The following is a 57671-nucleotide window of genomic DNA, read 5'->3' on the forward strand; positions in this document are numbered from 1 at the left end:
CGTCGTCCTCGACATCCACCCGGCAGCGCATTTGCCCGACCTGATAACTGACCGTGACCTTCGAACGCGCATGGCGCATGGCGTTGCTCACCAGATTCTGCAAGGCGCGGTGCAGGTAACGCGGCTCGGCCTCGACCCAGGCGTCATCGCAATCCGCTGCTGACAGGCACAGACCGCGTTGCACCGTGACTTCTGCACGCAGAGGCGCCAGCTCTTCGATCACCTGATTGACCAGCGCATCCAGGTCAATGCGCTGGAAGGTCAACGCCGGCGAGCCCTGCTCCAGCCGGGCGTACGTGAGCATTTCGTCGACCAGTTTGTCGAGGTCCTCGATGTCGTGGTCCATGCCCTCGCGGTATTTTTCCAGCGCCTGCGGGGTGGTGGCCGAGCCGATCATCTCCAGACCGAAACGCAGGCGCGCCACCGGCGTGCGCAATTCGTGAGACACCGCGCGCACCAGTTCACGCTGAATGGCGAGCAACTGCTGCAAGTGCTCGGCCATGCCGTTGAACGCCGCCGCCAGTTTGCCCACCGAGTCGGCACCCCGGGCCGGCACCCGGGTTTCCAGACTGCCCTTGGCGATGCGCGTGGCGGCAGCCTCGAGCCCGCGCAAACGCCGTTCGAGCTGCCGCACCAATAAATAGACGATCAGGCCGATCAGGGTCAGCCCGAGGGCCGCGATCAAAACCAGCCATTCCGGCGGGTACGGGTTCATCTGATACAACGGCCCGATTTCCAGCACCCACGGCGTGCCGACCATACCGGCGAACACCCGGATCGAATCGCCACCCTTGCCCAGCGCCATCACCGTATCGCCCTCGGACACCCGACGGCTCTGGTCTTCATCCATGTCGGCATCGCTGACCGTGACCAGCCGCAAATCAAAGCCGAAGCCTTTGTCTTCCTTCAATTGCGCCAGCCGTTTGGGCTGCTCGCCCACCGGCACCCGCACCAGTTCATCGGCCAATAGATAAATGGTCGCCCGGGCCAGTTGCTCGCTGATCTGCTGCACCTCGCCCACCAGCACCAGTTGATCCTTGTCGCTGACCAGCCGATAGACCTTGGCCGCGTGCGGGCCGGTCTGTTCGACCAGCGCCTGGCCGCGCTGCACCCGGGTGCGCTGAGTCAGGTCGAGGTCGGTCTGGGCAAAGGTTTTCAGCGCCAGCGGAATCCCGAGCAGTCGCTCCCACACCAGCAAGGCGCGATGGCGCTCGGTCTCGTTCATCGGTTGCAGGTTGTCGGCCATCAGCGAAAACGTGCCGTGGGCCAGACGCTCGCGATACTGCTCGCTGCGCACCTGATTGAGCAGGTGCAGCGCAAGCACGCCGAGCACCGCCACCAGAATCAGCGCCGCGCACATGCCGCCATAGATGCGCAGGAAGATCGAATTCACAGCGGCAGGTCTGCGCAGGCTTCCGGCACGAACAGGTAGCCTTTGCTGCGAATGGTCTTGATCAGGCGCGGATGGTCGGGGTCGTCGCCGATCTTCGGGCGGATGCGCGAAATGCGCACATCGATCGAACGGTCCTGGCCGTCATAGCCGATGCCGCGCAACGCGGTGAAGATTTCTTCCCGGGACAGGATCCGTCCGGCGTTGGACACCAGCAGCCAGAGCAGATCGAATTCGGCACTGGTCAGCTCGATGCCACTGTCGCTGAGCCAGGCTTCGCGCAACGCGTTGTCCACCACCAGCGGGCCGAATTGCAACCGACGCGGATTGCCTGCCGATGGCTCCGGTGTGTCACTGCGTCGCAGCAACGCCTGGATGCGCGCCAGCAGCAGCCGTGGGCGCACCGGTTTGCACACGTAATCGTCGGCACCGAGGTCGAGACCGAGGATCTGGTCGGCGTCGTCAGTGCGCGCGGTGAGCATCAGGATCGGCCCGTCGTAGCGGTCGCGAACCTTGCGGCAAATGCTCAGGCCGTCTTCGCCAGGGAGCATCAGGTCGAGGATCACCAGGTCCGGCTGTTCCTTGATGATCCGCGCCGCCGCCAGTGCACCGTTGCCTTCGATCTCCACGCGCAATCCGTTGGCTTGCAGGTATTCCCGGGTCAGTTCGGCCAGACGCTGGTCATCCTCGACGATCAATACCTGCCAGGCTTCTTGCTCCACGAGTGACCTCTGCTTGCCGATGCTGCTTATAAAGGAAGGATCCTCCCGTCTTTTTGTCATCTTTAAGGAGGATAAGAATGCGTGCGCATGGGCCGATTGTATAAACGGCGAACAACCAGAACACAAGTCGGTAAATGCGTTCGGACAAGGCGGATTTTTGTGATAGGGTTCGCGCCCTCAAAATTCCGCCGCGGCATTTTTTTGCGGTGAAAAACAGTGACAGACGGTCTAGCTCAGCAGGTTCGCGGCCTACACGGGAATTCCTGGTTTCTTACACAATTTACGCACAGGTTTATCCACAGCTCGTACGTTGCAAGCCCCCTCGAAACGCATTATCTTGTAGCACGGCGCGAGGACAGACCCTACATATAGGGTTTTCCATTCCAGAGCCCAACCACATTTCGGACCTGAAACTCAAGTGCTTTATTGCCAGTTTCCGGTTGAACCAAGCAAGTTTTTCAAAGCCCAAACCGCACTTGCGGATGGCACCGTTTTTCAGGTTGGCAACGACCGGAACGGTACGGGTGTTGCAGTCATTACTGTCACCCTGGAAGTAATCCGGCTCGAGCCTTGGCTCGTGGCCGAAAACTTCGGCAAGGATGCGGCGTCATTAGCCTTTTTCCTACTGGTCCGAAGTTGTTATGCCCGACGCCCGTCGGTTGTAGTGCTTCGGACCAGAACGGTGAGCACCATGATGGTGCCCAAACAAACATAGAGAATGTGGAGATCACCCCCCATGCAAACCGACACAACTCGCGAGAACCCGCAGGGCACCTTGCCGCAGGCCGCCGATTCGAATTCGGATCTGGCTGCCACCGCGCCTGGCCAACTGCGTGTGATCAAGCGTAATGGCACTGTCGTTCCTTACACCGATGACAAGATCACCGTCGCTATCACCAAAGCGTTCCTCGCAGTTGAGGGCGGCACCGCTGCCGCTTCGTCGCGAATCCACGACACCGTTGCCCGCCTGACCGAACAGGTCACCGCGACCTTCAAGCGTCGCATGCCGTCGGGCGGCACCATCCACATCGAAGAAATCCAGGACCAGGTCGAACTGGCCCTGATGCGTGCCGGCGAGCAGAAAGTGGCTCGCGACTACGTGATCTACCGTGACGCCCGTTCCAAGGAACGCGCCACCCGCACCACCGCCGAAGCACCGGTACAGGCGCACCCGTCGATCCGCATCACCCGCGCCGACGGCAGCCTCGCGCCGCTGGACATGGGCCGCCTGAACACCATCGTCACCGAAGCCTGCGAAGGTCTGGCCGAAGTCGACGGCGACCTGATCCAGCGCGAAACCCTGAAGAACCTGTACGACGGCGTGGCCCTGAACGACGTCAACACCGCGCTGGTGATGACCGCCCGTACCCTGGTCGAGCGCGAGCCGAACTACTCGTTCGTGACCGCCCGCCTGCTGATGGACACCCTGCGCGCCGAGGGCCTGGGCTTCCTGGGCGTGGCCGAGAGCGCCACTCACCACGAAATGGCCGACCTGTACGCCAAGGCACTGCCGGCCTACGTTGCCAAAGGTATCGAGTTCGAACTGCTGAACCCTGTGCTGGCCTCCTTCGACCTGGAAAAACTGGGCAAGGCGATCAACCACGAGCGCGACCAGCAATTCACCTACCTGGGCCTGCAGACACTGTACGACCGTTACTTCATCCACAAGGATGGCGTGCGTTTCGAACTGCCGCAGATCTTCTTCATGCGCGTGGCCATGGGCCTGGCGATCGAAGAGAAGCAGAAAGAAGACCGTGCGATCGAGTTCTACAACCTGCTGTCCTCGTTCGACTACATGGCTTCGACCCCGACCCTGTTCAACGCCGGTACCCTGCGTCCACAGCTGTCGAGCTGCTACCTGACCACCGTGCCGGATGACCTGTCGGGCATCTACCACGCGATCCACGACAACGCCATGCTGTCGAAATTCGCCGGCGGCCTGGGCAACGACTGGACCCCGGTTCGTGCGCTGGGCTCGTACATCAAGGGCACCAACGGCAAGTCGCAGGGCGTGGTTCCGTTCCTGAAAGTGGTGAACGACACCGCCGTCGCCGTTAACCAGGGTGGCAAGCGCAAAGGCGCTGTCTGTGCCTACCTGGAAACCTGGCACATGGACATCGAAGAGTTCATCGAGCTGCGCAAGAACACCGGTGATGACCGTCGTCGTACCCACGACATGAACACCGCCAACTGGATCCCTGACCTGTTCATGAAGCGCGTCTTCGATGACGGCAAGTGGACCCTGTTCTCGCCGTCCGAAGTACCGGACCTGCACGACCTGACCGGCAAGGCCTTCGAAGAGCGCTACGAGTACTACGAAGCCCTGACCGAATACCCGGGCAAGATCAAGCTGTTCAAGACCATCCAGGCCAAAGACCTGTGGCGCAAGATGCTGTCGATGCTGTTCGAAACCGGCCACCCATGGCTGACTTTCAAGGATCCGTGCAACCTGCGCAGCCCGCAGCAGCACGTCGGCGTGGTTCACAGCTCGAACCTGTGCACCGAGATCACCCTGAACACCAACAAGGACGAGATCGCGGTCTGCAACCTGGGCTCGATCAACCTGCCGAACCACATCGTCGACGGCAAGCTGGACACCGCCAAGCTCAAGCGCACCATCGACGTCGCCGTGCGCATGCTCGACAACGTGATCGACATCAACTACTACTCGGTACCGCAGGCGAAGAACTCCAACTTCCGTCACCGTCCGGTCGGCCTGGGCATCATGGGCTTCCAGGACGCGCTGTACCTGCAGCACATCCCTTACGGTTCCGACGCTGCCGTCGAGTTCGCCGACAAGTCGATGGAAGCGGTCAGCTACTACGCGATCCAGGCTTCCTGCGATCTGGCCGACGAGCGCGGCTCGTACGAGACGTTCCAGGGTTCGCTGTGGTCCAAAGGCGTACTGCCGCTGGATTCGCAACAGATCCTGATCGAAGCACGTGGCCAGAAGTACATCGACGTCGACCTGACCGAGTCCCTGGACTGGGCACCGGTTCGCGCCCGTGTGCAGAAAGGCATCCGTAACTCGAACATCATGGCCATCGCACCGACCGCAACCATCGCCAACATCACCGGCGTCTCGCAGTCGATCGAACCGACCTACCAGAACCTGTATGTGAAATCGAACCTCTCGGGCGAATTCACCGTGATCAACCCGTACCTGGTTCGCGACCTGAAGGCTCGCGGCCTGTGGGACTCGGTCATGATCAACGACCTGAAGTACTACGACGGTTCGGTTCAGCAGATCGAGCGCATCCCGCAAGAACTCAAAGAGCTCTACGCAACCGCGTTCGAAGTGGACACCAAGTGGATCGTTGACGCCGCCAGCCGTCGTCAGAAGTGGATCGACCAGGCCCAGTCGCTGAACCTGTACATCGCCGGCGCATCGGGCAAGAAGCTGGACGTGACCTACCGCATGGCCTGGTACCGTGGTCTGAAAACCACCTACTACCTCCGTGCCCTGGCCGCGACCAGCACCGAGAAGTCGACCATCAACACCGGCAAGCTGAACGCTGTTTCCAGCGGCGGCAACCACGGCGACGACTCGGTCCTGGCAGCCCCTGCCGGCCCGGCTCCAGTACCGAAGGCTTGCGCCATCGACGAGCCGGATTGCGAAGCTTGCCAATAAGCTGAGCTGAATCGGGCGTTGCGAAACGCCTGATCCGAGAAACCCCCGACAGACTTCTGGTTTGTCGGGGGTTTTCTTTTGCCCGCGCAAAAAGCAAAAGCAAAAGCCGCCCTCACCCTAACCCTCTCCCGGAGGGAGAGGGGACTGACCGAGGTGTTTTATAGAGATACGCCGACGTGAAATACCGAGGTGAACTTGGATTTTGAAACGCATACAACTCAACCCCTGCTTTCTCTGTTCCTGCTTTCTCTGTTCCTGCTTTCTCTGCTCCTGCTCCTGCTCCTGCTCCTGCTCCTGCTTCCACTTCCGCTGCTGCTGCTGCTTCCGCTCTCCACCACTCAACACGATGAGCGTTAGCTCGAGTACCGCTTTTGCCGTGCCGGCCCCATCGGAAGGCTGAGTGGAGGGATTTATCCGGGGGTGGGAGCGCAGCGACCGTGCGGCGCAGCCGCATGCATCGAGAGGAGGTGCAGCGAAGCAAACCGTAGGCGATGCCCCCGGATGAATCCCGTAACGAAGGAACACCGAGCCAAAGCGAGGTGCCGAACGCCGGGGCCCAGCGTTTTGGTTACTTTTGGGCGTCTGCAAAAGTGACTCGCCGTAAGGGCGAAACCGCCAGCGGCAGCACCCGAAGCAACGGATAAACACCCCAACCCCCAGCCAAAAAAAAGCCCCTCAAAAAGAGGGGCTCCTTAACCAGCCAAAACCCAGAAATCAGGTCATCTGAATAATGGTCTGCATGATAGTGCTCTGAGTCGAAATGGTCTTGGCGTTCGCCTGATAGTTACTCTGCCCCTTGATCAGATCAACCAGCTCATTGGTCAGGTTAACGTTCGACTCCTCCAGCGAGTTCGAAACCACCGAACCCAGCGTACCGGTCTCCGGCGCATCGTAGCCCGGAATACCCGAAGCGAAAGTCTCTTTCCAGCTGGTACCACCGATCGGCTGCAAGCCCTGCTCGTTGGTGAAGCTCGCCAGCGCAACCTGGCCGATGGCCTTGCTCTGGTTGTTGCTGAAGTTGGCGAACAGCGTACCGGTACCGTCGATGGTCAGGTTGGTGATCTGGCCAGTGGCGTAACCATCCTGAGTCGGGATCGAACGCGCGGTGTCAGCGTTGTATTGAGTGGTCTTGGCCATCGAAATGGTAATGCCGGCCGGGTTAGCCGAAGCACCGTTGGCCGTCCACACACCGTTGGTCACAGTGCCCGGTACCCAGCCAGTGAGTTTCAGGTCGCTGCTGATCACTGCAGGCGGAGTGCTGACCTGAGTCAGCTTGCCAGTGGAGTCAAAGGTCATGGTCGATGCGACAGGCGCAGTGACTTTCGGGTCGCTGCCGGTAGCATCCGGGTTGCGACCGTCCACCAGGGTGTAGACCTTCCAGGTGTTGGCGCCGGTCTTCACCATGTACTGATCCATGACATGGGAGTTGCCCTGGCTGTCATAGATCGGAGTGCTGAACGACTTGGTGTAGGTCGCGAGGTTGGTCGGGTCGAACTTGCCGGCCACTGCTGTGTCGTCGATCACCGGAGCCGTCGAGTTCAGGTTGATGGTCGAGGTCACCAGCGAGGTGGACTTCGGCGCCAGGTTCGAGGTGTCGATCTTCAGATCGGTCAACACGCCGTTGATGATCTTGCCGTTGGAGTCCACACCGTAACCTTGCAGACGCGAGGTGTAGTCGGTGTTGGTGATGAAGCCGTCCTTGTCGACCTTGAACGTACCGGCACGGGTGTAGGAGATCGAACCGTTGTTGCTCAGGGTGAAGAAGCCCGAACCGTTGATCCCCATATCCAGCACGTTGCCGGTGTTGTTGATGTCGCCTTGGGTGAACTGCTGGGAAACGTTGGCCAGACGCACGCCGTTACCAATGACCTTGCTGCCGCTGCCCAGGCGAGTCGCCGAGTAGACGTCTTCGAATTCTGCGCGGGACGATTTGAAACCGGCGGTCGCGACGTTGGCGATGTTGTTGCCGGTCACGTCCAGTTGTTTGTTGGCTGCATAGAGACCGCTAAGGCCGATATTGAAAGACATATTCCACTCCTTTGTGCCGGTTAGTCGGCTCTATATACCAATGGTTTGTACTTTGGACAGGGCGACGGTGCCCTTGCCGGACAGGTTGAGCATCAGCTCGCCGCCGGTCTGGCTGATCGTCACGCTGGTGACCGTGGCTGGCAGATAGGTCGCCAGGTCGGTCGCGGTGCCGTTGATCGAGGCGTTGGCCTTGACGGTGTAGGTACCGGTTTTCACCAGGTTGCCGTCCTTGTCCTTGCCGTCCCAGGTGAAGCTTGCATCGCCTGCGGCGCGACTGCCCAGATCGATGGTGCGAACGGTGGCGCCGCTGCTGTCGGTGATGGTGACGGTACCGCCGGCAATCGACGACGGAACGGTGACCGAACCGGTCATGCCTTTGCTCGGATCGTCCAGCTGAACCGTGTTGGTCTGCACAATCACATTGCGACCCACCAGCGACGACGCCTGCAGGGCTTGCGACGAGTTGTAGTTGCCGGCCAGCGAACTGACGGTGCTGTTGAGGGTGGTGATCCCCTCGAGGCTGCTGAACTGCGCGAGCTGGGCAACGAATGCGCTGTTGTCCTGCGGGTCGAGCGGGTTCTGGTTCTTCAGCTGAGTCACCAGCAGTTGCAGGAACGCGTCCTTGCCCAGGGCCTGGCCGCCGGTCGAGCTGTTGGTGGCCGAAGCGATGCCGCCGGTGGTCGTGCTACTGGTCTTCTTCGAAGAGTTGGCCAGTATGTCGTTCATCGTCAGGCTGCTGGTGGTATCGGTAACACTCATGGCAGTCGCCCCTTATCACTGACCGAGGGTCAGTACCTTCTGCATCATGGTTTTGGCGGTGTTCATCATTTCGGCGTTGGTCTGGAACGACCGGCTCGCGGAAATCATGTCAGCCATTTCTTCCACCACGTTGACGTTCGGGTAGTAGACGTAGCCTTTGGCGTCGGCCGCCGGATGGTTCGGCTCGTAGCGCGCTTCGAGGTTGCTCTGGTCTTCGACCACGCCCATGACCTGCACGCCCTGGCCCGCAGCATCCTGGTTCTGGAACAGCGAATTGCTGCCGCCGCTCTGGCCGCCCTGGAACATGGTGGCGAACACCGGGTGACGGGCGCGATAAGTCTGGTCGATGCTCGACGAGACGGTCTCGGCGTTGGCGATGTTCGAGGCCACGGTGTTGAGACGGGTGGTCTGGGCGCTCATGCCGCTGCCGGCAATGTTGAAAACGCTGGACAGGGACATGGATTACTCTCCGCGCAGGGCTGACACAAGCCCTTTGAATTTGCTGTTGAGCAGGGTGAAGCTGGCCTGGAAGCCGACGGCGTTTTCCGCGTAGTTCGACTGTTCCAGTTGGGCGTCCACGGTGTTCTGGTCGATCGACGGCTGCATCGGCGTGCGATACATCAGCGACTCGTCGCCATTGCCCAGACCTTCAGCTTCGATGTGACGGCTGTTGGTCATGTTCAGGGCGATGGTGCCGTTGGCGTTCTTCTGGCTCTGTGCTTCGAGCACTTTGGAGAACTCCAGATCCCGCGCCTTGTAATTCGGGGTGTCGGCGTTGGCGATGTTGTTGGCCAGCACTTCGGCACGCTGGGCGCGGAAGCCCAGAGCCTTTTCGTGAATGCCGAGCGCTTTATCGAAGCTGATGCTCATGTCGGGAACCTTCAGGTGACCGGATTTTTCGTAACTGGGTTATAGCAAGCGGCGTGCCAGTTTGAGAAAGCCCCGGATTACGGGGCTTTGCATGCAATCGGCAACACGGCAATGCCAGAAAAGCGGCAACCGGTTTCCGCCGGATGCCGCTTTTCTGCCGCCTGCCACCGGCAAAAACCTTCAGGCATAAAAAAACGGGAGCCCCTGAGGACTCCCGTTTTTTGTGTCGCCAGTGTTTCACTTCGCCTGGTAGATGATCCCCGGGCTGCACTGAACCATCTGGTAATGATCCGGCAGACCGTTCAGCGCTTCGGAAGCGCCAAGGAACAGATAACCGCCCGGCTTCAGCGTGCTGTGGATGCGCAACAGGATGTCCTTCTTCACCTCGGCGGAGAAGTAGATCAGCACGTTGCGGCAGAACACGATGTCGAACTTGCCAAGGCTTGCGTAGCTGTCGAGCAGGTTGAACGAGCGGAATTCCACCCGGTTCTTGATCGGCGCCTTGATCGCCCAGCGCCCCGGCCCTTTCGGGTCGAAGTAGCGCTGCAGACGATCGGCGGACAAGCCGCGGCCAATCGCCAGGCTGTCGTACTCGCCGGTCTTGCAGTTGGTCAGCATGCTGCCGGACAGATCCGTGGCAACGATCTGCACGCCCATCTTCAACTGACCGATGTTCGTCCGCTCGAACTCGTCGATCGACATCGACAGCGAGTAGGGTTCCTGACCCGACGAGCAGGCCGCCGACCAGATCCGCAGACGCTGGTTGGGAGCGGCCTTGATCGCTTCGGGCAGCACCTTGTTCTTCAAGACTTCAAACGGATAGGTGTCGCGAAACCACAGGGTTTCGTTGGTCGTCATGGCATCGACCACCTGCTCGCGCAAACCGCTGCGCGGCTGGGTCTGGATGCGCTGAACCAGCTCACCCAGGGACTTGATGCCTTGCTGCTCCATCAGTTTGTTGAGACGGCTCGAGACCAGATACTGCTTGTTTTCACCGAGCAAAATGCCACAGGCTTTTTCCAGGAAGACCCGGAACTGTTCGAAATCCAAATTACCCGTAGACAAATGATGCCGCCTCTTAAATCGTGTTGAACGCCGAGGGCAGAAGGCCCTTAGCTGATGTCTGCTGCTTTGATCCGGTCGACTACCCGGGATGCCAGGTCATCAGGACGGAATTTGGCCAGGAAGTCATCGGCACCGACTTTCTTGACCATCGCCTGATTGAACACACCCGACAACGAAGTATGCAGGATGATATGAAGCTTTTGCATGCGAGGGTCGCTGCGAATCTCGGCCGTCAGGGTGTACCCGTCCATCTCCGGCATTTCGATGTCGGAGATCATCATCAGGAACTCTTCTTCCGGCTTCTTGCCCTCGTCGACCAGCTTGCGCAGGTAATCCAGCGCCTGCCTACCATCGTTCAATGCCACCACTTCGACACCGACCGTCTGCAGGCAACGCGTCACCTGCTTGCGCGCCACCGACGAGTCATCGACCGTCAGCACCCGCAGCGACAACGCCTTGCTCTGGGTCTCGACATCCACCACGCCGACCGAAATCGCTTCCGGGGTCGGCGCAACTTCCGCCAGCACCTTCTCGACGTCGATGATTTCGACTAACTGATTGTCGACCCGAGTCACAGCGGTCAGGTAGTGATCGCGTCCGGTGCCCTTGGGCGGCGGATGAATCTCTTCCCAGTTCATGTTCACGATACGTTCCACCGAGCGCACCAGGAAACCCTGGGTCTTGGTGTTGTATTCCGTGATGATCACAAACGGACTGTTCTTGTCTTTCAAAGCACCGGAGCCGGTCGCCATCGCCAGATCAAGAATCGGAATGGTCGCCCCCCGGATATTCGCCACCCCGCACACGACAGGACTGGACTTGGGCATCAGCGTCAGTTGCGGGCACTGCAGCACTTCCCGAACCTTGAACACGTTGATCCCGTAGAGCTGCTGACCGTCGAGACGGAACAACAACAGCTCCAGGCGATTCTGCCCCACCAGTTGCGTGCGCTGGTTCACCGAATCCATTACACCAGCCATGCCCAGACTCCTACACCAACGCCAAGTGTTGTTGCGACGCACATTCATTGCTAAACGGCACGGCGCTTGCTTTTTAACTCGTATGAACGCTCAAACGACATTTTTCCGACGCCTGACATCTCCCCTCCGCAGAGGGCTTTGCGCGATGTCCGCCGTTTGCCTGTCTTTCGCTGGCAGCCCTGCCGTTGCTGATGCGGTTACCATGCCTGACATGCTTATCGGCGTCACTCAGGGCTTTCTTGAATTCACCGTAGAAGACTATCTGGCCACCAGTCAAACGGAAGGCCGTTATGAAATCGAGGTCAACCAGCTCGATCCACGCATGCGCATGCCTATGTGCGACAAGGAATTGACAGCGACACTGGAGAGTCCGGCACGTCCACTGGGCCGTGTCACGGTCAAGGTCCGCTGCGAAGGCGCCTCCCCCTGGACGGTGTTCGTGCCCGCTCAAGTCCGCCTGTTTCGCGAGATTGTCACCACCACCCGGCCACTCAAGCGCGCCGGCATCATCGAGCCGCAGGACGTGACCTTGCGCGAGCGCGACGTCAGCACGATCAATCAGGGTTTCCTGACGTCGGTGGATGAAGCCATCGGCCAGAAATTGACCCGACCAACGGTAGCCGATCAAGTCATTACCCTGGTGCATCTGGAACAGGCGGAAGTCGTTCGCAAGGGCGATCAAGTGGTGATCACTGCCCGCAGCGGCACCCTCGCCGTACGGATGCCGGGCGAAGCGCTGGCCAACGGCGGCCTGAAAGAACAGATTCGAGTGAAGAACCTCAACTCCCAGCGGGTCATCAAGGCGCAGGTTGTGGCGCCCGGCCAGGTGGAAGTAGCGATGTAAGCGGCGAGTGAGCGGCAGGATGAACGGATATTTGAAAAGCCCCTGAGCGTTTGGCAGAAAACTGGCGCTGACCAGAGCTGTTCCCTAAACTGTGCCGCAGCAGGACCTGCAACGGCGCATGCAAGCTCATTGCTAAATGGGCCTAAAGTTTTCCAGGGGATGGCCGAGAACATGGCAAGCGTCCAAATTCCCAGAGGTTTTTAACATGGTCATCGATTTCAGCCGTTTGAACAGCTCCTCGTCACTTACGGGCAGTACACGTACCAGCAACGCCAAGGAAACCGCCGAAACCGGCACCTCCGCGCCGCTGAATACCCCGGCCGAACAGGCCAGTACCGCAAAAAGCGGGGAATCGGTACACCTCAGCAATGAGGCTCAACAGTTGCAGAAGGTCACTGACAAGCTGCGTGATCAGCCTGCCGTCGACAAGGCCCGCGTGGCCGAGTTGAAAGCAGCGATTGCCGATGGCAGCTACAAGGTCGACAGCAACCGTGTAGCCAGCAAACTGCTCAATTTCGAAGCCCAGCGCTAGGCCTCGGTCAGCGCCAGGCTTTTGGACGCTTAAAACCCAAGGCCAGCCATGCACGACACTAATTTATTGCAACTGATCATCGACGACTTTGCTCCAGCTCAACAATTGCTGGAGTTACTGCAAACCGAGTCCCTCGCCTTGCACGGTCGCGACATGCCTCTGCTGGAAGAAATTCTGGCGAACAAGCAGGCATTGATCATTCTGCTCGAACAGCATGGCCGCAAGCGCAGCGAAATCCTCGCCAGTCTCAATCTGTCGCTCGACCGCGCCGGCCTGGAACAACTGGCCAGCCAGTCGAGCATCGGCGACCAGTTGCTCAGCCAGAGCGATGTCCTGACCGATCTGATCGCTCAGTGCCAGGCAGCCAATGCCAGGAATGGCCAGTCGATCATCATGCAACAGGCCGCCACGGCCAATCAGCTGAAAATCCTCACCGGCGGCGAGCCACCCGCGCTCTACGATGCCAGTGGCACCTTCTCCAAACTGCAGAAACCGCGCGCGCTCAGCCAGGCGTGATGCTTTCTTCTATGCTTGCGCCCTATCAACGTGCGAAACATGCTGGCAAAATACTGGCCAGCCATAGTCAAATTTTGTCTGGAGATTGATTCAACGTGTCCAACGTCCTCAGCGCGGATGATGCTCCGCAGCCCCCAAAGGTGCTCACTACACCTCTGGAAATCTCCAGCAACCTGCGCCAGCTGCAAGAAAGCCATGATCCTCTGATCATCACCTTCCACGAGCGCAGCCAGCGCTTCCAGAGCTACCTGATCAAGGTTGACCGGGAAACCGCCACGATTGCCCTGGACGAAATGATCCCACGCGATGGCGAACGCTTCCTGCTGGCTGGCGAGCCGTTCAAGGTCGAAGGTTTTCATGACGGCGTGCGCATTGCCTGGGAATGCAACGGCACGCTGAACATCGAAGAATCCAGTGGCGATCGTTTCTACACTGGCGACCTGCCCACCGAAGTGGTTTATCACCAGCGCCGCAATGCTTTCCGCGCCGCTTTGAAGCTGACCGACCTGGTCAGCGTCGAACTGGGCGGCGAAAAGCTCAAGTCGCCTATCGGCGGCAAACTGCTGGATATCTCCGCCACCGGCTGCAAACTGCGTTTCGAAGGCGACATCACCGACCGCCTGCAACTGGGCCAGGTTTATGATCGCCTGATCGCCGCGCCGCTGTTCGGCAACCAGCCCACCTCGGTCGAGCTGCGTTACCTGCACTTCGAAGAAAAACTCAACATCACCTTCGCCGGCCTGCGCTTTCACAACATCAGCGGCCCGGCGGCGCGCAACGTCGAGCGTTTCGTTTATCAACTGCAACGCGAAGCGCGTCGGTTCGATAAAGACGACCTCTGATCGACTGGCATTAAAAAACGGGCAGTCACTGCGGGGACTGCCCGTTTTTTTATGCCTGAATCACGGTCTGGCGGGGCTGATGTCCGGCCCCTCACCTTCGATTGTCGAATCGGTTGGCGCGACAGGTTCTGGCTCGGGTTCAGGTTCAGGCTCCGGAGCGACCGTATTCTGCATCTGCTCCTGCACCACTTGTTCATCGACCCGCGGATCAAGCGCAGCCACCAGCGGCGAGCTGGACATGCTGTCCGGCATCGCCACGTGATGCAGCGGTGCATCGTCGACCTGGTGCAGATTGGTCACGGCTTTCGGCCGGATCCGCCACACCAGCACCAGCGCGAAAAAGGTGAAGAACGCGTACAGGCTCTGCGGCCCGAACAGCTTCATCAGCACCCCGGCTGCCAGCGGCCCGATACTCGCTCCCACGCCGTAAGTCACCAGCAGCATCGCCGTCAGCGACACCCGACGCTCGCCTTCGACGTGGTCGTTGGAGAACGCCACCGCCAACGGGTACAGGCAGAACTGCACCAGCGAACAGAGGAAGCCGACCACGAACAGCACCTCCAGCGGCACCTGCGGCAGGATCGCCAGCGGCAACGAAGCAACCGCGAGGAACAGCGCGAAACAGCGGATCAACAGCGCCCGGTCATAGCGGTCGGACAACCAGCCCAGCGGCCACTGCACCACCAGCCCGGCAAAAATGCAGCTACCCATGAACAGACCGACCTGTTCGGTGGACAGCCCCTGCTGCGAGGCATACAGCGGCGCCAGACCGTAGAACGAACCGATGATCAGCCCGGCCCCGAGCACCGTGCTCAGCGACTGCGGCACGCGCTTGATAAAGAAGCGCGGCTCCATCGGCGCCGGGTGCAACGGCGCCGGGTGAATCCGTCGAGTCAGCGCCACCGGCACCAGACACAGGGCGAAGCACAGCGCGACCAGCATCAACAGTTCCAGACCAAGGCCCGGGTGCATGACCAGAATCAGCTGACCGAGCACCAGCCCCAGATACGACGCGATCATGTAGCCGCTGAACACCAGTCCCCGCTGATTGGCGTCGGCCTGCTCGTTCAGCCAGCTCTCGATGACCATGTACTGGCACATCATGCCGAGGCCGACGATGGTCCTCAGCACCAGCCAGGCCGGCAGCCAGTCCACCAGGCCATGACCGAGCACCGCCGCACCGACGATCCCGGCACACGCCGAGTAGGCGCGGATATGCCCGACCCGGGCGATCAGCCGGTGACCGATCTTGCCGCCCAGCACCAGACCGAAATAGTTGGCCGCCATCAACGCACCGACCCACAACCCGTCGACATGGTCGGCAGCCAGACGTAAAGCCAGATAAGTAGAAAGAAGGCCCGAGCCGATCAACATCATCAGCGAGGCGAAATACAGCGCTCGAAAGGATTTCCAGATTTGGCGCATCGGCGTTCCGAGCGGCTCCTTGCAGTAAGTATCGGGCTATCAAACGATAGCCCGACGGCGACATTTCGTCAGGCCTGGGCTGCTAGAACACGGCGTTCCCAGGGAGTGATTTCATCAAAGAAACTGGTCAACTCCATGGTCTTCGAAGCGATGTAGCCTTCGATGAACTCCGTGCCGAACAGTTCCTTTGCAAGCTGGCTGCGTTTCAGACGTTCGAGCGCCGCGTGCAAGGTACACGGCAGCGAAAGATTGTCCGGCACTTCGAACTCGCCCTGAATCGCTTCGCTTGGTTCGAGTTCATGCTCGATGCCGTACAAGCCGGCGGCCAGGCTCGCGGCAATCGCCAGGTACGGGTTGGCATCGGCCCCCGGCAAACGGTTCTCGACCCGACGCGCAACCGGCGAACTTGCCGGAATGCGCAGGCCGGCGGCGCGGTTGTCGTGGGACCAGCAGGCGTTGTTCGGCGAGGCAAACGGATGGCACAGCCGTTGATACGAATTGACGTTCGGCGCAAACAGCGCGGTGAAATCAGCCATGCCCGCCTGCTGCCCGCCGATGAAGTGGCGGAACATTGCAGTCGGCTGACCGTCCGCGTCACTGAACACGTTCTTGCCGCTGCCGATTTCGACGATGCTCTGGTGAATGTGCATCGAACTGCCCGGCGTGTGCGCCAGCGGCTTGGCCATGCACACCACGGTCAGGCCGTGCTTGAGCGCGACTTCCTTGAGCAGATGCTTGAACAGAAAGGTCTGATCGGCCAGCAACAGCGGATCACCGTGCAGCAAGTTGATCTCGAACTGGCTGACGCCCATTTCGTGCATGAAGGTATCGCGTGGCAGGCCCAGAGCCGCCATGCATTTATAGACTTCACTGAAGAACGGTCGCAGACCGTTGTTGGAACTGACGCTGAACGCCGAATGACCGTCCTCGCGACGACCGTCGAGACCGACTGGCGGCTGGAACGGTTGGGTCGGGTCGGTGTTCGGAGCGAACACAAAAAATTCGAGTTCGGTCGCCACCACCGGTGCCAGACCGAGGGCTGCGTAGCGGGCAATGACCTTCTTGAGCTGGCCACGGGTCGACAGGTTGGAGCTTTCGCCGGTGAGCTCGTCGGCATCACAGATTGCCAAGGCCCGTGGCTCTTCACTCCATGGCAATGGGTGAATCTGCGCAGGATCGGCCACCAGCGCCAGATCGCCGTCATCGCTGCCATAGAATTTCGCGGCAGGATAACCGCCCATGATGCATTGCAGCAGCACCCCCCGGGCCAACTGCAGACGCCGCCCTTCGAGGAAGCCCTCGGCGGTCATTACCTTGCCCCGTGGCACGCCGTTCAAATCCGGCGTGACACATTCAATCTCATCAATGCCCGTCAATCGCTGCGCGAGTGAACGCTGGCCATCGGTTGTCATGACGCAATCCTTGTTATTGTGCGAGCCGCGAACGGCGACCCGGACAAAATAGGCTTCGGCTGTTCGGAATATCAAGCAGCAGCCAACAAAAAGAATTCCGGTCGATGAATCGGTGATTCAGGGCAGGTAAATACTGAACACGCCGCCGCCCAACGGGCCGCCATTGCGGATCTCGGTACGCCCGCCTACACCGTTGCGCTGATGCAGCGCAGCGATGCGCCCGGCGAAGTACAGACCCAGCCCAGTGCTGCCACTGCTGTGGTTGATGCCCTGCACGTAATCGGCCTGACGCTCAAGCATTTCGGCCGGGTAACCGTCGCCGTCATCGTTGATGCTCAACACCAGTTGCCCCGCCTCGTCGCTGACGGTGATCAGCAGCGATTCGCGGGCGTAGCGGATCGCGTTGTTGATGCAGTTGCCCAGCACCGAGGCGATCAGCTCACGGTCGAAGAAGCCCAGGGGACTGAGCGGATCGACTTCGTAAGTGGCGAGGATTCCACGACTGGCGAACACTTCCTGATGCGCCGCCAGTTGCGCCTCGATGAAGTCGTCCAGCTCGTGATAGGCCGGCTGCAACGGCATCTGATTCACCCCAAGCTTGTACAGCCCGAGCAGTTGCACCAGCATGCCGTTGAGGTGGGCGAACTCGAAGTCGATCACGCCCTGCTCCGCCCCTTGGCGCTGCGCCTCGGGCAGACGCGCCAGCCATTGGCTGTGGGCCTGCATCAGCATCGCCAGAGAGTTCTTCATGTCGTGCACGGTGGAGGCGATCACCGTGGAAAAATCCAGTGCCTGCTCGTCTTGGTTCATTCGCCAAACGCCTTGCTTTTCAGCTTCTGATAACGCGGATAACGCGCGTCGGTATCGGGCATCATGCCCACCAGTTTCAGGCAGGCCCGACATTCTTCCAGCTCCGCCGACGGCACATTGGTGTCGGTGCCGTGCAGCAGCGACTGGGCCATGTTCAGCGCGATACTGATGTTCTTCGGTTGCATCTTCAGCGCCTTGCGGAACACCTCGCGGGCCTCCACCAGGTTGCCGGTCTTGTACACGCGCACGCCCTGCCGGTTGAGGTCGGCGGCCGCGTTGCTGGAGCTGAGAATAGTCGGATCGTCAGTGAGCTTCGCGATGTCTTTCATCACCGTCGGGTCATCACCATAGATTTCCGCGCAGCTCTTGAGCATCGAGGTGCCCGCCTCGGTCTGGCCGAGCATCTGCAATTGCTTGGCCACCAGCAACGCGGCCTCGGGGCTCATGAACTGCTCCATGCCGTCCAGGCGCATCAGCGCTTGTTCGGTGAGTTTTTCGGCGGTCTCGGCATCGTTGAGCAACAGGCTCGTGGCCTTCATCAGACGCGCGCGAATCTGCAGGCCCGGATCGGTCGGGTTTTCCTTGGCCACGGCGCTGAGGGTGGTGTTGATCTCCAGACGCGTACGGGTGTCGAGCCCGCGTTCGCTGCCTTTGCTGATCAGCGCATGGGCCAGGCCGAGATTGCTTTCCGGATCCTTGAACCGCGATTGCGCGCCCTGATTCACCGCCTGGCGATAAGCCCGGGAAGCGGTGTCGAAATCTTCGTTGGCCATCGCCAGCTTGCCCAGCAACGCCTGACGGCGCACCGCCAGCGGCGACAGGCGAATCGCTTCCTCCAGCACTTGCTGCGCGCCTTTGGTATCGCCTTCGGCGACCAGCACGTCAGCCATGCCGTCATACAGCGCCGGCATCATCGGGAAGACCTTCAGGGCTTTTTCGTAAACGCCCTTGGCCTGACTGACCTGCCCGCGCTTGAACAACAACTTGCCTAACCCGGCAAAGGCCCACGGCAACGGCCGGTCAGCGATGATGCTGTCGTAAAGGCGCTCGAGCGCTTCGTTCTGGTTCATGTCGCGCAACGCATCGGCGCGATAACGCAGGCACAGCGGCGAATAACGGATGTCCTGTTTACACAGGGCGATGCAGGCGTTGAGCACTTCCATCGGTTTGCCGCGGTCGAGGGCTTGCAGAATCGGCTTGAGCAGGGTCTTGCGCTGCTCCAGACGCTCCAGCCGCTGAGCGAGGCCGGAGCGATTGAACGGCTTGGTCAGGTACGCGTCCGGTTCGTGCTCCAGGGCACTGAGCACCATCGCCTGACTGGTCTCGGCCGTGACCATCACGAACACCGCTTCGTGGCTGATCAGCTTTTCCATCATCAGGTCTTCCAGCACCTGCTGACCGTTCTTCTTGCCATCACCGAGGTGGAAGTCCTGAAGGATGAAATCGTAGGACTTCTGCGCACACATTTTCAGCGCCTGCTCACCGGTGTCGGCGGTGTCCACGTCCTTGACGCCCAACTCGCGCAACATCGAACGCACGGAACTGCGGAAATCCGAGAAATCATCGACGATCAGAAAACTCTTTTGGTGATACGACAGCATCGAGGATTTCCAGGCAATTGAAGAAGATGGACCATTTCCAGGCGCGCAGATGATAGCTGCCGGCCAAATGCTATCAAGCGATTTCGCGCGACTCTGAAGTCACCGAACGGGTTATCGGCCGGATCAGCGGTTCTCTTGAAGCGGGGGTTCAAGATTCGTTGCGCAAGGATTACCCTGCGCGGCGGTTCTCACCTTCCAACGGCAAAGGATTCATCGTGTACATCAAGGGACGCTACATCGTGTCGGCCTGTGCGCTGCTGTTTTTTCAGCAGGCACTGGCGAGCGGAATGGATTGCACAAAGGCTGCGAGTGTTGTGGAGCAGGCGATTTGCGCGGACAAGCCGCTATATGAGCTGGATGTGCAGATGGGGGCGGCTTACCGGAAGTTGATGAAAGCTGCCCCGGAGCAGGCCGAAGTGAAAAAGGCTCAGCGTCAGTGGCTGAAAGAGCGTGATCGATGTGGCGAGGAGTTCGGTTGTCTGAACCAGCGTTATCAGGATCGTTTGCAGGTCTTGCACGCGCAGTGGATCGAGGCGGCGGCCTACAAGCCAGACGACATTGATAGACAGGTCATGGAGGATCTACAACAACGGATTCGGGAGATGAGCAAGGAGAACCCGGAGTTTGCGCTGGAGCGGGCGCTGGATTCTCTGACCCTTGGCTACGTCGGCAGCTCATTTTCAGCCGAATTGGATGAAGATGAGCAACCGCTCTTCCCTACGACCATTCCCAAAGATGTCACGCAAGACGAGTGGAAAGCACTGCAAGCATCCGACATCAAGGGAGCCGCAGAGTCCGGCCAAACCTCGTACACCCTGATGGATCTGGATGGTGACGGCCAGCGCGACCTCATTGTGGAAACCTACGCTGGCGGCACCGGGATGTTTCATTACACGGAAACCTGGCGTCACGTCGACGGCAGATTTATCAGGAGAACGGCTGAGATTGCCCCTCAGACCAGTAACGACAGTGTCCTTTTCTATACCAATGACCGCGGCGCCAATCAATCCGCGTACCTGATTGGTGCTCGCGGAAAAATCTATTTCGCCTACCGAAACGGCAGCTACGGCGAAGATCAGGTCTATCTGCTCAATCCCCTGAAGATCAACCGGGAGGCGCCAACGATCAGCGTGCGCTATGACTACCAACTGACCGTTCCACATACTCAGCACATCGAGGACAGCGATAAAGCCTACGAACTGGAACCGTCCCTGCAGAAGGTTCTAGCCCAGGCGGTGGCCGGCATGAATGCAAATCCAGGGATGACGGGACAGCAGAAAACACCACTCTGCCCCATCCCTCCATCCGCCAAGGACACTGAGGAGTACTACGGCTATGGCGCGAGTTACTACGCGATCGAACCTGTCGCCGATTTCCCCGTAGTCATTGGTGATGATTGTTATGTCGCACGACTGATCAACTGGTTCGGTACCTACGACGAAAAAAGCGGTCTGCCTGCGTTACTGTTGATGCGCAAACCCGAGTCCGAAGATCCGCAGCGCAGTTATTCAGTGAACGGGCGCCGGCACATCACGCAGGTCAGCACGTCAGTGGGCAAAACCGAAGGCGGAGCTGATAATTTCTAAAGCTTCGCGCCTTTCGAAATACAAAAAAGCCCCACCAGATTTCTCTGCATGGGGCTTTTCAATTCAGGGCGCTTCTCAGACCTCCGCCACCAACACATCGGCAATCCGAATACTCAATGCCGCACCTGTCAGCGTCGGGTTCACGCAGGAGGACGATGGCATGACGCTCGTGCCTGCGATGAACAGGTTCGAATGGTCGTGACTGCGGCAATCGCGGTCCACCACCGAATCTTTCGGATCATCGCCCATGATGGTGGTGCCCATGATGTGCTGACGGTTCTGGAAGCCCGTGTCCGTGCTGAGGATGTCGGCGTCGAGCAGTTTTGCAAACTGCTTGAAGTCTTCCAGCGCCTTCTCTTTACCGGCGTGCCAGTAGTCGGGAACGCTGTAGTAGATCTCGGGAACCGGCAGACCGATGGCGTCGAACTTGGTCTTGCTCGGGGTGACCCGGTTTTCCGGCAGCGGCAAGGTTTCGAAATCGACGGCCCAGTTCAGGGAGCGCGCCGATTGCAGGCGGATCTGCTCATCGAGCTTCGAGCCCAGCACGCCTTTGGCAATCAGGTTCGAAGTGATTTGCGACGTCGGCACGGTGTTGCGTACCTTGATCTTGTAGCTCGGGTAATCGTTGCGAAACGCGCCATCGCGACTGTTCAGATAGACCAACAATTGCGTCGGCCCTTCGCCCGGCCACATGTCTTCCTTGGTCATGACGTTCATGCTGATGCCGGTGTGGTCCATCAGGTTGCGCCCGACCTGATCCGAGGAGTTGGCAATCCCGTTCGGGTACTTTTCCGAGGTCGACATCAACAGCAGCTTCGGCGACTCGATACCGTATGCCGCCAGTACAAAGGCCCGGGCGGTCAGTTTGTGTTTGGACTTGTCGGGGCGCATGTACCAGATCGCAGTGATCTTGCCGTCGTCGCCCGCCTCGATCTTGTAGACGACGGAGTTGTCCAGCACCTTGGCGCCATGGCGCTCGGCTTCATCGATGTGCATCGAACCATCGTACTTGGCGGCAATCGGACACACCGGGTTGCAGTTGTTGTTGCCGGCACAGGGAGGCCGTTTGCCATAGGGGCGGGTCGCCCGGCCATTCGGCTCGAGGATCGGGTTATACCCGCCCTTGCCGAGCAATTCGGAAAGGCGCTTGAACATGTAGCTCGGCTTCAGGCCCTCCATCGGATAGGGAATCGAGCGCGGCGGATAGGCGTCCCCGCCCTGCCCGCTTTCGTCCTGGCCGTCGACGCCGGAAACGCCCAGTTCGATTTCAGCTCGAGCGTAATACGGTTCCAGTTCGTCATAACTGATGGGCCAGTCACGACCACGGCCATACAGCGACTTGAGACGAAAATCATTGGGCAGCATGCGCCACAGCGAGGAACCGAAATGCCAGGTGGTGCCACCCACCACACGCAGATAAGAGGTGTTGTATTTCACCGGCCCTACCTGCTGCAGATAGTCGCCATAGGTAGAGGGCGCGTGGGGCAGGCTCGGATAAGGCGACCCGGCGCCCTGCAGCTTGGCATTGGCCAGCGAGAGTTTTACCGGGGCATTGCGGAATGTTTCTACCACATCACGGCGATTCACCCGGGGACCGGCCTCGAGCACGATCACCGACTTGTTCGCTTTGGCCAGGCCCGTGGCGATCAGACCGCCCATGACACCGGAACCGATGATCACCACATCGGCATCGAATTGATCGCTGCTCATACTGTCGAGTCCTGATTGACTGCTGGCTTGGGACCCCATGAATCCGGGCCGCCACCGTAGGTTGGAATGATGAGAATGCCGTGAGTGGGCTGATACATCATGGCGAGGGAATAGCTGATCAACTCGGCATCCGCCGGCTCACCGACGATACCCAGATACCAGGCGGAAATGATGCTGGTGGCCGTGGCCCGCAGCGACGGATCCGGGTTCGGTTGCGCCAGGTATTCATCGACATGCTTGTAACCCTGTGCGCCGATCAATTGTTTCAGGGCAATCACGTTGGTCGAGAAATTCGGCGCGCGCTTGTCCAGCGCGGCGTAGTAACGACCGGCCAGAACCGGATTGACCGCACGGCTGACCAGAAACTGCGACAGCGCAATGAAATCGTCGCTCGAAACCTGCGCTGCCAGCACCGACTGCCAGGGCAGCGCACTGCCGATCATCGCGGCCAGGCCCAGCGTCACGGAACCGCGCAACAGATTGCGGCGAGTGAGCCCAGTCGAGCTTTCGGTTTGAGTTTTTTCGTGTTTGTGCGTCATTGAAGTGTCCATTGCTCAGGCCTCCTTGCGCCGACGTGCAATCAAGGCCCATGCGCCCAGGCCGATCAACACGCACACGAGAATGATGACCGGGATCGTAAACTTCGCCATCACTGCCAGTGGCGCCTGGGGCCCACCGTTGCGTACCTGTGCCACATCGGCGGCGGTGACAACCGTGTCGGCATTGCCGTAGCGCGACAGCACGTAGTTGCTGACGTCGGCAATCTGCTGGTCGTTCAGGCGGTCGGTGAACAACGCGTCCGGGCCGAAACCCGGCATGTCGATGGCCACACCGTCGACTTCACGATGCACGCCGTACACGATGGCTGCGATCAGGTTGTCGCTGCGACTGGTGGCAGTGTTGTGAAACAGCGATGGGTATTCCCGCGTGCCCTGACCGTCCGGCTGATGGCAATTGGCGCAAGTGCCACTGAAAATATGCCAGCCTGGGTTGTCCCCCGGTTTGCCTCCGCGCAGCGTCAACTCATCGACCGATGCCTGACCGTACTCGTGCCGGGCCTTGCTCTCCCCGGTCTTGATCGGCGTGGTCTGCAACAGATAGGCCGCGATGGCTTTGAGATCCGCATCGCTCAGATGCTGCAGACTGTTCTCCACCGCCTCGGCCATTGGGCCTGCCGCCTGGGCCTTGCCCTCGACGTGACCGGTACGCAGATAGGCCACGATCTCGTCGCTCGACCAGGCACCGATGCCGCTGACTTTGTCGGAAGTGATATTGGGGGCATACCAACTGCCCAGTGATCCGCCGGCCAACGGTTTTGCGCTGTCGGCCGCCATCAGGACATTGCGCGGTGTGTGGCAGGTATCGCAGTGAGCCAGGCCGTTGACCAGATAGTCGCCACGGTTGACCTCGGCAGGCTTGGCCGGATCCGGCGTAAAGCGCGCCGTGCTGTGGAACAGCGCGTTCCAGCCAATCATCGATGCGCGGATATTGAACGGGAAATCCAGAGCGGTTTCCTGGTTCGGCGTATCGACCGGCGCCACTTCATGCATGAAGTAGTCGTAGAGCGCAGCAATGTCGCTGTCGGTCATCTTCGAATAGGAGGTGTAGGGCATCGCCGGGTAAAGCCGAGTGCCATCGGCCGCCACCCCGTCACGCACCGCACGGGCGAATTGCTCAGACGTGTAATTGCCGATGCCCGCCGTTTTCGAAGGCGTGATGTTGGTCGAGTAGATCGTGCCCATCGGTGAGCCGAGCGGATAGCCGCCCGCAAAAGCCCTGCCGCCTGGCGCCGTATGGCAAGCCACACAGTCAGCCGCTACCGCCAGACGCTTGCCCGCCGAGGCCGTGCTGTCGAGCGTCTCGCCGTACGCGGTGCCAGCTATGGCGATCAGCAGCGTAACCAATCCGGCAGAGGCGTACCCCTTGCGTTTCCCTTTATCAATGCGACGCGACATGAGTCCTACCCTAGGCTGCTTCGTTCTTTTTTTTCACGGTTCTGGAAATCACGAACACAGCGTCCTCGTCATCTTGAGCGACAAGGACGAAGAGGTACGATGTCGTACGTATTTATTGGAATATTCCACATAATGTAACACTTGGCAACAAATAGAAAAGGCCAAGTGCCATCTTTTGTATGTATGTGCTGAATGCTCTAAAACGCTGGTTACAAGGGGGTTTAATGCGGAATATATTTAGATAAGAAACAACTGGTAACCCTACAGTTGTGGACTCCGCAGCCGAAAGATGTACGACGACAAGCCATTTCGTACGAGCTGCGCTCGATATTGCTCCGCCCCCACATGTCAGCAGGATGCCCCTTATGAGTTGGTTGAATGACGCAAGACTTTCCACGAAATTGATCACGGCCTTCGCGGCGTGCGCCTTCATCACCCTAGGGGTGGGCCTGCTGGGAAGCCGGGGAGTGACCGAACTCTCGACAAGCCTCAGATCGGTGTTCGGCAACAACCTCGTCGCCGTCGCCAACATCGCGCAGACCAAAATCAAGGCTGTCGGACAGACCCGTGACATGTATCGGCTTTACGTCGCCACTGCCGCCAACCTGCCCCAGAGCACCAAAGACGAATTTCTCGCCTCGATGAGCGCCAACCAGTTGGCGAGTGAAAAAGCCTTTGCCGAATACCGGAAAACCGAGCTTGCCGACGACGAACGTGCAGCCGGTGACCGGATGGAGAAGGCCTGGCCCGTTTACCAGGCGATCGTGCAAAGGTATCTGGGCCTGATGAAGGCCGGCGACCTGGAAAATGGCCGCGAACTGCTGCTCGGCGACCTGCAGAAAAACTACCGCGTCGTCATGGACGAATTGACCATCATGACCAACTCCAACGACATGCAGGTCAGCGAAGCCGCAAAGCGATCGGTTCTGACGGAGTCCTCTGCCAAGATCTCGCTGTACATCGGCATCGTGCTGGCCTTTGTCGCGGCGATTTTGCTCGGCCTGTTCATCAGCCGACTGATCAGCCGCCCCATCTCCAAAGCCGTTGAAAGCGCCCGAAGCATCGCTGGCGGCGACTTGACTCAAAACATCGTCAGCACCGGCCGCGACGAGGCCGGCCAGCTGCTCACGGCCCTGGCCGAGATGCAGGGCAGTCTGAAAAGCACTATTCAGCAGATCGCCAGCGCGGCGGATCAACTGGCGTCCGCCGCCGAAGAACTCACCGCCGTCACAGACAATGGAAGCCGCGGACTGATTCGTCAGAACGACGAGATCCAGCAGGCAGCGACGGCTGTCACGGAAATGACCTCCGCCGTGGAGGAAGTTGCGCGCAATGCGGTATCCACCTCCGAGGCCTCCCAGACCACCAGCCGGGAAGCCAGCAACGGCCGCGATCAAGCGCGAAACGCCGTTGCCGCGATCAACCATGCAACCACGGAAATCGCCACCTCCACCACCATGGTCAAGGACCTGGCGGAGAAAGTACGGGACATCGGCAAGGTTCTGGATGTGATCCGGGGGATTGCCGAGCAAACCAATCTGCTGGCGCTTAACGCCGCCATCGAGGCTGCACGCGCGGGTGAGCAAGGTCGAGGTTTTGCCGTGGTCGCCGACGAGGTACGAGCCCTGGCGGCAAGAACCCAGGCTTCGACGGGGGAAATCGAAGGCATGATCAACGACGTTCGCAACAGTGCAGACGAAGCCGTCGGCGCCATGGGGAAAAGCCAGGCGCTGGTCAGCGAAACCCAGTCACTGGCGCAAGCGACCGGCCAGGCGTTGGAGCTGATTGCCGACGGCATCTCGCAGATCAATGATCGCAACCTCGTCATCGCCACAGCCTCGGAAGAACAGGCACACGTAGCTCGCGAAGTGGACCGAAATCTGGTCAACATCCAGGATCTCTCCACCCAGACGGCGGCAGGCGCGCATCAGACCAGCGCCTCGACCCAGGAACTGTCCAACCTGGCGGCGTCGTTCAACACCCTGGTCAGTCGCTTCCGCTTGTAAACTCGCGACAACAAAAAAGCCCCGCCAGATCACTCTGCGCGGGGCTTTTTCCATAGATGGTGTCCCAGGGCAGGTTCGAACTGCCAACCTTCCCCTTAGGAGGGGGATGCTCTATCCAATTGAGCTACTGGGACACAAATCTGTCGGTGCGACAGACGGCGTGCATGTTAACGGCCGGGCCCTGTTTTGTCATGTCGTCCGCAGGGCTTTTTAAGTGTAGGCAGGCGCCTTGCAAGGGTGCCGGACGTTTTACCGTGCAATTTGCATCATCCGCAAAAGCCATCATTGCAAAATGCAATGTACGGGACTCGAAAAACCCTTCTAAATGCTTGTTTTTAAAGGACTTAACAGAGGTTAGACTGTTGGCACGACGGCTGCTTTACAGGTTCTTATACAAGAACAACCGGAGACTCGTCTCATGAACAGCGCCCTCGTGTTCGCAAACGCAATCGCACTGACTGTCCTGGTGGGCTTTCACTTCGCCCCCGAGGACAACGAGAAAGTGGCCGGGCGCATGCCGCACTACCTGCAAGTGCAGAAGGCGCCACAATGGGCGGTCTTGAGCGATCAAAGCTTCGCTCCGCAAGCAGTCAGCGAGTCTGAACAGGCGTTGCCGACGCATTCGACTGAACGTCTGGTTTTTTGAAATATCTTCAGGAGTACAGCATGTCCAAGTCAGCTGCAGGATTTCTGATCCTCGCCTTATTGAGTGGCCTCGGGCATTTTTCGCTGTTCGAGGAAACCGAAATATCCCTGCCCTTGATCGGTTGCGGCGTCTTTTCGGCGCTGTTCGTATTGGCACTGGTGGCCGGGCGCAAGATCAAGTTTGATCCGGTATTGCGCTGAACCTGACCAGCTCCAGCAGATGATTGACTGCATCGGCCAGAGCGCCCGAGTTGTCGATCAGGTGCACAGGACTATCAGTTGAACGCCTGTCCTTGAACAGCGTATTGCGCGCCAGCCTCGCATCGATCTGCTCAAGCGTCTCCCGGCCACGCCGGAGCAGTCGCTCACGCAGGACATCCTCCCGAACCGTCAGCAACACCGGCACCAAAGTCGGGTAGCTTTCCAGCGCTTGCCGAAGGTTTGCCCGAGAGCCGTTTACCAGGACGTGTTTGCCGGCTTTCAGCCATTGATCCATTTCCACCGGAATGCCATAGGCGAGACCGTTAGCCTGCCACGCCAGTGAAAACTCGCCGGCACGCTGACGTCGGTCGAACTCCTGCGGCGTCACACCGATCGCATCCTCACCCACGGATTCGGCCGAACGGGTGATGACCCGGCGCATGACTTCACAATTCAACGCCCGCAAAGGTTCGCGCGCAGCCTCAATCAGGCTGTCCTTGCCGGAGCCGGAAGGTCCCATGAGATAAATCAAATTTCCATCCATCCTGAAAACGCCCTCCGGCGGGCAGTTGCCCCTAGTAAATCGGCCATTTGCCACTATCCTGTACAAGGTAAGGAACAACGATTCAACCCGCATAGCATGCACGTTCTGAGGCCTTCGGGCATCAGCCGACGTGCTTCAGGAGGCGGTCAGCGATACGGGCCGATGCATTCTTTTCAAACCAGTCCGCATTTCTGATAATTGGTGCTGGCATTACGCCTTTACCCGGATCAATATTTGTCACAGAATTGACGCCAATGATCTGGCAATTTTGAGGCATGATGCGCGCCTCTTAACAATTCAGGTTGAACCATTTGGCGCGGATGCTTGTCCTACCACACATCCTGCGGCCAATCCCGAGAACCGCTCCCCTGAACTAACCGGTTAAATATATGCGCCCATTGAAACAGGCAATTTATTCCAGCCGTACGGCTGACAAGTTCGTCGTACGTCTGCCAGACGGAATGCGTGAACGCATTGCCGAGGTGGCTCGCAATCATCACCGCAGCATGAACTCCGAGATCATTGCGCGCCTTGAGCAGAGTCTTATTCAGGAAGGTGCACTGGGCGAAGAACTGAGCATGCGCCTGGACAGCCCTGAGCTGTCGTTGCACGAACGCGAGCTGCTGCAACGCTTCCGCCAACTCTCCCATCGCCAGCAGAACGCGCTGGTGTCTCTGATCGCCCACGACGCCGAAATGGCCGCAGACGCATCCTGAGCCAAACCGAACATCTCAAGCCAGCATGAATGCTGGCTTTTTTTTGCCTGCAATTTGAGTTTTCCAAGGACGTAAAAAAGCCCGCCAATCGGCGGGCTGTTTCAATGCAGTCGGTCAGAGCAGGAAGATCGTCGCCAGCCCCAGAAAGATGAAGAAGCCGCCACTGTCGGTCATGGCCGTGATCATCACGCTGGCGCCCATCGCCGGATCGCGACCCATCTTCGCCAGGGTCATAGGGATCAACACCCCCATCAACGCTGCGAGTAGCAAGTTCAATGTCATGGCAGCCGTCATCACGACGCCTAGTGACCAGCTTCCGTAGAGCAAGTAAGCAACCACGCCGATCACGCCACCCCAGACCAGGCCGTTGATCAACGCCACGGCGAGCTCCTTGCGCATCAGACGCGAGGTATTGCCGGTGCTGACCTGATCGAGGGCCATGGCGCGAACGATCATGGTAATCGTCTGGTTGCCGGAGTTACCGCCAATGCCCGCCACGATCGGCATCAGCGCCGCCAGGGCCACCAGCTTCTCGATCGAACCTTCGAACAGGCCGATCACCCGCGAGGCGACGAACGCCGTGATCAGGTTGATCGCCAGCCACGCCCAACGGTTGCGCAGAGATTTCCAGACCGAAGCGAAAATATCTTCCTCTTCACGCAGACCCGCCATGTTGAGGACTTCGCTTTCGCTCTCTTCACGAATCAGGTCGACCATTTCGTCGATGGTCAGACGGCCGATCAGCTTGCCGTTCTTGTCGACCACCGGGGCCGAGATCAAGTCGTAACGTTCGAACGCCTGAGCGGCGTCGTAGGCGTCTTCATCCGGGTGAAAACTCACCGGGTCACTCGCCATGACTTCGGAAACCTGTTTCTCCGGATCATTGACCAGCAAACGCTTGATCGGCAGCACGCCCTTGAGCACGCCGTCGTAGTCGACCACGAACAGTTTGTCGGTATGGCCCGGCAGCTCTTTGAGGCGGCGCAGGTAACGCAGAACCACTTCGAGACTGACATCCTCACGGATGGTCACCATCTCGAAGTCCATCAGCGCACCGACCTGCTCCTCGTCGTAGGAGAGAGCAGAACGCACACGTTCGCGTTGCTGCTGGTCCAGAGTCTCCATCAGCTCATGGACGACGTCTCGCGGCAGCTCGGAGGCCAGGTCAGCAAGCTCGTCGGCATCCATGTCCTTGGCCGCAGCCAGGAGCTCGTGATCGTCCATGTCGGCGATCAGGGTTTCACGGACGGAATCGGATACTTCGAGAAGAATGTCGCCGTCGCGATCAGCCTTGACCAACTGCCAGAGCGTCAGACGATCGTCCAGCGGCAGGGCTTCAAGAATGTAGGCGACGTCGGCGGAGTGCAGATCATCGAGCTTGCGTTGCAACTCGACGAGGTTTTGCCGGTGGACCAGGTTCTCGACCCGGTCATGATGCGGGCCTTCCTGGCGATGAGTCAGGTCTTCGACGACCCGTTGGCGCTGCAGCAGCTCGACGACCTGAGCCAGGCGATCCTGCAGGCTTTCCTGTGTTTTCTTTACTTCGATTTCGGACATAGGCGAACTCCACTCCCAGCAGCGGGGCACGCCGGAAGGATCAATCAGTCAATTCATGATTGGTGAAACGGGTTACTGAATAACTACTGGGTAAGTCCATGGAGGTTTTCCATAAGCCCCGGCGGGGCTGACGGGCGCAATGATACACCGCCTGACGGTTTTAAACGTTAAAAAATCGTGGCTGAAACAAGCGCTTGCGAGACAAAGCTGAGCGCTGTCCTGATCCTTCACACTGCGACGACTCATCCTGAAAAGAAAACACACCGGCGGTGAAAAAACTGCCGGCTAAGCTTGAGAAGGATCGTCATGGAGGACGCCGAATGCCATCGAAAACATCCCGATTCATGCTGACCACCCTGCTCTGCCTGCCCACCATCGGGAACGCAACGACACTTCATCGCTGCGAAGCTTCTGATGGTAGCGTCACGTTCACAACGCTGAGCTGTGCGAACGACGAGCACCTTTCGTTGCAGGAAGTTCGCCCCTACTCGCCAGGCTCGACAGTCAACCTGATACCCGAAGCCCGGCATGAAGAAATATCCGGTATGAATATCAGAAAACGAGAAATGGCCGTCGTTGGGCGCACCCAGGACAAATGCGGAGATCTGATCGACGCACGACAGAAGCGCGAGGCGATCATCAATCAACGAATCATCGCCGGCATGAGCCAACAGGATGTTGAAAGCGCTTTGGGCAAACCCGACAAGGTGAGCATCCGCAATTCGGCAACGAGTTATCGTTACGACCTCAAGCGAGGGCGCAGTGCTCAAATCGATTTTGATGAGAAAGGATGCGTGACAGGAAAAGCCAAATCCAGGACAGCAAAAAGCCCGCGTTAAACGCGGGCTTTTCGGTATATGGTGCACTCGACAGGATTCGAACCTGTGACCGCTCGGTTCGTAGCCGAGTACTCTATCCAGCTGAGCTACGAGTGCAATTTGTGTTTTTAGACCAGACCACAACTGGCTGTAACCAAGTCATCCGCATCGCTGCAACTGACTCTTAAATGGTGCACTCGACAGGATTCGAACCTGTGACCGCTCGGTTCGTAGCCGAGTACTCTATCCAGCTGAGCTACGAGTGCATTTTGTGTTTTTAGACCAGATCACAACTGGTTGAAGCCGAGTCATTTACATCGCTGCAATTGACTCTTAAATGGTGCACTCGACAGGATTCGAACCTGTGACCGCTCGGTTCGTAGCCGAGTACTCTATCCAGCTGAGCTACGAGTGCATTTGTTGCGCCGCATTATAGCCCGTCTAATCTCTATTCCAACCACTTTTTCTATAAATTTCAACAACTTACATAAAAAGCCAGATTACAACGTACTAAGCAAATAATGGCGGAGAACGGGGGATTCGAACCCCCGACACCCTTTTGAGGTGTACTCCCTTAGCAGGGGAGCGCCTTCGGCCACTCGGCCAGCTCTCCGCAACACGGGGCGTATATTAACCACCTTCTTCCCCGTTTGCAAACATAAAAATCGATAAAAATTAATGGCTTGGTTCTTCGTCCTTCTCTTTCTTTATACGCAGATAGATTTCTTCACGGTGCACGGCCACCTCTTTCGGGGCGTTGACGCCGATACGCACTTGATTTCCTTTGACGCCGAGCACGGTCACGGTGATTTCGCCATCACCGATAATCAGGCTTTCTGCGCACCGACGAGTCAGAATCAGCATACCTTTCTCCTCACGCGAATCATTTCAGGGACAACAGTCTGCAAAAAAAAGGCACCCGACCTACAACCGGAGCGATCGTAGCCCTACATGCCTGAGTATTGACCAGCGCGAGCAAAAGAACAGTTCGGGGGCTCGCGCCATTCAAAAAATAAAGGGCGCGGTCAGACCGCGCCCTTCAGACAACGCATCACTCGCCCTGACGGGCCGGAGCGTCGAGCTCGAAAGCCGTGTGCAGGGCGCGCACGGCCAGTTCCAGGTACTTCTCTTCGATCACCACGGAAACCTTGATTTCCGAGGTCGAGATCATCTGGATGTTGATGCTTTCCTTTGCCAGGGATTCAAACATGCGGCTGGCCACGCCTGCGTGGGAACGCATACCGACGCCGACGATCGAGACCTTGGCAATCTTGGTGTCGCCAACCACTTCACGGGCACCGATCTCGCGAGCGGTGTTTTCCAGCACGGTTTGCGCGGACTGGTAGTCGTTGCGGTGCACGGTGAAGGTGAAGTCGGTAGTGTTATCGTGCGCGACGTTCTGCACGATCATGTCGACTTCGATGTTCGCGGCACTGATCGGGCCGAGAATCTTGAACGCCACGCCCGGGGTGTCTGGCACGCCACGGATGGTCAGCTTGGCTTCATCGCGATTGAAAGCGATGCCGGAAATGATCGGCTGTTCCATGGTTTCCTCTTCATCAATAGTAATGAGGGTGCCCGGACCCTCCTTGAAGCTGTGCAGTACGCGCAGCGGAACGTTGTACTTGCCGGCGAACTCCACCGCGCGGATCTGCAACACCTTGGAACCGAGGCTGGCCATTTCCAGCATCTCTTCGAAGGTGATCTTGTCCAGACGCTGAGCAACCGATACCACGCGCGGGTCAGTGGTATAGACACCATCGACGTCGGTGTAGATCTGGCACTCATCAGCCTTCAGCGCAGCGGCCAGCGCCACGCCGGTGGTGTCGGAACCGCCACGACCCAGGGTCGTGATATTGCCGTGCTCGTCGACGCCCTGGAAACCGGCGACCACCACCACGCGACCTGCTTTCAGGTCACCGCGAATCTTCTGGTCATCGATCTGCAAGATACGCGCTTTATTGTGCGCACTGTCCGTCAGGATCCGCACCTGGTTGCCGGTGTACGACACCGCCGGCACACCGCGCTTGATCAGCGCCATGGCCAACAGGGCGATCGTCACCTGCTCACCTGTGGAAACGATCACATCCAGTTCGCGCGGAACCGGTTGATCTTCGCCACTGATTTGCTTGGCCAGATCGATCAGACGGTTGGTCTCGCCGCTCATTGCAGACAGCACAACCACCAGGTCATCGCCGGCATCGCGGAATTTCTTAACCTTGTCGGCGACCTGCTCGATTCTCTCGACAGTGCCGACCGAGGTGCCTCCAAATTTCTGTACGATCAAAGCCATTTCAAAGCCGCCTCTGCCCATGAAGGGCGCCCAATAATCACTCGAACAGCCGCCGGGCCCGCCACTAGACTGCGGGCCCGACGGGCCGTCTTATAAACCCTGCTCGACGAATGGAACGGTCAGCGCCAGTGCGCCATCCAGTGCGCCGGCGTCGACACCGCCGCCCTGCGCCATGTCCGGACGACCACCGCCCTTCCCGCCCACTGCCGCAGCAGCCTGTTTCATCAAATCACCGGCTTTGAGTTGGCCAGTCAGGTCCTTGGTCACGCCTGCGACCAGTACGACCTTTTCCTCATGGACACTGCCGAGCAGGATCACTGCGCGGCCGAGTTTGTTTTTCAGCTGATCGACCAGCGCCAGCAGCGCCTTGCCGTCCTGACCATCCAGACGCACGGCCAGCACTTTCACGCCCTTGACGTCCACAGCCGAAGCCGACAGATCGTCGCCCGCAGCGGCGGCAGCCTTGGCCTGCAACTGCTCGAGCTGCTTTTCAAGCGCACGGTTGCGCTCCAGCACCGCCGACAGCTTGTCGATCAGGTTGTCGCGGCTGCCCTTGACCAGGCTGGCCGCTTCCTTGAGTTGTTCTTCAGCAGCGTTCAAGTAAGCCAGCGCCGCAGCGCCAGTGACCGCTTCGATACGACGCACGCCCGATGCCACACCGCCTTCGCTGATGATTTTCAGCAGGCCGATGTCGCCGGTACGGTTGGCGTGGATACCGCCGCACAGTTCGACGGAGAAATCACCGCCCATGCTCAGCACGCGCACGTTGTCGCCATACTTCTCGCCGAACAGCGCCATCGCGCCTTTCTGCTTGGCGGTTTCGATGTCGGTTTCTTCGGTTTCAACGGCGGAGTTCTTGCGGATCTCGGCGTTGACGATGTCTTCCAGCGCCTTGATCTGCTCAGGCTTGATCGCTTCGAAGTGACTGAAGTCGAAACGCAGGCGCTGACTGTCGACCAGCGAGCCCTTCTGTTGAACGTGGTCGCCCAGCACTTTGCGCAGCGCAGCGTGCAGCAAGTGAGTGGCCGAGTGGTTCAGCGAAGTGGCGTGACGCACGTCGGCTTCGACGTGGGTTTCCACCGGTGCGCCAACGATCAGGCTGCCCGACGCCAGTACACCGTGGTGCAGGAACGCGCCGCCGGTCTTGGTGGTGTCGCGCACGTCGAAACGGCTGTTGCCGGCCTGCAGGTAACCGCAATCGCCAACCTGGCCGCCGGATTCGGCGTAGAACGGGGTCTGGTTCAGCACCACAACGCCTTCCTGCCCTTCACTCAAGACGTCCACGGACTGGCCATCTTTATAGAGCGCAACGACTTTTGCCGAACCGCTGGTGGCGTGATAACCGGTGAATTCGGTGTCGACGTCTACCTTGACCAGGCTGTTGTAGTCCAGACCGAACGAGCTGGCGGAACGTGCACGGACGCGCTGGGCTTCCATTTCACGCTCGAAACCGGCTTCGTCGATGGTCAGGCTGCGCTCGCGGGCGATGTCCGCGGTCAGGTCCATCGGGAAACCGTAGGTGTCGTAGAGCTTGAACACCACGTCGCCCGGCACCACGTCGCCTTTGAGCTCGGCCAGATCCTGCTCGAGGATTTTCAGGCCCTGCTCCAGGGTCTTGGCGAACTGCTCTTCTTCGGCCTTCAGTACGCGCTCGATATGCGCCTGCTGGGATTTCAGTTCCGGGAACGCTTCGCCCATCTCGGCCACGAGTGCGGCAACGATCTGGTAGAAGAAGCTGCCCTTGGCGCCCAGCTTGTTGCCGTGACGGCAGGCGCGACGGATGATCCGGCGCAGCACATAACCGCGACCCTCGTTGGACGGCAGCACGCCGTCGGCAATCAGGAAGCCGCAGGAACGGATGTGGTCCGCCACGACTTTCAGCGACGCCTGATTGTCATTGCTGCAGCCGATGGCCTTGGCCGATGCGGCCAGCAGGCTCTGGAACAGGTCGATTTCATAGTTCGAGTGAACGTGCTGCAGCACGGCACTGATCCGCTCAAGACCCATGCCGGTGTCCACCGACGGCGCTGGCAGCGGGTGCAACACGCCATCGGCGGTGCGGTTGAACTGCATGAACACGTTGTTCCAGATTTCGATGTAACGGTCGCCGTCTTCTTCCGGCGAGCCCGGTGGGCCGCCCCAGATGTCGGCGCCGTGATCGTAGAAAATCTCGGTGCAAGGACCGCACGGGCCGGTATCGCCCATGGTCCAGAAGTTGTCGGACGCGTAAGGCGCGCCTTTGTTGTCGCCGATGCGCACCATGCGCTCGGCCGGCACACCGACTTCCTTGGTCCAGATGTCGTAAGCCTCGTCATCGCTGGCGTAGACGGTGACCCACAGCTTTTCCTTCGGCAGGTTCAGCCACTTCTCGGAGGTCAGGAAGTTCCAGGCGTAGGTGATGGCATCACGCTTGAAGTAGTCGCCGAAGCTGAAGTTACCCAGCATTTCGAAGAAGGTGTGGTGACGGGCGGTGTAACCGACGTTTTCCAGGTCGTTGTGCTTGCCGCCGGCGCGCACGCATTTCTGGCTGGAGACGGCGCGGGTGTACGCGCGCTTTTCCTGGCCCAGGAAGCAGTCCTTGAACTGGTTCATCCCCGCGTTGGTGAACAGCAGGGTGGGGTCGTTGCCCGGAATCAAAGAGCTGGAGGCTACACGGGTGTGGCCTTGCTCTTCGAAGAAGCGAAGGAAGGCTTCACGGATTTCTGCGCTTTTCATTAGGTTCTTCCACGGAGGCTGCGGCCAAAGGCCTGTACGAAACGTCAACAGACGAAACGACGGCAAAGGGCCGCATTATATCGGCCCTGCGCGCGGGGTACAGCGTGTTTATACGATAGAAACGGTCAATTGGGCCGCTAACGCTGTCACTTGCGCGAAAACTCGACGAATGTCGCGATTACTTGCTCGATTTGCGAGCGATTGACGTCCATGTGCGTGACCATCCGCAGACGGGCGGCAGCGCTCAACTTGATCCCGCGCTCGGCGGCAAATGCCTTGATCGCCTCGGCACGGTCGCCCATCTGCACGTAAACCATGTTGGTCTGCACCGGCTCGACACTGAAACCGGCCTCGCGCAAGCCTTCAGCCAGCAACTGTGCGTTGGCATGGTCATCGGCCAGACGTTCGACATTGTGATCCAGCGCATACAGCCCCGCCGCCGCCAGCAGTCCGGCCTGACGCATGCCGCCACCGACCATTTTGCGCAGGCGCCGGGCCTTTGCAATCAACGCCGACGAACCGCACAGCACCGAACCGACCGGCGCGCCGAGGCCTTTGGACAGGCACACCGAGACCGAATCGAAATACTGGGTGATTTCCCGGGCATCGACTCCGAGCTTGACCGCCGCGTTGTACAGCCGCGCGCCGTCCAGATGCAGCTGAAGGCCATTGTCCTGAGTGAACTGACGGGCCCGGGCCAGATAGTCCAGCGGCAGCACTTTGCCCTGCATGGTGTTTTCCAGCGCCAGCAGGCGGGTGCGGGCGAAGTGGAAGTCATCAGGCTTGATCGCCGCTGCCACCTGATCCAGATCCAGCGAACCATCGGCCTGCACTTCCAGCGGCTGTGGCTGGATCGAGCCGAGCACCGCTGCGCCGCCACCCTCGTACTTATAGGTGTGCGCCTGCTGGCCGACGATGTACTCGTCACCGCGCTCGCAGTGCGCCATCAAGCCCAGCAAATTGCTCATGGTGCCGGTCGGGACAAACAGCGCCGCAGCAAAACCCAGCCGTTTTGCCAATTCGGCTTCCAGACGATTGACCGTCGGATCTTCGCCATACACGTCATCGCCTGTGTCGGCGCGGGTCATCGCGTCGAGCATGGCGGGGGTCGGTTGAGTGACGGTGTCGCTGCGAAGATCGATAACGCTCATGAACCTGGCCTCAAGTCAGCAGGGAAAATCCCTTTTCGAAGACGAATTACTGCGGGCATGGCGCGGATTAATCAACCCTTGCGCAAGGAAAAGTCGTTTTCACGCTTCGAATAATCCGATGGCAATCATCACAAAGGCGCAATGCACGGCCTGGCAATCTGTGTTAAAAACGCTGCGCCGCCCGATAAAGGGCGGCGAAACGTTCTCAGGGCGGGGTGCAATTCCCCACCGGCGGTAATTGCGCGCAATGCGCATAGCCCGCGAGCGCTTGGTGACGGGCACGGCAAAAGCCGTGAGCGGCGGCAAGGTCAGCAGACCCGGTGTGATTCCGGGGCCGACGGTCACAGTCCGGATGAAGAGAGAACGGGATTGACGCCAAAGGGCCGTCCGCCGTGTATGCGCGAGCGTGCGTACCCTTGAATCCCTTTCGATTCATAACGCCCTGTTTTTCACACAAACAGGAGTCAGAACATGCAACCCACCGCTATCGACAGCAAAAGCAAACACCCTCACGGCGAGCGCGTCGCGTTCATCCAGGCCTGCTGGCACAAGGAAATTGTCGACCAGAGCCGTAAAGGCTTCCTCGCCGAAATGATCGCTCAGGGCTATCAGGAATCGGACATCGATTTCTTTGAAGTCGGCGGCGCCTTTGAAATGCCCCTGCACGCCAAGCTGCTGGCCAAGACCGGTCGTTATGCCGGTATCGTCGCGGCGGCCCTGGTGGTGGACGGCGGGATCTACCGTCACGAGTTCGTCGCCCAGTCGGTGGTCAGCGGCCTGATGCAGGTGCAGCTGGAAACCGAAGTACCGGTGTTTTCGGTGTCGCTGACCCCGCACCACTTCCATGCCGGCGAAGAACACCAGAAGTTCTTCTTCGAGCATTTCGTGCACAAGGGTCAGGAAGCGGCGAAGACCTGCGCCGATACGTTGCAGAAAGTGCGTGCGTTGCGTCGTACCGAGCCGCGTGCAGTTGCGGTGTAAACCGATCCGGAACTGAGTGAGGTCTCAGCCTCACTCAAATCCAAATGTGGGAGCAGTGGTTTATGTCGAACCGAAAATAGGGTCAGGCAAGATTTTCGTCAGTGGTCGGCACGATCAGAATGCCCGCTCGCAGGCCGTTCTTGACCTTGGGATTGGGGAAGATAATCCGCGCGCCCTGCTCTTCGATGATCCAGCGGGTATTGGCCAGGTCTTCGGCCAGCACATAACCCACATCCAGTTCCGAAAAGTTTTCGATGTCCGCCGGCAGATTCAGACGGAACGCATCGCTGTGCTTGATGATTTCCCGGGCCACGCTGAACAGTTGCAGACCGTCCAGGCCCTGCTCGGCCATCTCCGGCTCGGTGCCTTCGATGATCTGCTTCAGACGGGTTTCCAGCAGCGACACATTGACCCCGGCGTTCTGCCCGAATGGCCGCGCCTTGCCCAGTTCCAGGGTAAAGGACTCGGCCCCCAGCTTGTCGTAGGTGTAGGAGCTAAACACGATCGACGGTTTGTTCTGCAACAGCACCGCTTCCATGCCGGCGGCGCGCAGGCGGGCCAGTTCAAGACGGGAATGCTGGCGACCTTCCTTCCACGGATACAAAGCGAACTGCTCGATCTTCGAACCGCGAATCGCCGTGTGCAGGTCGTAGTGCAGGCGCTGACGATCAGGAAGACTGAAGAAACTCGCCGCCAGCCGTTCCAGCTCGCAGGCACGCAGGGCTTCGGAACCGCTGCTTTGTTCGTGACGGCCATTGAACAGCCGATTGACGTCCTGCTCGATGAAACGCTCGCCCTTGCGAATCGCTTCCGGGTTGCCGAACAGGAACAGAATACGTGCGCGCGGCTTCAGATCGCCGCGAGCGATGTCATGCAGCAACCGGTCGAGCAATTCGATCGGTGCCGTTTCGTTGCCGTGGATGCCTGCCGACAGCAGCAGGTCCAGGCCATTGTCGCGCGCTTCGGGTGGCCGGACTTCCAGCGCACCCTCGCTCAACCAGCGCATGCGCACGCCTTCGACAGTCAGTTGAGTCTTCTCCGCCGGTTCGCGGCCGGCGAGGGTCAGTTCAAGCAGTTTGCCGAGGGCGAGCATAGAGCGGTTTCCTTAGTGGTCGTGGTTGCAATCCGGGCCGTGCACGTGGCCGTCGTCGTCGCCGAGGTCAGCCGGTTCCATCTCCAGTTGCAGACTTACCAGATTAGTCGCCAATGGGCGCAACAGCAGGTTGGCGTACTCTTCGTCGCCCTCTTCGACGTCCACGCCGATCAGCAGTTGGCCGCGGCCGTCCTGCTGGATCCACAGCTCTTTGCCTTGCCACATGACCGCGACGCGGGTGCAGGAAGTTTCCAGTTGCTTGCCGTCGGTGTCTTCAAGGATCAGCCGCAGGGAATCGCTCATGTCTTTTTTACGCTCTGTTGGGGGAGAAAAGCCGCGCGCCGCGTTCAGGCGGCGCGCCGGCCATCAATTGATCTGGAATGGATAAACCGCGCCCAGTTTAAGGATTTGCGTCAGTTCATCCAGTGCCGTCCGGCATTCAAGCAGCAATTGCGGATCCGCCAGATCGCTTTCGGTCAGGCGGTCGCGGTAGTGCTTTTCAACCCATGCGGTCAACGAACCGTACAACGGGGCGGTCATGATAACCCCTGGGTTGACGGCCGCCAGCTCGGTTTCGTTGAGCGCGACGCGCAGTCGCAGGCACGCCGGACCACCGCCGTTCTGCATGCTTTGCTTGAGGTCGAAGACTTTCACTTCACGGATCAGGCCGCCAGAGCTGGTCAGGCCTTGCAGGTAATTCCACACGCGCTCGTTGCCACGGCATTCTTCCGGCACGATCAGCAGCATCGAACCGTCAGGGCGCGACAGCAGCTGGCTGTTGAACAGGTAGGAACGCACGGCGTCGTCCACGGTGACCGCCGAACGCGGCACACAGACCGACTGGAACTTGCCGCCGACCTTGGCCAGTTTGGCTTGCAGTTCGGCTAGCATCTGCTCGGTGTCGAGGAACGCGTCCTCGTGGTAGAACAGCACCTCGCCGTTGCCCACCGCGATCACGTCGTTGTGGAACACGCCCTGGTCGATAACGGCCGGATTCTGCTGCGCGTAGACCACGCCGTCATCACGCAGGCCGTGCAGACGGGCAACCGCCTGCGACGCTTCGAGGGTCTGGCGCGCCGGGTATTTCTGCGGTGCCGGGTAGCGAGTGTCGAACGCACTGCGACCGAACACGAAGAACTCGACACCAGCCTCGCCGTACTCACGGCAGAAACGCGTGTGGTTCGCTGCGCCTTCGTCGCCGAACTGCGCCACCGCCGGCAATGCAGCGTGGTGTGCGAAGTGCTGCTGGTTGGCGAACATCGCGCCCAGCACACGACTGGTGGTCGGGTGCTCGATGCTGCGGTGATATTTGCAGTTCAGGTTGGCGGCGGTGAAATGCACGCGACCGTCAGCGGTGTCGGCACTCGGGCTGACCGTGGCGGCGTTGGCCACCCACATGCTCGACGCCGAGCAACTGGCGACCAGCAGCGGCATCGCTTCTTTGGCGGCGCGCTCGATCACCTGAGCGTCGGTACCGCTGAAACCCAAACGGCGCAATGCAGCCACGTCCGGACGCTCCTGCGGTGCGAGCACGCCTTGCTGAAAGCCCATTTCCATCAGCGCTTTCATTTTCGCCAGACCTTGCAGCGCCGCTTCCTTGGGGTTCGAGGATTGCTGGCTGTTGCTCTGGGACGCAACGTTGCCGTAGGACAGACCACCGTAGTTATGGGTCGGCCCCACTAGACCGTCAAAATTGACTTCATAGGATTTCATCAGCGAGGCTCCACGAGAATCTGTTTTTATAGGCATCAAATAACAATCGAGTGCAATCGAGGCGCGACGCGCCTCACACCATCTTCACGCCAGGCGTCAGTGCCGCCGGCAACACCAGGCTTGGAGTTTCCAGCGAAGCTACCGGGTACGCGCAGTAATCCGCCGCGTAGTAGGCGCTGGCGCGATGGTTGCCCGAAGCGCCGACACCGCCGAACGGTGCGCTGCTCGCAGCCCCCGTCAGTTGCTTGTTCCAGTTGACGATCCCGGCACGGCTTTCCAGCCAGAACTGCTGATAGCGCTCTTCGGAATCCGACAGCAAGCCAGCGGCCAGACCGAATGCAGTGTCGTTGGCTTCGGCAATCGCCGCCGCGAAATCGGCGTAGCGGATCACTTGCAGCAGCGGACCGAACAGTTCTTCGTCGGAACGATCGGCAACCGCCGTCACATCAACGATGCCCGGAGTCAGCAGCGCCGACTGCGCCTGCGGTTGAGTCATCGCCAGCAGCGACACTGCGCCATTGGCCAGCAGATGCGCCTGGGCATCCATCAACGCTTTCGCCGCGCCAAGGGAAACCACCGAGCCCATGAATGGCGCCGGCTGCTGGTCGAACGCGCCGACCTCGATGGTCGAGCTGACTTCCACCAGACGCTTGAGCAGGCTGTCGCCCCACGCGCCTTGCGGCACCAGCAGACGACGGGCGCAGGTGCAACGCTGACCGGCGGAAATGAACGCCGACTGAATGATCGTGTAAACCGCCGCATCAAGATCAGCGACCTGATCGACCACCAACGGGTTGTTGCCGCCCATTTCCAGCGCAAGAATCTTGTCCGGACGACCGGCGAATTGCTGATGCAGGTGATTGCCGGTACGACTCGAACCGGTGAAGAACAGACCGTCGATGCCCGGGTTCGCCGCCAGTGCGATACCGGTTTCGCGGGCGCCTTGCAGCAGGTTCAGGACACCGGCCGGCAGACCGGCTTCGATCCAGCACTTGACCGTCAGCTCGGCGACTTTCGGGGTCAGCTCGCTTGGCTTGAACAGCACGCTGTTACCGGCCAGCAGCGCCGGCACGATGTGGCCATTCGGCAAATGGCCAGGGAAGTTGTAAGGGCCGAACACCGCGACCACGCCGTGCGGCTTGTGGCGCAACACGGCGGTGGCGTCGCCCAACGGGCCGCTCTTCTCGCCGGTCCGTTCGCGGTAGCTCTGCACCGAGATCGCGATCTTGTTGACCATGCTGGTGACTTCAGTCGCGGCTTCCCACAGCGGTTTGCCGGTTTCCTCACCGATGGTGCGGGCCAGCTCATCAGCGTGGTTTTTCAGCGCGGCGGCGAACGCTTCAAGCACGCTGATGCGATCTTCCAGGGTACGACGGGCCCAGCCCGGGAACGCCTGACGCGCAGCCTGCACGGCCGACTCGACCTGAGCGGCGGTAGCGCCCTCCCCCGACCACAGCACTTGCTGGGTTACCGGGTTCAGCGATTGAAAGGCCTCGCCCTGACCGGCCAGCCACTCACCTGCGATGTATAGCGAATTCATTATTTCGACTCCCGGGCAGCGGACAACGCCACGGCGCGTACCTGATCGCCAGCGTTGAGTTGAAGACGTTTGGCGGTCAGCGGATCGACCACCAGGGTGCCGGCGGCCAGACGGGCCGGCGCCGCCGTGATGCGGCAATCTTCGCGTTTGCGGTTATGGATGATGAACGGCGTGGCGTCGTCGCCCGGCGTGCCGATGGCCAGCACCAGCGCCTCGCTGTCACGCACCGCGCGGATCTTGCTGGTCTCGCACTCGATGGCCGGGCCGGCGTCGAAGATGTCGACGTAACCCTGATAGCTGAAGCCTTCGCTCTTGAGCATCGCCAGCGCGGGCTCGGTGTCCGGGTGCACCTGGCCGATGACGTTGCGCGCGTCCGGCGACAGGAAGCAGGTGTACAGCGGGAATTTCGGCATCAGTTCGGCGATGAACGCCTTGTTGCCGACGCCGGTCAGGTAATCGGCCTGGCTGAATTCCATCTTGAAGAAGTGCCGGCCCAGGCTTTCCCAGAACGGCGAACGACCGGCGTCATCCGACACGCCGCGCATCTCGGCAATGATCTTGTTGCCGAACAGTTGCGGGAACTCGGCGATGAACAGCATCCGCGCCTTGGACAACATGCGGCCGTTGAGGCCGGTGCGGTAATCGGCGTGCAGGAACAGCGAGCACAGCTCGGAGTTGCCAGTCAGGTCGTTGGCCAGGAACAGCGTCGGGATCTCGCGATAGATGTTCAGCTCCTGCGAGGCGCTGACGGTCAGGCCGACGCGGAAGTTGTACCAAGGCTCGCGCAGACCGACGGCGCCGGCGATGGCGGAAATCCCCACCACGCGACCGTTGTCGTCTTCGAGCACGAACAGGTAGTCCGCGTCGCCACGGCCGGCTTCACCGCGAAAGGTCTTCTCGGCCCAGCCGACCCGGTGGGTCAGGCGCTCTTCGTTGGCCGGCAATGTGGTCAGGCCGGTGCCGGTGCTGCGGGCCAGGTCGATCAGAGCGGACAAATCGCTGCTGCGTACGGGACGAACAATCATGCTATCTCCTCAAACGGGCCGCCGTGGCCACCCGTGAAACTCGCTAAGGCGTTAAACCGCCACCAGGCGCACGCTGGCACCTTCACCGACGCCCAGGGCTTCGGCCGCTTCCAGATCCAGGGTCACCGGTTTGCCCGGCGCGTAATCCAGCTCCAGCAATACCGCGCGGTAATCCTGCAACTGGGCGTTGGCCACCAGATACTGGCGCCCGGCACCTTTGACCGGCTCGCCGAGCTTCACCGGCACCACACGGCTCTGGGCGATCGAACGGATCCCCGAAACGCGCGCATGCAGGGTCGGGCCACCGTCGAAGATGTCGATGTAGTGATCGGTCTCGAAGCCTTCACGCATCAGGATGTCGAAGGTGATCTGCGCACGCGGGTGTACCTGGCCCATCGCTTCCTGAGCGGAGTCCGGCAGCAGCGGCACGTAGATCGGATAATGCGGCATCAACTCGGCGAGGAACGTACGGCTTTTCAGGCCACACAGGCGCTCGGCCTCGGCGTAGTTCAGGTCGAAGAAGTTGCGACCGATGGCGTCCCAGAATGGCGAGTCGCCGTTCTCGTCGCTGTAACCGACGATCTCGGTCACCACCGAATCGGCGAACCGCTCCGGGTGGCTGGCGACGAACAGCAGACGGCCACGGGAGTTGAGCTCGGCCCACGGCGAACCCACCAGCTCGCGCTGCACGTAGAAACTGGTCAGCAAGCTGTTGCCGGTCAGGTCGTGGCATTGCGAGAGGACGTGGATCTTGTTGTGGATCTTCAGCTCGCGGGAAGCATGCACGAAGGTCTCGTTGCGAAAGCTGTAGAACGGCTCGGAATAACCGGCCGAAGCGACGATTGCCGAGCAACCCACCAGTTTGCCGGTAGCAGTGTCTTCGAGGACGAAGAAGTAACTCTCTTCGCCGTTGAAGCTCACTTCGGCCGCAAACGAGGCTTCGCTCGCAGCGATCTTGTCGCTCAGGCGTTCAACGTCATCCGGCAAGGAAGTGACACCAATCGGGCTGTCCGCAGCCAGACGCTGTACCTCGCCCAGATCAGCCATTTGCGCGGGGCGCATCACCAGCATGGTGTCACTCCTTTCTCTTATCAATTCACAGAAAAATAACCGGTCAGCTACTGCATACACAGAGATCAGTGTGGGAGCGGGCTTGCTCGCGAAAGCGGATTGTCAGTCAACATTTTCGCTGTCTGACCCACCGCTTTCGCGAGCAAGCCCGCTCCCACATTTGATTTTGCCCGGCATCAAAATTGGGTTCGGCGCCTGATCAAGTCAGGCGCCGAAGGGTCTATCAGGCTTGCGTCAGTTTCGCCGCAGCACGTTCGAAGCGGTCCAGACCGGCGTCGATGTCCGCGTCTTCAACCACCAGGCTCGGGGCGAAACGGATCACGTCCGGGCCGGCCTGCAGAATCATCAGGCCTTCTTGTTCGGCGGCGTTGAAGATGTCCTTGGCCTTGCCTTTCCAGGCATCGCTCAGCACGCAACCGATCAGCAGACCGAGACCGCGCACCTGGGTGAACAGGCCGTACTTCTCGCCGATCTGCTGCAGGCGGGTCTTGAACTTGTCGTGCTTGGCGTTGACGCCGTTCAGCACCTCAGGGGTGTTGATCACGTCGATCACCGCTTCAGCCACGGCGCACGCGAGCGGGTTGCCGCCGTAGGTGGTGCCGTGAGTGCCGACGACCAGATGCTTGGCCAGCGCTTCGGTGGTCAGCATCGCGGCGATCGGGAAACCGCCGCCCAGGCTCTTGGCGCTGGTCAGGATGTCCGGAACCACACCGAAATGCTGGTAGGCGAACAGGTTGCCGGTGCGGCCCATGCCGGTCTGCACTTCGTCGAACACCAGCAGCGCGTTGTTCGCGTCGCACAGTTCACGGGCGCCTTGCAGGTAAGCCAGCTCGGCCGGCAGCACGCCGCCTTCACCCTGGATCGGCTCCAGAACGACCGCGCAGGTCTTGTCGGAAACAGCGGCTTTCAGCGCTGCCAGATCGTTGTACGGCACGTGGGTGATGCCGGTGATTTTCGGGCCGAAACCGTCGGAGTACTTCGACTGGCCACCGACGTTCACGGTGAACAAAGTACGGCCGTGGAAGCTGTTGAGCGCGGCGATGATTTCGTACTTTTCGGTGCCGAAACGGTCGAACGCGACGCGACGGGCCAGCTTGAAGGCGGCCTCGTTGGCTTCGGCGCCGGAGTTGCAGAAGAACACGCGCTCGGCAAAGGTGGCGTCGATCAGCTTGTGCGCCAGGCGCAGGGCCGGCTCGTTGGTGAACACGTTGGACACGTGCCACAGCTTGTTCGCTTGCTCGGTCAAGGCACCGACCAGCGCCGGATGCGCGTGACCCAATACGTTGACGGCGATACCGCCGGCGAAGTCGATCAGCTCGCGGCCGGCCTGATCCCAGACGCGGGAACCGGCGCCACGCACCGGAATGAAAGCGGCAGGCGCGTAGTTGGGAACCATAACCTGGTCGAAATCGGCGCGTTGTACCGCAGCGTGCTCAACGGACATCGGAGTCTCCTGATGAGGGCCACCCGCCTGAAACTGGCGAGCGATGGGGGGATTGTAAGGACAGTTTTGTGCCCGGCCTTGCCGCCAAGCGACAACTTCTTATAGCGCAAACCCCGGATTTTCCCGGGTTTACGGCAATGCGACATATACCGTCGCAAAGGCGCAGTTTAAACCGTCGACGACAATTGCAGCAGGCCTGCGAGGATATCAATTCCACAGCTTGTCGCTGCGATAACTATGTACCGCACTTCATCGTGCGCATTTTGATTCGCTTGGCACTTTTCCAGACGCCAAGGCGCAATCACCATGCAATCACCGACCGAAAAACCACCCGTGCCTCCTCTGGCTTCCGAGTACGCCCCGCTTCATTCGCCGCCACACTATCAACCCCTTCTCAATGGCATCCCTGAATGGCTGGGCAAGTCTTCGCAGACCAGGCGCGACGCACTGAAAAATGCGCGCAGAACAATTCCCGACACATTCAAGTTGGCACCACGGGCACAACACCTCGCGCTACGCGCCGCCATCGCAGATCACATGCAGGCGCAAAACAGTGTCGATCAGTTGCTGGAAGGCGTGCAGGACGCCCACACTTTTGCCGAACCCTTGCTGAAAACCGGGTTGAAATCACGCTACGGACTTGAGCTGGACGTGAGGGCAACTTTCCTGCGCCTCTATATTCCGATCACGCCGCCCGGCCTTTCCATCCGCACCGGCGTACGGGTCTGGACGGTTTCCTTGCTGGACGCGGCGCTGCACAACTTCGAAGAACATGAAACACGAGCCGACGCCTACGACAGCGACTCCTGCTTCATCAGCAAACCGTCGGCCACAGGACAGTTCGAGACACGGCCGGCGCTCGGCGCACAAATCGGCATACCTGCTTTCACGGGCCTGTGCCGGGAGCTGGATATCGGTGCCGGCTACAAGCGCTACCTTGAAACCAGCCTCGGCATCTCCGATCCGGTCGTGGCCGCTGAATTGACCCCGAAGGTCAAAGCGACCCAGATCGCAGGTCTCAAAGCCGCGCTTGAGCTGGCGCGCCTCAACCGGGATATCGACGAACGCTGGTATCGCCTGATCGGTGGCCTGAGCGACGGTTTGCAGGGCATGCGGGTGAACGGCCAGACCCTGCGCTGTCACGATCTGACGATGATGTCGGCGGAGCTGGCAGGTATCGTGATTTTTGCGCCGGACCTGGAACAGGCAGGCACACCGTCAGGCGTGGTGGCCTACGTGCCAGGCGACCCTGAGCACCCGGTCAAATACTATGCCTCGACCGCCGAACTGGAGAAGGAACTCACCCGTCAATTGCGCTCCCCGCAGTACCAGCAATTTTTCAGCGGATTCGTCGCCCATGCCCAGCGGGGGCAATTCTTCTCCGAGCTGAACCGGCGCCTGAGCCAAGTGAAATGGCACGCCCCCGAACCCGGCAACCCTCAGCCCACCTGGCGCGATACCCCCATTGAGCACCCAAAGTTGCAGCTGGCGATCAGCGCCATCGCTGGCGACCTGTCGGAACACCTTTACCAACGCAAGCTGAACAAGATACTCAACGATGCCGCCACCCTTGCCGTCCCGACCGCGGCCGTCGACCGCAATGCCCGCTGGGCACGATGGGATTCCTTTGTCAGCGTGGCGACGTCGATTCTCCAGATTGCCGCGTTTGTCGTGCTGCCCTTCGTGCCGTTCCTGGGTGAAATGATGATGGCTTACATGGCCTATCAGTTTCTCGACGAGGTATTCGAGGGCATTGTCGATTGGGCTGAAGGATCGGCCACCGAGGCCGGCGAACAGTTGTTCGCCGCGCTGGAATCCCTGGTGCAATTCGGCGCTTTCGGGATTGGCGGCAGTATCGCCCTGGCCGAACTTCCCAGGATACTGCCGGCCCCCGTCGTGGCCTTCATCGATCGTTTCCGGCCGGTCAAGTTGCGCAATGGCAAAACGCAGTATTGGAAGCCGGACCTGAAGCCCTATGAACAGCAGGCCCTGCCGCCCGATGGAAGCGTGCCGGACCCGTCCGGCCTGCATGAGTATCAAGGCCGCAAATGGCTGCCGGCCGAACAGGGGCACTACGCCGTCAGCCATTCGGGACAGCCGGACAAGTTGTACATCGAACATCCGAGCCGACCGGACGCGTATCGCCCTACCGTTTTCCACAACGGTGAAGGCGCCTTCCACACCGAGCTCGAGCGCCCGCTGGAATGGGACAGACCGACGGTATTGCAGCGCCTGGGTCCAAGTGTTGAATCGCTGCCCCCGGCGCGACGCGAACGCCTGCTCCAGGTCAGCGGTTGCGACGAAGACGTCCTGCGCAGGATGCACATGAACCGCGAGCCCATGCCGCCCTTGCTGGCCGACAGTCTCCAGCGTTTTCTGATTGATCGGGACTTGCAGGATTTCATCGACCGGATCGGCAGCAGCAAGGCCGAGGATTACCTCACCGCCGATCCGCTGATTCAACTCCAGCTTCTCAAGGATCAGCACCTGTGGCCCTCCGGCAGACGACTACGCCTGTTCAGCGAACAGGGCGACGTCGTCTGGCAATCCTCCACCGATCAACAGTTGCCGCTGACGGACATCCATGAGAACAGACTGACCGACGGCGACTTGCTCAAGACTCTGCTGCAGACACTCGACAACCACGAAATCAATACGCTGCTTGAAGAGGAATTCGGCCAGGTGATCGCCCTCGAAGTACGCACCCGAAACCTGCGTGCCCGTCTGACGCAGATCGCGACAACTGAACGCACGGCCTTGTTCGAGACGCGCTATCAGGCGCTTCAACACCGCGATGAACCGCTGGCAAGAACCGTGGCCCTGCACGAACCTCGCCTGCCGGCAAAAATCAGCGAAGCGCTGCTCAATACTGCCACGGGTTCAGAACTGTTGGAGATCGAAGCCGGAAACTGGCCCGCTCGGCAACAGGAACTGGCGCAAGAGGCCCGGCATGAACTGCGGGTGACTCGCGCCTACGAAGGGCTGGAGCTGGATTCGGTGCGCAATCCCGACTCCGACACCCTGGCGCTGCACAGCCTCCAGCGATTACCGGGCTGGTCTGGCGACGTACGTCTGGAGGTACGTTCCAGCTCCCCGCAAGGACAACTGCTCGACAGTACGGGGCCCGAATCGGCCGCCATCAGGAGGGTACTGGTACTCGACGCCAACGGTCGATGGAAGCCGTATGACCAGCAGGGCCTGGAGTTGCAGGGGACCGCCGATTTCTACACCTGCGTTCTGCAAGCCTTGCCGGACGCCCAGCGCCAGGCATTGAATCTGCACATCGGTGAAGGTGAAAAGCTCAGGCAGGCCCTGCGTGACAATCCGCTGCCACGCAGTGATCTGCGCCTGACGATTGTCGACGAGCCCCCTTCCCCGCCGGCCATCGAGACTCTGCGCCTGACCGGGGCACAAGGTTACGCCCGAGAAACGCCGCGCACCCCGCGCACTCTGGAAAACCGCATCAGGCAGGTGTACCCGAGACTGTTGCAGGGCGACTTGCAGGACATGGTCGCGCGACTGCAAGCCCACCCTGACGGGGCGAATGCAGAACTGTCGCGGCTCAGCCTCGAATACGCCCAGCTCGACAGCGACCTGAATCAGTGGATACACGCCGCTGCTCCCAACAATCCGGAAACCGGGCTCTCTCCGTCCCTCGCCCGACAGATGGCCACCCTGCGCGACCGCCAACTGTTCGCCCATCTTCTGCGCAAATGCTGGCGCAGAGAAACCCCGGAAGCGATCGGTTTCCGTCTGTTGTTTTCAGAGCCACTGCCGGGGGACTTGCCCGTCCTGAGCGCCAATTTCGATCACATCACCAACCTGGAACTGACCGGCACAGATAATCCCGGCGGCGTCGACGCATTTCTCCAGCGTTTCCCAAACTTGCAACGCCTGGCCCTGAACCATTTCGACCTGGACGACCTGCCGCAAAGTCTCCAGACGATGCCCTCGCTGCGACAACTGAGACTGCGCCAATGTGGCGTCGTTCTCACCCCACAAAACCAGCTGCTGCTGTCGTCACTCAACGAACTGACGGCGCTCGATCTGCAAGGTAACCCCTTGGGTATCACGATGGACGTCAACGGCCTTTCTGCGCTGACCTATCTCAATCTTATGGACACCGGTATTTCCGCACTGCCTGCCGGGCTGCTGGATCATCCGCGCATCAGAAGCGCCTGGCTGGCCGGCAATCAGATCACTTCGCTGCCCGATGTGCTGTTCGAGCTGTCGCCCAGCACCGGGGCGATATTCGATTTCGCCGGCAATCCACTTTCCAACGCCACGCGCGAACAGGTGAAAGTCTATTTCAACCGCACCGGCAATTACATGGGCGTGCGGCCAGAACAACCCGAGATCGACCGCACCAAAATGCTGTTCACCGACCTTAACGATCGCCAGGCCAGCGAGCTGATTTACCGACTTCCAGGCTCTCTCGCCCAAGGCCGGCTTCAGCTGGATCAATGGGAAGCCGAAATAACCCGTTTGACCGCGGACCTGACCAGCTGGGCCCGGGACATTCCGGACCGCAATCCACTCAGTGGCGAGACACTGACCTTCAATGAACGACTCGAAGAACACTTTGCCAGGGAAACGTTCGCCGGGCGCCTCGAACGGCTGTGGCGTCACCGATCCACGACTCAGCCGCTGGTACGGGCCGAAACCTTGACTGGGCAGGCAACATTCATGGGCGACATGCCCGTACTGAGTGCGGATTTCAGCCACATCCGCACGTTGTCCTTGAGTGGCAACAAATCGATCACCTCCACATCTTCATTCCTCGCCAGCTTCCCGCGGTTGACTACGCTGGTTCTGCGCGATTTCACACTTGACCGGATTGCGCAAACGCTCGCCCGCCTTCCAGCCCTCGAAGCGCTGGTCTTGAACAATTGCGGCGTGACTTTCAGTGCCGAAGCGCAAGCGGCACTGGCCGCCATGCCCGTGCTGGATTCCCTTGAGTTGCCCGGCAACCCATTGGGCGATTCACCCGATGTCGGCGCCTTGAGCCAACTCAACTACCTCGATCTTTCCAGCACGGGCATCAACGAAGCGCCAGTCGGCATGACTCGCCATCCGAACCTCAGAACGGCCATCGTCAGTGACAATCGGATCAGCGAATTTCCCGAGGACTTTTTTCAACTGCCGGCCACCGTCAGCGAAGGATTTGATTTTTCCGGCAACCCGCTGAGCGCTGAGACCCGGGAACGCATCAAGACCTACTCTCGGGAAATCGGTCCGGATTTCGGCGTACCTGCCGATGCAGCAGATATCGCAGCCACCAAAGCCCTGTTCCCCGCCCTGGACACCGAGGAAGCCAGCGACGTCTTCTATGGCTTGCCCGGCGACCTGGAACAGGGCCGCAGCCTGCTCAGGCACTGGAAGGCGGAAATCGAACAACTGGTCGCGGACCTCGAACAATGGAAGACCGCGATTCCCGCCTCACATCCGGTCAGCGGTCAACTGTTGAGCCCGGCAGAGATGTTCGTCGAGCACACCAGGAGAACAGCCTTTGCCGACCAACTGGAGCGGTTGTGGCACATGCGGTCTTCGGACAACCCCAGGCAGCGGCACGACACCCTGATAACGACGCTTACGTTCATCGGCGAGCTGCCTCGGTTGTCGGCGGACTTCAGCCATATTGCAGAGTTGTCAGTCCATGGAAGTACGACCCTGAGCGCCACCGACGCCTTTCTGGGTTCTTTCACCGGCTTACGTCATCTGGAGCTGCATGATTTCAACCTCGCAGAGATCCCGCGAGCCTGCGCACGAATGCCTTCGCTGCAACGCCTGATCCTGGAAAACTGCGGGTTGTCACTGACTTCGCCTGGCCAGACCATCCTTTCCCCTTTGAATGCCCTGCAGTATCTGAATCTGAGTCGCAACCCGCTGGGTGCGCCTCCACCTCTCGAGAGCCTACCGGCACTGACTCATTTGCGTCTGGTCGATACCCAACTGACCAGCGTGCCGGACGGCCTGCTCACACGCCCGCGCCTGACCGTCGCGATCCTCGATCGCAACCGGATCAGCGAACTGCCCGAAGACCTGTTCGATATTCCGGTGAACACCCCCCGACAATTCACCTTCGCCGACAACCCGCTGACCGCGGCCACTCGCGATCGGATCAAAGTCTGCTTCCAGCAGCACCGGCAGAACTTCGGCGTCTCAATGCCCAACGAAGATCTGGACCGGCTCATCGAACTGTTCCCGTCACTGGACCGCGAGGATGCCGAACGCGTCTTGTACCTGCTGCCGGGAACCATCGAGCAAGGGCGTGCACAAATTGCCCGCTGGGAATCAGAACGGCGGCAACTGGTCGACGAGCTGGACCGCTGGGTGAACGATATTCCCGAGCGTTTCCCCGCCACCGATGAAGTACTCAGTCAAATCGAACGCGATACCGAGCGTGCCGAACGCGAGGCCTTTCGCCTGGAACTCGAGGCGTTCTGGCGCGAACGACTGGAGGAAAATCCGGAAACACGGGCTGTAACACTGAGCCTCAATCTTGCGTTCATTGGCGACATGCCGTCCTTGAGCACTGACTTCAGCCACGTCACGGCGCTGTCGTTACACGGCAATTCACAACTGCGGATCAATGACAGCTTTCTGCACTGTTTTCCCGGCCTCGAAACCCTGGAGCTGCGGGAGCTGGCGTTGGGACGAATTCCACAATCGATCACCCGGATGCCTGCACTCGAGGAGCTGGCATTGAGTGACTGCGACGTGGTGCTGGACAGCGAAGGCCACACGGCTCTTGGAATGCTGACCCGACTCAAAAGCCTGGATCTCTATCGCAATCCGCTGGGCATGGTGCCTGACTTGCGCAACCTGCGAGCACTGGAGTACCTCGACCTGTCGGCGACGGCCATCACCGAACTTCCCGCGGGGCTGTTGAACCACCCCGCACTTGAAACGGTTGTACTCAACAACAACCGCATCACCGAGCTTCCCGAAGATGTCTTCGCCTTGCCGGCAGCCGTCGGCAATGGCTATGACTTCGGCGACAATCCCTTGAATGCCGCCACCCGTGACCGGATCAAGATTTACTATCGCCGTAACGGCGAAGACCTTGGGGTCATGGCCGAAATGACAGACCTGATCCGAGTCCAGACCCTGCACCCCGCCCTCGACGACGAACAGGCGAGCGCCTTCATCTACCGACTGGACGGCTCGCTGGCGGATGGGCGGAGCGAACTGACACGTCTTGAAACCGAACTGGCAACATTGCTGGGTGATCTTGCGGCATGGGAGGCCGACCTGCCGGTCAATGACATCAGCGGCCAGCCACTCGACGCCGCGGAGCGCCTGAAAGAAGAGCAAAACCGTGCGCGTTTCAAGGAGGAGTTGCTGACCTGCTGGCGCAAGACACCGCTGGAAGGCGCGGATATCGAAGATCACCGCTTCGCGTCGAGCCTGCCGCTACGAGGTGAACTGCCGACACTGACGGCGCAATTCGGCCACGTATCGGATCTGTACCTGCTCAGTGTCAGCGATCACTCGCCGCGCATCGGCCGTTTCCTGGAGGCGTTCCCCAGTCTTGATAGCCTCGATATCCGAGGCTACGACCTGAGAACCGTCCCCGAAGCCATCTTCAGGATGGGGCGTCTGACGTCGCTGAGCCTGCCGGAATGCAACATCACCCTGACGCCAAAAAATGTGAACGGCCTGGCGGGGCTGCACACTCTCGAGCTCTTGCACCTGCAGGACAACCCACTTGGACTGGCTCCCGACCTGAGCAACCTGCAGGCACTGACCGATCTGGACTTGAGCACGACCGGCATCCGCGAAATTCCCAAGGGTGCGCTTGGCAACTTCAACTGGATGGAAATCGATCTGTCAGGCAATGAAATCAGCGAAATGCCGGACGAACTGATGGAGGTACCGGCCTATGTCGGTGATCGCTACGATTTACGTGGCAACCCCTTTTCCATGCGTGCGATGAACCGCATCCGAGCCTATTTCCAGGAGACGGGCAACACCCTGAACGTCGACGGCATTCTCGATCATCCGCCCCAGGTCATACGGCCCGTCGTCAATATCGAAGACTGAGCAAGACCTGGAGTATCAGCGCCCTCGAGGCGCTGATACCCGGAATCAACCGCGCTCGGGCGGCACCGAGGACAATTCGAACGGGCTGCTGCTGCGCCGCTGGTTGCGGTCTTCCCGTGGCGTGGCGCCGAAGAAGTTGCGATAGGCGCTGGAGAAATGCGGCCCCGAGGAGAAACCGCACGACAGGCCGATCTGGATGATCGACTTGCTGGTCTGCATCAGCATCTGCCGGGCCTTGTTCAGGCGCAGTTCCAGGTAATACTGGCTCGGCACGCGGTTGAGGTATTGCTTGAAGATCCGCTCCAGCTGGCGACGGGACACGCACACGTGCTGGGCGATTTCGTCGGTGGTCAGCGGCTCTTCGATGTTGGCTTCCATCAGCAACACCGCCTGGGTGAGCTTCGGATGGCTGGAGCCGAGACGGTTCTGCAATGGAATGCGCTGACGCTCACCACCTTCACGAATGCGCTCGACCACCAGTTCTTCGGACACAGCACCGGCCAGTTCCGCGCCGTGATCACGTGCCAGCACTGCCAGCAACAGATCGAGCACCGACATGCCGCCGCACGCCGTCAGACGATCGCGATCCCAGTCGAACAGATGGCTGGTGGCGATGACTTTCGGGAAGCGCTCGGCGAAATCGTCCTGCCAGCGCCAGTGCACCGCTGCGCGGTAACCGTCGAGCAGACCGAGGTGCGCCAGCGGATACACGCCAGCCGACAAACCACCGATCACACAACCGGCGCGTACCAATTGCTTGAGCGCGCTGTTGAGTGCCGGCGCCAACGTGGTCGGTGGCTCATCGGCGAGCAGGAACAGTTTCTGGAAGTTTTCGAGTTTGCCGGCCCAGGGTTCGCCGGGCAGTTGCCACTCACCGTCAGTCGGTGCTTCGGCCTGCAGGAACGACAATTCGTAAACCACATCCGGATGCACACGCTGGGCAACACGCAAGGCCTCCTCTGCCAGCGCCAAAGTCAGAGCTTTAGTGCTGGGCCAAATCAGGAAACCAATTCGATGGGCAGTCATGGCGGGCGATCCGAAACGTAAACAGAGGGAAAAACCGAAATCGGCTGCAACCAAATTAGACCATCTGGCGCGCTGCGCAGCATGACCTAATCTGGTGCATAACGGGAGCGATTACTTGAGGCTGCCCGAGAGGAATTGTTGCAAACGTTCCGATTGCGGATTGACCAGCACTTCACGCGGGTTGCCGCTTTCTTCGACGACGCCTTTATGCAGGAACACCAGCTGGTTCGACACTTCACGGGCGAAGCCCATTTCGTGAGTTACCACCACCATGGTGCGGCCTTCCTGAGCGAGGGCCTGCATGACTTTCAGCACGTCGCCGACCAGTTCCGGGTCGAGGGCCGAAGTCGGCTCGTCGAACAGCATCACTTCCGGCTCCATCGCCAGCGCACGGGCGATTGCCACACGCTGCTGCTCGCCACCGGACATGTGCCCCGGGAACGCGTCCTTACGATGGGCCACACCCACCTTGTTCAGGTAGTGTTCGGCTTTCTCGCGGGCTTCGGCCTTGGACACGCCGAGGACATGAACCGGCGCTTCCATGATGTTTTCCAGCGCGGTCATGTGCGACCACAGGTTGAAATGCTGGAACACCATCGACAGGCGCGAACGCATGCGTTGCAGTTGCTTCGGATCAGCGGCTTTCAGCGCGCCGTCCTTGTTCGCCACCAGTTTCAGCTCTTCGTTGTTGAGCAGGATCTTGCCCGCGTGCGGCTGCTCGAGCAGGTTGATGCAACGCAGGAAAGTACTTTTGCCGGAGCCACTGGAGCCGATGATGCTGATCACATCGCCGGCGGCCGCTTTCAGGGAAACGCCCTTGAGCACTTCGTGACTGCCATAGCGTTTATGCAGGTCTTGGACTTCAAGTTTGTACATGCGGTCGGTTCTCACAAAAACAGTCAGTCGTTGAGCAAAGGGCCGTCGCGCAGCGCATCGCGCCCCGCCACTTTGGCCAGCCAGAAACCGGGTTGGGCGTAACGCAGCCGCTCAATGGCAAACAGCACCCCGGACGTACCAGCACACACCGTGCTGACCCGATCCGACAGCGGATCGATCACTTCGAAAATCTTGTCACCGGCTTCAACCCACTCGCCGGGCTTGCGCAGAAAACTCACCACCCCCGGATGCGGCGGCAGGAGCAATTCAGTGCCCTCGAACGGCATGCCTTCGCACGGCTCGTGCGCCGCGCTCGGCCACCCGCCACGGATCAGGCCCTGCTCGGCGAGGAACGCCAGAATGCCTTCGGCCCAGGCTTCGGCCTGCGTCGGCGTGGTGTCAGCCTGACCGCCGAGTTCGACGGTGGTCGCCAGGCACGCCAGTGGAATCTGCGCGTCCGGGAACAGCCGCGACAGGCGCAGCCACGGCAGCGAACAGGCCTCGTCGAACGAGCTGCCGCCGGAGTCTTCCGCCAGCAAACCGACCTTCACGTCCAGGTGCGCGGCGAGCGAACGCCACTGCGGCCAGTGTTGCGGCAAGGCGTACATGTGCAGCGCGGCTTCGCAGTCGCAATGCAGGTCCAGCACCACATCGGCGGTGGCGGCATGTTGCAGCAGGATGCGCTGCATGCCTTGCAACTGGCTGCTGGCCTCGGGCAATGCGGCCAGGTGATCGGCCATTGCCTGACGGATCAGACGGATGTTGGCGTGCGGATCATCACCGAGTTGTCCTTCCAGCCTGGCGGCCACGGGGGCGCTGAGCTCGACGAAATCACGGTTGAAATTCTTGCCGCTGCCGGCCTCGAAACGGCCCTGATGATTGCCTTGCAGCAACTGGCCGAGACCCAGCGGGTTGGCCACCGGCACCAGTTCGATGACGCCGTTGAGCAGGCCCTTGGCTTCGAGTTCGCCGAGGCGTTTTTTCAGTTCCCAGGCAGTGCGCATGCCGGGCAGTTCGTCAGCGTGGAGGCTGGCCTGGATGTAGGCCTTGCGCTCGCCGCTGCCGAAACGAAAAACCGAAATCCGGCGCTCGCTGCCCAAATGACTCCACGGCAGAACGTGGTCGATGCGTTCCATATCAGTGCTTCCTCGGGGCCAGGTAGCTCAGCCAGCGACGCTCGGCCAGCTTGAACAGGCGCACCAGAATGAAGGTCAGGCACAGGTAGAACACGCCGGCGGTGATGTACGCCTCGAACGGCAGGTAGAACTGCGCGTTGACGGTACGGGCCGCGCCGGTGATGTCGATCAGGGTGACGATGGACGCCAGACTGGTGGTCTGCAGCATCATGATCACTTCGTTGCTGTACTGCGGCAGCGCCCGACGCAGGGCCGATGGCAGCAGGATGCGCTTGTACATCTTGAAGCGCGACATACCCATGGCCTTGGCCGCTTCGATCTCGCCGTTCGGCGTGGCCTTCAGGCTGCCGGCGATGATTTCGGCGGTGTAGGCGCTGGTATTGATCGCGAATGCCA

At 60.0% G+C, this 57671-nt stretch carries 44 protein-coding genes, 5 tRNA genes, 2 pseudogenes and 1 riboswitch (2 of these 52 running past the window's edge); of the genes and pseudogenes, 14 read left to right on the forward strand and 37 right to left on the reverse strand.

From position 1 onward, the window contains the following. Positions 1 to 1393, reverse strand: partial view of an ATP-binding protein gene (locus K3819_RS21875; protein ID WP_007957745.1) — the 5' portion only. The gene continues 218 nt to the left of window position 1, outside the view; only the first 1393 of its 1611 coding nucleotides appear in the window; the start codon lies at positions 1391 to 1393; its stop codon lies beyond the left edge, outside the window. Further along, entirely contained in the window at positions 1390 to 2112 is a 723-nt protein-coding gene (locus tag K3819_RS21880) for a response regulator (protein WP_064598677.1), read from the reverse strand. The genes K3819_RS21875 and K3819_RS21880 overlap by 4 nt, the downstream gene beginning before the upstream one ends. A gap of 736 nt (positions 2113 to 2848) precedes the next feature. On the opposite strand from K3819_RS21880, the gene K3819_RS21885 reads away from it, so the two are divergent. Beyond that, positions 2849 to 5743 carry a ribonucleoside-diphosphate reductase subunit alpha gene (locus K3819_RS21885; protein ID WP_011335505.1) on the forward strand — a complete coding sequence of 965 codons (2895 nt, stop codon included), beginning with the start codon at positions 2849 to 2851 and terminating at the stop codon, positions 5741 to 5743. Between the two features lie 714 nt (positions 5744 to 6457). On the opposite strand, the gene flgE is transcribed toward K3819_RS21885, so the two are convergent. From flgE to K3819_RS21915, 6 genes are all read right to left on the reverse strand, one after another. Further along, positions 6458 to 7771 carry a flagellar hook protein FlgE gene (gene flgE / locus K3819_RS21890; RefSeq protein ID WP_064383586.1) on the reverse strand — a complete coding sequence of 438 codons (1314 nt, stop codon included), beginning with the start codon at positions 7769 to 7771 and terminating at the stop codon, positions 6458 to 6460. A gap of 30 nt (positions 7772 to 7801) precedes the next feature. Beyond that, positions 7802 to 8530, reverse strand: coding sequence for a flagellar hook assembly protein FlgD (gene flgD / locus K3819_RS21895; protein ID WP_039772111.1), 729 nt, complete (start codon positions 8528 to 8530; stop codon positions 7802 to 7804). Between the two features lie 15 nt (positions 8531 to 8545). After that, on the reverse strand, positions 8546 to 8989 hold the full coding sequence (gene flgC / locus K3819_RS21900) for a flagellar basal body rod protein FlgC (RefSeq protein ID WP_007960329.1): 444 nt from the start codon (positions 8987 to 8989) through the stop codon (positions 8546 to 8548). A gap of 3 nt (positions 8990 to 8992) precedes the next feature. After that, entirely contained in the window at positions 8993 to 9400 is a 408-nt protein-coding gene (flgB, locus tag K3819_RS21905) for a flagellar basal body rod protein FlgB (protein ID WP_007960328.1), read from the reverse strand. A gap of 237 nt (positions 9401 to 9637) precedes the next feature. Next, positions 9638 to 10465, reverse strand: coding sequence for a protein-glutamate O-methyltransferase CheR (cheR, locus tag K3819_RS21910; protein WP_085610719.1), 828 nt, complete (start codon positions 10463 to 10465; stop codon positions 9638 to 9640). 47 nt (positions 10466 to 10512) lie between these two features. After that, the gene (locus K3819_RS21915; protein ID WP_011335509.1) at positions 10513 to 11445 is read right to left on the reverse strand and encodes a chemotaxis protein CheV; all 933 of its coding nucleotides are present in this window, start codon (positions 11443 to 11445) and stop codon (positions 10513 to 10515) included. Positions 11446 to 11527: 82 nt separating this feature from the next. On the opposite strand from K3819_RS21915, the gene flgA reads away from it, so the two are divergent. The 4 genes from flgA (at position 11528) to K3819_RS21935 (ending at position 14179) form a co-directional block, all read left to right on the forward strand. Then, positions 11528 to 12289, forward strand: a complete 762-nt coding sequence (gene flgA / locus K3819_RS21920) for a flagellar basal body P-ring formation chaperone FlgA (protein WP_064598681.1) — start codon at positions 11528 to 11530, stop codon at positions 12287 to 12289. 205 nt (positions 12290 to 12494) lie between these two features. Continuing rightward, on the forward strand, positions 12495 to 12821 hold the full coding sequence (flgM, locus tag K3819_RS21925) for a flagellar biosynthesis anti-sigma factor FlgM (RefSeq protein ID WP_007960324.1): 327 nt from the start codon (positions 12495 to 12497) through the stop codon (positions 12819 to 12821). Positions 12822 to 12869: 48 nt separating this feature from the next. After that, on the forward strand, positions 12870 to 13337 hold the full coding sequence (locus K3819_RS21930) for a flagella synthesis protein FlgN (RefSeq protein WP_039772108.1): 468 nt from the start codon (positions 12870 to 12872) through the stop codon (positions 13335 to 13337). Between the two features lie 95 nt (positions 13338 to 13432). Then, on the forward strand, positions 13433 to 14179 hold the full coding sequence (locus K3819_RS21935; protein ID WP_039772106.1) for a flagellar brake protein: 747 nt from the start codon (positions 13433 to 13435) through the stop codon (positions 14177 to 14179). A gap of 60 nt (positions 14180 to 14239) precedes the next feature. Here K3819_RS21935 and K3819_RS21940 read toward each other — a convergent pair whose 3' ends face one another. The 4 genes from K3819_RS21940 to K3819_RS21955 form a co-directional block, all read right to left on the reverse strand. Next, complete coding sequence (locus tag K3819_RS21940) at positions 14240 to 15604, reverse strand: MFS transporter (protein WP_085610720.1); 1365 nt, start codon at positions 15602 to 15604, stop codon at positions 14240 to 14242. Positions 15605 to 15672: 68 nt separating this feature from the next. Next, a complete protein-coding gene (locus K3819_RS21945) occupies positions 15673 to 16914 on the reverse strand; it encodes a glutamine synthetase family protein (RefSeq protein WP_178076447.1) in 1242 nt (413 codons plus the stop codon). A 219-nt stretch (positions 16915 to 17133) separates the two neighbouring features. Then, entirely contained in the window at positions 17134 to 17826 is a 693-nt protein-coding gene (locus K3819_RS21950; RefSeq protein ID WP_085647369.1) for a sensor histidine kinase KdpD, read from the reverse strand. Next, on the reverse strand, positions 17823 to 19427 hold the full coding sequence (locus K3819_RS21955; RefSeq protein ID WP_085647368.1) for a tetratricopeptide repeat-containing response regulator: 1605 nt from the start codon (positions 19425 to 19427) through the stop codon (positions 17823 to 17825). The genes K3819_RS21950 and K3819_RS21955 overlap by 4 nt, the downstream gene beginning before the upstream one ends. Before the next feature lie 215 nt (positions 19428 to 19642). Between K3819_RS21955 and K3819_RS21960 the strand changes: the two genes are divergently transcribed. Beyond that, a complete protein-coding gene (locus K3819_RS21960; protein WP_221397934.1) occupies positions 19643 to 21013 on the forward strand; it encodes a lysozyme inhibitor LprI family protein in 1371 nt (456 codons plus the stop codon). Positions 21014 to 21088: 75 nt separating this feature from the next. On the opposite strand, the gene K3819_RS21965 is transcribed toward K3819_RS21960, so the two are convergent. From K3819_RS21965 to K3819_RS21975, 3 genes are read right to left on the reverse strand one after another with little or no spacing between them, the layout of a single operon-like run. Beyond that, positions 21089 to 22723 (reverse strand): GMC family oxidoreductase, encoded by a 1635-nt coding sequence (locus K3819_RS21965; protein ID WP_064383602.1) that lies wholly within the window; start codon positions 22721 to 22723, stop codon positions 21089 to 21091. After that, positions 22720 to 23274 (reverse strand): sugar dehydrogenase complex small subunit, encoded by a 555-nt coding sequence (locus K3819_RS21970; protein ID WP_085610723.1) that lies wholly within the window; start codon positions 23272 to 23274, stop codon positions 22720 to 22722. The genes K3819_RS21965 and K3819_RS21970 overlap by 4 nt, the downstream gene beginning before the upstream one ends. 3 nt (positions 23275 to 23277) lie before the next feature. Next, entirely contained in the window at positions 23278 to 24678 is a 1401-nt protein-coding gene (locus tag K3819_RS21975) for a cytochrome c (RefSeq protein WP_221397935.1), read from the reverse strand. A 365-nt stretch (positions 24679 to 25043) separates the two neighbouring features. Here K3819_RS21975 and K3819_RS29750 point away from each other — a divergent pair. Together K3819_RS29750 and K3819_RS29755 are read left to right on the forward strand one after the other, a co-directional pair. Further along, positions 25044 to 25778: pseudogene (locus K3819_RS29750) on the forward strand (MCP four helix bundle domain-containing protein); the annotation flags it as partial. 312 nt (positions 25779 to 26090) lie between these two features. Then, positions 26091 to 26684, forward strand: a pseudogene (locus K3819_RS29755) (methyl-accepting chemotaxis protein); the annotation flags it as partial. A 57-nt stretch (positions 26685 to 26741) separates the two neighbouring features. Here K3819_RS29755 and K3819_RS21985 read toward each other — a convergent pair. Beyond that, positions 26742 to 26818, reverse strand: a tRNA-Arg gene (locus tag K3819_RS21985). 284 nt (positions 26819 to 27102) lie between these two features. Here K3819_RS21985 and K3819_RS21990 point away from each other — a divergent pair. Next, positions 27103 to 27330 carry a hypothetical protein gene (locus tag K3819_RS21990; RefSeq protein WP_085610726.1) on the forward strand — a complete coding sequence of 76 codons (228 nt, stop codon included), beginning with the start codon at positions 27103 to 27105 and terminating at the stop codon, positions 27328 to 27330. A 20-nt stretch (positions 27331 to 27350) separates the two neighbouring features. Next, on the forward strand, positions 27351 to 27530 hold the full coding sequence (locus K3819_RS21995; protein WP_007960291.1) for a PA3371 family protein: 180 nt from the start codon (positions 27351 to 27353) through the stop codon (positions 27528 to 27530). Here the strand turns inward: K3819_RS21995 and phnN are convergent. Beyond that, on the reverse strand, positions 27505 to 28074 hold the full coding sequence (gene phnN, locus K3819_RS22000) for a phosphonate metabolism protein/1,5-bisphosphokinase (PRPP-forming) PhnN (protein ID WP_221397936.1): 570 nt from the start codon (positions 28072 to 28074) through the stop codon (positions 27505 to 27507). The genes K3819_RS21995 and phnN overlap by 26 nt on opposite strands. A gap of 389 nt (positions 28075 to 28463) precedes the next feature. Here phnN and K3819_RS22005 point away from each other — a divergent pair, with 389 nt between their 5' ends. Beyond that, entirely contained in the window at positions 28464 to 28790 is a 327-nt protein-coding gene (locus tag K3819_RS22005) for an Arc family DNA-binding protein (RefSeq protein ID WP_003178899.1), read from the forward strand. A 114-nt stretch (positions 28791 to 28904) separates the two neighbouring features. On the opposite strand, the gene mgtE is transcribed toward K3819_RS22005, so the two are convergent. Next, the gene (mgtE, locus tag K3819_RS22010) at positions 28905 to 30347 is read right to left on the reverse strand and encodes a magnesium transporter (protein WP_007960287.1); all 1443 of its coding nucleotides are present in this window, start codon (positions 30345 to 30347) and stop codon (positions 28905 to 28907) included. 320 nt (positions 30348 to 30667) lie between these two features. Between mgtE and K3819_RS22015 the strand changes: the two genes are divergently transcribed. Next, positions 30668 to 31186 (forward strand): cell envelope protein SmpA, encoded by a 519-nt coding sequence (locus K3819_RS22015; RefSeq protein WP_085610729.1) that lies wholly within the window; start codon positions 30668 to 30670, stop codon positions 31184 to 31186. A 19-nt stretch (positions 31187 to 31205) separates the two neighbouring features. Here the strand turns inward: K3819_RS22015 and K3819_RS22020 are convergent. From K3819_RS22020 to ltaE, 8 genes are all read right to left on the reverse strand, one after another. After that, a tRNA-Arg gene (locus tag K3819_RS22020) sits at positions 31206 to 31282 on the reverse strand. A gap of 72 nt (positions 31283 to 31354) precedes the next feature. Then, positions 31355 to 31431 (reverse strand) — tRNA-Arg (locus tag K3819_RS22025). A gap of 72 nt (positions 31432 to 31503) precedes the next feature. Further along, positions 31504 to 31580, reverse strand: a tRNA-Arg gene (locus tag K3819_RS22030). A 107-nt stretch (positions 31581 to 31687) separates the two neighbouring features. Next, positions 31688 to 31778: transfer RNA gene (locus tag K3819_RS22035), tRNA-Ser, on the reverse strand. A gap of 62 nt (positions 31779 to 31840) precedes the next feature. Continuing rightward, on the reverse strand, positions 31841 to 32029 hold the full coding sequence (gene csrA, locus K3819_RS22040) for a carbon storage regulator CsrA (RefSeq protein WP_002554426.1): 189 nt from the start codon (positions 32027 to 32029) through the stop codon (positions 31841 to 31843). Positions 32030 to 32216: 187 nt separating this feature from the next. Beyond that, a complete protein-coding gene (locus K3819_RS22045; protein WP_007951048.1) occupies positions 32217 to 33458 on the reverse strand; it encodes an aspartate kinase in 1242 nt (413 codons plus the stop codon). Positions 33459 to 33548: 90 nt separating this feature from the next. After that, positions 33549 to 36173 carry an alanine--tRNA ligase gene (gene alaS / locus K3819_RS22050; protein WP_039772080.1) on the reverse strand — a complete coding sequence of 875 codons (2625 nt, stop codon included), beginning with the start codon at positions 36171 to 36173 and terminating at the stop codon, positions 33549 to 33551. Between the two features lie 146 nt (positions 36174 to 36319). Next, a complete protein-coding gene (gene ltaE / locus K3819_RS22055; RefSeq protein WP_085610730.1) occupies positions 36320 to 37324 on the reverse strand; it encodes a low-specificity L-threonine aldolase in 1005 nt (334 codons plus the stop codon). A 197-nt stretch (positions 37325 to 37521) separates the two neighbouring features. Beyond that, a riboswitch (FMN riboswitch) is annotated at positions 37522 to 37693 on the forward strand. 102 nt (positions 37694 to 37795) lie between these two features. Between ltaE and K3819_RS22060 the strand changes: the two genes are divergently transcribed. Further along, positions 37796 to 38305: a 6,7-dimethyl-8-ribityllumazine synthase gene (locus tag K3819_RS22060; protein ID WP_039772077.1), complete on the forward strand. Its 510-nt coding sequence runs from the start codon at positions 37796 to 37798 to the stop codon at positions 38303 to 38305. 82 nt (positions 38306 to 38387) lie between these two features. On the opposite strand, the gene astE is transcribed toward K3819_RS22060, so the two are convergent. From astE to K3819_RS22095, 7 genes are all read right to left on the reverse strand, one after another. Beyond that, complete coding sequence (gene astE, locus K3819_RS22065) at positions 38388 to 39398, reverse strand: succinylglutamate desuccinylase (RefSeq protein ID WP_221397937.1); 1011 nt, start codon at positions 39396 to 39398, stop codon at positions 38388 to 38390. Between the two features lie 12 nt (positions 39399 to 39410). Further along, positions 39411 to 39701, reverse strand: a complete 291-nt coding sequence (locus tag K3819_RS22070) for a hypothetical protein (RefSeq protein WP_064598799.1) — start codon at positions 39699 to 39701, stop codon at positions 39411 to 39413. A gap of 63 nt (positions 39702 to 39764) precedes the next feature. Then, complete coding sequence (astB, locus tag K3819_RS22075; RefSeq protein WP_221397938.1) at positions 39765 to 41111, reverse strand: N-succinylarginine dihydrolase; 1347 nt, start codon at positions 41109 to 41111, stop codon at positions 39765 to 39767. A gap of 73 nt (positions 41112 to 41184) precedes the next feature. Continuing rightward, positions 41185 to 42654 carry a succinylglutamate-semialdehyde dehydrogenase gene (gene astD, locus K3819_RS22080; protein ID WP_221399725.1) on the reverse strand — a complete coding sequence of 490 codons (1470 nt, stop codon included), beginning with the start codon at positions 42652 to 42654 and terminating at the stop codon, positions 41185 to 41187. Continuing rightward, positions 42651 to 43676 (reverse strand): arginine N-succinyltransferase, encoded by a 1026-nt coding sequence (gene astA / locus K3819_RS22085; protein ID WP_064598805.1) that lies wholly within the window; start codon positions 43674 to 43676, stop codon positions 42651 to 42653. Before astA ends, astD begins: the two co-directional genes overlap by 4 nt. 51 nt (positions 43677 to 43727) lie before the next feature. Continuing rightward, complete coding sequence (aruF, locus tag K3819_RS22090) at positions 43728 to 44747, reverse strand: arginine/ornithine succinyltransferase subunit alpha (RefSeq protein WP_064598807.1); 1020 nt, start codon at positions 44745 to 44747, stop codon at positions 43728 to 43730. 223 nt (positions 44748 to 44970) lie between these two features. After that, positions 44971 to 46191: an aspartate aminotransferase family protein gene (locus K3819_RS22095; protein ID WP_064598809.1), complete on the reverse strand. Its 1221-nt coding sequence runs from the start codon at positions 46189 to 46191 to the stop codon at positions 44971 to 44973. Positions 46192 to 46497: 306 nt separating this feature from the next. On the opposite strand from K3819_RS22095, the gene K3819_RS22100 reads away from it, so the two are divergent. Further along, positions 46498 to 54237, forward strand: coding sequence for a dermonecrotic toxin domain-containing protein (locus K3819_RS22100; RefSeq protein WP_221397939.1), 7740 nt, complete (start codon positions 46498 to 46500; stop codon positions 54235 to 54237). A gap of 45 nt (positions 54238 to 54282) precedes the next feature. On the opposite strand, the gene argR is transcribed toward K3819_RS22100, so the two are convergent. The 4 genes from argR to K3819_RS22120 all read right to left on the reverse strand — a co-directional run. Continuing rightward, positions 54283 to 55263: a transcriptional regulator ArgR gene (argR, locus tag K3819_RS22105; protein ID WP_221397940.1), complete on the reverse strand. Its 981-nt coding sequence runs from the start codon at positions 55261 to 55263 to the stop codon at positions 54283 to 54285. Positions 55264 to 55374: 111 nt separating this feature from the next. Next, on the reverse strand, positions 55375 to 56139 hold the full coding sequence (locus K3819_RS22110) for an ABC transporter ATP-binding protein (protein ID WP_003227281.1): 765 nt from the start codon (positions 56137 to 56139) through the stop codon (positions 55375 to 55377). Positions 56140 to 56162: 23 nt separating this feature from the next. After that, positions 56163 to 57275, reverse strand: a complete 1113-nt coding sequence (locus K3819_RS22115) for a succinylglutamate desuccinylase/aspartoacylase family protein (RefSeq protein WP_221397941.1) — start codon at positions 57273 to 57275, stop codon at positions 56163 to 56165. Between the two features lies 1 nt (position 57276). Next, a protein-coding gene (locus K3819_RS22120; RefSeq protein WP_039772064.1) for an ABC transporter permease crosses the window boundary here: on the reverse strand, positions 57277 to 57671 show its 3' portion. It continues 304 nt past the right edge of the window; the window shows 395 of its 699 coding nt (coding positions 305-699); its start codon lies off the right edge, out of view; it ends in the stop codon at positions 57277 to 57279.

The organism is Pseudomonas sp. 3-2 (genome assembly GCF_019710535.1).
GTDB lineage: Bacteria > Pseudomonadota > Gammaproteobacteria > Pseudomonadales > Pseudomonadaceae > Aquipseudomonas > Aquipseudomonas pharyngis.

What these genes read in the sequence shown, in the direction of transcription:
- argR (WP_221397940.1), bottom strand. Translation starts at nt 55,263, where the DNA reads ATGACTGCCCATCGAATTGGTTTCCTGATTTGGCCCAGCACTAAAGCT.
- K3819_RS21915 (WP_011335509.1), bottom strand. Translation starts at nt 11,445, where the DNA reads ATGGCTGGTGTAATGGATTCGGTGAACCAGCGCACGCAACTGGTGGGG.
- flgB (WP_007960328.1), bottom strand. Translation starts at nt 9,400, where the DNA reads ATGAGCATCAGCTTCGATAAAGCGCTCGGCATTCACGAAAAGGCTCTG.
- astE (WP_221397937.1), bottom strand. Translation starts at nt 39,398, where the DNA reads ATGCTCGCCCTCGGCAAACTGCTTGAACTGACCCTCGCCGGCCGCGAA.
- K3819_RS21940 (WP_085610720.1), bottom strand. Translation starts at nt 15,604, where the DNA reads ATGCGCCAAATCTGGAAATCCTTTCGAGCGCTGTATTTCGCCTCGCTG.
- K3819_RS21885 (WP_011335505.1), top strand. Translation starts at nt 2,849, where the DNA reads ATGCAAACCGACACAACTCGCGAGAACCCGCAGGGCACCTTGCCGCAG.
- aruF (WP_064598807.1), bottom strand. Translation starts at nt 44,747, where the DNA reads ATGCTGGTGATGCGCCCCGCGCAAATGGCTGATCTGGGCGAGGTACAG.
- K3819_RS22100 (WP_221397939.1), top strand. Translation starts at nt 46,498, where the DNA reads ATGCAATCACCGACCGAAAAACCACCCGTGCCTCCTCTGGCTTCCGAG.
- K3819_RS22115 (WP_221397941.1), bottom strand. Translation starts at nt 57,275, where the DNA reads ATGGAACGCATCGACCACGTTCTGCCGTGGAGTCATTTGGGCAGCGAG.
- K3819_RS22095 (WP_064598809.1), bottom strand. Translation starts at nt 46,191, where the DNA reads ATGTCCGTTGAGCACGCTGCGGTACAACGCGCCGATTTCGACCAGGTT.
- K3819_RS21930 (WP_039772108.1), top strand. Translation starts at nt 12,870, where the DNA reads ATGCACGACACTAATTTATTGCAACTGATCATCGACGACTTTGCTCCA.
- K3819_RS22005 (WP_003178899.1), top strand. Translation starts at nt 28,464, where the DNA reads ATGCGCCCATTGAAACAGGCAATTTATTCCAGCCGTACGGCTGACAAG.
- K3819_RS21950 (WP_085647369.1), bottom strand. Translation starts at nt 17,826, where the DNA reads ATGAACCAAGACGAGCAGGCACTGGATTTTTCCACGGTGATCGCCTCC.
- K3819_RS21955 (WP_085647368.1), bottom strand. Translation starts at nt 19,427, where the DNA reads ATGCTGTCGTATCACCAAAAGAGTTTTCTGATCGTCGATGATTTCTCG.
- phnN (WP_221397936.1), bottom strand. Translation starts at nt 28,074, where the DNA reads ATGGATGGAAATTTGATTTATCTCATGGGACCTTCCGGCTCCGGCAAG.
- csrA (WP_002554426.1), bottom strand. Translation starts at nt 32,029, where the DNA reads ATGCTGATTCTGACTCGTCGGTGCGCAGAAAGCCTGATTATCGGTGAT.
- K3819_RS22070 (WP_064598799.1), bottom strand. Translation starts at nt 39,701, where the DNA reads ATGAGCGATTCCCTGCGGCTGATCCTTGAAGACACCGACGGCAAGCAA.
- K3819_RS21990 (WP_085610726.1), top strand. Translation starts at nt 27,103, where the DNA reads ATGAACAGCGCCCTCGTGTTCGCAAACGCAATCGCACTGACTGTCCTG.
- flgC (WP_007960329.1), bottom strand. Translation starts at nt 8,989, where the DNA reads ATGTCCCTGTCCAGCGTTTTCAACATTGCCGGCAGCGGCATGAGCGCC.
- K3819_RS21965 (WP_064383602.1), bottom strand. Translation starts at nt 22,723, where the DNA reads ATGAGCAGCGATCAATTCGATGCCGATGTGGTGATCATCGGTTCCGGT.
- flgA (WP_064598681.1), top strand. Translation starts at nt 11,528, where the DNA reads ATGAACGCTCAAACGACATTTTTCCGACGCCTGACATCTCCCCTCCGC.
- K3819_RS22015 (WP_085610729.1), top strand. Translation starts at nt 30,668, where the DNA reads ATGCCATCGAAAACATCCCGATTCATGCTGACCACCCTGCTCTGCCTG.
- ltaE (WP_085610730.1), bottom strand. Translation starts at nt 37,324, where the DNA reads ATGAGCGTTATCGATCTTCGCAGCGACACCGTCACTCAACCGACCCCC.
- alaS (WP_039772080.1), bottom strand. Translation starts at nt 36,173, where the DNA reads ATGAAAAGCGCAGAAATCCGTGAAGCCTTCCTTCGCTTCTTCGAAGAG.
- K3819_RS22110 (WP_003227281.1), bottom strand. Translation starts at nt 56,139, where the DNA reads ATGTACAAACTTGAAGTCCAAGACCTGCATAAACGCTATGGCAGTCAC.
- K3819_RS21995 (WP_007960291.1), top strand. Translation starts at nt 27,351, where the DNA reads ATGTCCAAGTCAGCTGCAGGATTTCTGATCCTCGCCTTATTGAGTGGC.
- astB (WP_221397938.1), bottom strand. Translation starts at nt 41,111, where the DNA reads ATGAAATCCTATGAAGTCAATTTTGACGGTCTAGTGGGGCCGACCCAT.
- K3819_RS21975 (WP_221397935.1), bottom strand. Translation starts at nt 24,678, where the DNA reads ATGTCGCGTCGCATTGATAAAGGGAAACGCAAGGGGTACGCCTCTGCC.
- astA (WP_064598805.1), bottom strand. Translation starts at nt 43,676, where the DNA reads ATGATTGTTCGTCCCGTACGCAGCAGCGATTTGTCCGCTCTGATCGAC.
- K3819_RS21970 (WP_085610723.1), bottom strand. Translation starts at nt 23,274, where the DNA reads ATGGACACTTCAATGACGCACAAACACGAAAAAACTCAAACCGAAAGC.
- K3819_RS22045 (WP_007951048.1), bottom strand. Translation starts at nt 33,458, where the DNA reads ATGGCTTTGATCGTACAGAAATTTGGAGGCACCTCGGTCGGCACTGTC.
- K3819_RS21945 (WP_178076447.1), bottom strand. Translation starts at nt 16,914, where the DNA reads ATGACCGCCGAGGGCTTCCTCGAAGGGCGGCGTCTGCAGTTGGCCCGG.
- flgE (WP_064383586.1), bottom strand. Translation starts at nt 7,771, where the DNA reads ATGTCTTTCAATATCGGCCTTAGCGGTCTCTATGCAGCCAACAAACAA.
- mgtE (WP_007960287.1), bottom strand. Translation starts at nt 30,347, where the DNA reads ATGTCCGAAATCGAAGTAAAGAAAACACAGGAAAGCCTGCAGGATCGC.
- K3819_RS22060 (WP_039772077.1), top strand. Translation starts at nt 37,796, where the DNA reads ATGCAACCCACCGCTATCGACAGCAAAAGCAAACACCCTCACGGCGAG.
- flgM (WP_007960324.1), top strand. Translation starts at nt 12,495, where the DNA reads ATGGTCATCGATTTCAGCCGTTTGAACAGCTCCTCGTCACTTACGGGC.
- flgD (WP_039772111.1), bottom strand. Translation starts at nt 8,530, where the DNA reads ATGAGTGTTACCGATACCACCAGCAGCCTGACGATGAACGACATACTG.